The following is a 57,671-nucleotide window of genomic DNA, read 5'->3' as shown; positions in this document are numbered from 1 at the left end:
AGCCGGGGGCCGTCCAGGCGGTGCTGGAGATCGTCGTGACGACGATCGCACGCCAGCTGCGTGAAATCCTCGGCCGCGATCCCTGGCCGTTCATGCCGCTGCTCGGCTCGCTTTTCATCTACTTGTGCCTTGCCAATCTCGCCGCCGTGTTTCCCGGTGCGTCCCCGCCCACGGGCCATATCGAGACGCCCGCAGCGCTGGCGCTGGTCGTCTTTCTGTCGGTGCATGTGTTCGGAATCTCGTCACGCGGCGCGCGGCGCTACCTGCGCCACTACCTGGAGCCCAGCCCGCTTCTCCTGCCGTTGAATGTCCTGTCGGAACTTACCCGCACGTTTTCGCTGATGATCAGGCTCTTCGGAAACATGATGAGCCATGAATTCGTCATCGCGATCCTCGTGTTTCTGGCGGGATTTCTGTTGCCCGTCCCGTTTCTGCTGCTCGGGATCATGATTGGTATCATTCAAGCCTATATTTTCACGGTCCTCTCCGCCGTCTACATCGCGGCGGCAGTCGGCGCGGTGGAAGCTTGAGAAAGGAGCGCAAATGGACATCGCCATCGAAACCGTCAGCATCATCGCGGCAGCGATCGCCGTGTCTTTCGGCGCGATCATGCCGGCGTTCGCCGAAGGCCGCGCACTGGCCGCTGCAATGGATGCGATCGCGCGTCAACCCGAAGCTGCCGGGACGATATCACGCACCCTTTTCGTGGGCCTGGCGATGATCGAAACAATGGCGATCTACTGCCTCGTGATTGCGCTTTTGTTGCTCTACGCAAATCCGTTCGTCGGCTAGCCATGCTCATCGACTGGTGGACCCTGGCGATCCAGACGGTGAACTTCCTGGTCGTCGTCTGGCTATTGAACCGGTTTCTCTACAAGCCGGTCCGTCGCATCATCGAAGAGCGGGAAGCGGCGGACGTACGGGCGGTATCGGAGGCGAAGAAAAAGGCCGACGATGCGGAGGCGGCAAAGGCCGACTATGAGCAAAAGGCGGCCGAACTTGCAAAGTCGCAACGAGGGCTCGAAGCGGAGCTGCACGCCACGATGCGTAAAGAGCGAGACACCATGCTCGAAGACGCGCGGCAGGAAGCCGATGGGATTCTCGCCGAAGCCCGCGAAAGGACCGAACGCGAACGGATGGAGGCGCTCGAGGGCCTGAAGGAAGGCATCGCCGACCTCGCGGGAGAAATGGCCAGAAAGGCGCTTTCAGGTCATGCTTCGAACGGCGAAGCGCAGTTGCAGCAGGTTCTTTCCCATCTGGACGGGCTTTCGGACCAGTCCCTATCGGATTTGCGTTCCGACCTTGAGGATACGGCAGGAGCTTTGGAAATCGTATCGGCTTCGGAGTTGGGCGAGGCGGAACGCCAGCGCTGGCAAAGCGCGCTTGAGCGAAGGCTCGGCAACGGGGCGCGGATCGTTTTCTCCGTGGACCCGTCGCTGATCGAGGGAAGCGAGCTTCACTTTCCCCATGCCGTGTTGAGCTTCTCTGTCGCCGACCGTCTGCGGCAGCTTTCACGGGAGATGAAACCCGCACATGACGCTTGAGGACGAGACCCGGACCTGGATCGATGCGGCCCGGCAACGGTTACGGGAGGCCGAAGCCCCGCCGCGCATGGATCTGATCGGCCGCGTCGAGGAAATTGGAGATGGGGTTGCGACCGTATCGGGCCTCCGGCACACGAAGCTCGACGAACTCCTGCGTTTCGAGGATGGGACAACCGGCCTTGCCATGAGAGTGGGCACCGGCGAAATCGGCTGTGTGCTGCTTTCGCACGGAACCGGCATCACGGCGGGAAGCAGCGTTCGCGGAACCGGCGAAATCATCAGGGTTCCTGCGGGAAAAGAGCTGCTTGGACGTGTCGTCTCTCCTGTCGGCGAACCTCTCGACGGGAAAGGTCCGGTGAAGGCGGAAACGCGCCAGCCCATCGAGCGTCCAGCGCCCGGCATCGTCGACCGCGATCTGGTGACGCAGCCGCTGCTTACCGGATTGACGGTTATCGACGCGATGATCCCTCTCGGGCGGGGGCAGCGGCAGCTTGTCATCGGCGATCGCAAGACCGGCAAGACGGCGATTGCCATCGATACGATGATCAATCAGCGCGCTTCCGACGTGATCTGTGTGTACGCGGCCATTGGCCAAAAGGCGTCGTCCGTGGCGCGGGTGATTGAGTCCGTTCGCACGCATGGCGCCTTCGATCGATGCATATTCGTCGTGGGAGCCGCCGATGCCGCGCCCGGCGCGCAGTGGATCACGCCTTACGCGGCATGCACGATGGCCGAATATTTCCGGGATCGCGGCCAGCATGCGTTGCTGATCCTCGACGACCTGACCAAACATGCCATCGTTCACCGTCAGATATCGCTCCTGTTGCGCAAGCCGCCGGGACGCGAAGCTTATCCGGGCGATGTATTCTATATGCACTCGCGCTTGCTCGAACGCGCCGGAAAGTTGTCGCAGGAATTGGGGGGAGGGACGCTGACGGCGTTGCCTGTCGCCGAAACCCAGGCCGGCAACCTGACCGCATATATTCCCACCAACCTCGTATCGATCACCGATGGCCAGATCTATCTGGAACCAAAGTTGTTCTACGAAGGGCAGAAGCCGGCGGTAAATGTGGGAATGAGCGTTTCGCGCGTGGGCGGCGCGACCCAGGCCAAGGCCATCAAGAGCCTTGCGGACACGCTAAAGCTCGATTACGCACAATTTCTCGAGCTTGAGGTGTTTACGCGCTTCGGAGCCATGGTCGATGAACGCACGGCCAGGAAAATCGATCATGGCCGGAGGCTGCGCGCCGTTCTCGGGCAGGCGGAATACGCCCCGCTGCCGTTATCCCTTCAGGTAGCCCTTCTGCTTGCCGTGCATGACGGCAAGCTCGACGATGTTCCGCTTTCCGAAGTCGGGAAGATGCGCGAGGCCATGCGCAAGCTCCTTCCACTGAAATACCCCAGGGTCGCGGCGGAGATCGATCGTACCAAGCAGCTTTCGGACGATGCCAGGTCGGCGCTGGTCGATGCGATCGAGGCTTGCATAGCGGAGTTGGGGGGGAAGTGAGCACATGACCCAACTCTCGCGGATCAAGGCGCAACTCGAAAGCCTTTCCGAATTGGACGAACTGGTCGGCGCGCTGCGGTCAATGGCTGCCTGGCGTGCTCGCGAGGCACAAGACGCATTTCCCGGTACGCGGGCTTACTGCCGGATCATCGAGCGCGCTATCGCGGAAATATCGCCGCTCGTGAAAGCCCCTGAACCGCCTGCGCAGAGTAATGGAAGTCTTTTGGTCGTCTCTTCCGAAAACGGTTTTGTCGGCGGATTCAACAACCGCCTGGTCGAAAAGGCCCTGGATATACGCGAAGCCCGCGAAAAGCTGATTATCGTTGGCCGGCGCGGCCTGGCCGCGGCGAAGGAAAAGGGCGTGGAGCCGGACCTGTTCTTGCCGATGACGTCACATGTGGCAGGCATAACGCCTCTTGCGCGGCGCATTACGGCACGCTTCGACACTGTGGTCAGTGCCCGGATCGTGTTCGCGCGGTACATGCAGGGGGCCTCCTACAACACCGAGGCGAAGCGCGTTCTGCCGCTGGATACCTCCCTGCGGGCGAAAGATGTCCCCGGCATTCCGCCGCTGCACCATTTGCCGCCGGAAGATCTTTTGCGCGAACTTGCGAACCAGTATCTGTTCGCGGAGATCGCTCACGCACTCATGGAGAGCCTTGCCAGCGAAAACGGGGCACGGCTTCGCACTATGGAGTACGCATCTCAAAACATCGGCGACAAGATCGACGACATGAAGAAAGAAGAAAGGATCGTCCGGCAAGAGGTGACGACGTCCGACATGCTCGACGTCATCACCGGTGCGGAAGCCGTTTCCCAGGAGAGCTGAAGAATATTCATGCTGGAGCGATTTCCGATCGCGCAAGCGCACTCGCCTTCCTATGTCGGCAGCATAAAATGCGGGGCCAATGCTTTCCGGTTCGCTCCGGCACGCATAATCTGCATATGCCGTCCACCCGAACCGGCGGTCTTCTAGGTGAAGCGACACCGGAGCGGATAAAACGGGGCTCGAACCGTGCGATGCCGGAGCATTCGGCCAGAATGGATCTCCAATGAGTACGAAGAACACTGAAGTGCAAGGCATAAAGGGGCACATCAACAATTCCTTGCGTGCGCGGCGCCTGGGTATCGACACGCAATACGAGACGATCATCTTCATGCGAACGGATTGTCCGGTCTGCAGATCGGAAGGATTTACAGCGCATGCGCGCGTGAAGGTGACGAACGGCCGACATTCAATAATCGCCACGCTCTACCAGGTGAGCAGTGAACTGCTCGGGCACAATGAGGCCGGATTATCGGAGTCCGCGTGGAAGCGTCTCGACCTGTTGGACGGCGATATCGTGACGGTGAGCCACCCCCATCCCCTCAGCTCGCTTGGAAAGATACGGCGAAAGATCAATGCCGAGCGGCTTGGCGCGGAAGATTTTCAGGAAATCATCGATGACGTCGTCGCCGGCAGATATTCCGACATTCATCTGTCTTCCTTCGTCACGGCGTGCTCATCGAACACGCTGGCGCTCGACGAAGTGATCGCGCTGACATGGGCCATGACGCAAGCCGGCGAGCGGCTGAAATGGAAGAAACACCCTATCGTCGACAAACATTGCGTCGGCGGATTGCCCGGTAACCGGACAACGCCCATCGTGGTTTCGATTGTTGCCGCTTGCGGCCTCACCATGCCGAAAACGTCGTCGAGGGCCATTACCTCCCCGGCCGGTACCGCCGACACGATGGAGACTATGGCCCCGGTCGATCTCGATATTCCGGCCATGCGGCGGGTCGTCGAGAAGGAAGGCGGTTGTGTGGTCTGGGGCGGTGCGGTTCGCCTGAGCCCTGCCGACGACACCTTGATCCGCGTGGAGCGCGCATTGGAGATCGACAGCGAAGGCCAGCTCATCGCATCGGTTTTGTCGAAGAAGATCGCAGCAGGATCGACGCATCTGGTTCTCGATCTACCGGTTGGGCCTACCGCCAAGGTAAAGGATGCGGCGCTCGCGCAGAGGCTGTCAGAAAGCCTCCTTTTGGTCGCGCGCCAATTTGGTATCGAGGCGCGAACGATCACGACGGACGGCAATCAACCGGTCGGCCGTGGGATCGGCCCGGCCCTGGAAGCGCGGGATGTGCTTGCGGTGCTGCAAAACCGCCCTGGAGCGCCGGGCGATTTGCGCCACCGGGCGACTTCACTGGCGGGTCAACTGCTTGAACTGGGCGGCGCGGCGAATGTTGGCGAGGGCGAAAGCCTCGCGATACAGGTGCTCGACGACGAGCGGGCCTGGCGCAAGTTCCAGCGAATATGCGAAGCGCAGGGAGGCATGCGCGAGCCTCCCAACGCACCGTACCGCCACGAAATAGCGGCTCATCGGCGCGGCACAGTTACCTCGATCGACAACCATCGTCTTGCAAGAGTGGCAAAGCTTGCGGGTGCGCCTGACGACAAATCGGCGGGTCTTGAGCTTCATGTGAGACTGGGCGACGCAATCGAAGCCGGTCAGCCGCTCTTCACCGTTCACGCCGAAAGCCCGGGAGAACTCGCCTACAGCCTCGAATATGCCGAAACAGCCGGCGGGATCATCGGTTTGTCGGAGGAATGATGCGGCCCCTTTTGATCGATATGCGAGAGCACGGCACGTTGACGTCTTCCCTGGCGAGTGCAATCGGCGCGCAGGTCGGGTCCATCGAACTCCGCCGCTTTCCCGACGAGGAAACTTACCTTCGCTACGAAAGCTCTCCGAAAAACCGGGACGTCGTGCTTCTGTGCAGCATGGATCGTCCCGACGCCAGATTTCTGCCGCTACTTTTCGCCGCCGATACGGCGAAGGAGCTTGGTGCGACCTCGGTCGGTCTGGTCAGCCCGTATCTTCCGTATATGCGGCAGGATCGGCGGTTTCATCCGGGCGAGGCCGTGACTTCCGCCTGCTTCGCCAGGGCGATTGGCCGCAACGTCGATTGGCTCGTGACCGTCGATCCGCATCTCCACCGGCGAAAAGACCTCTCGGAGATATTCGAAATACCGGCGTGCGCGGTTCACATTGGCCCGGCAATCGCCGCCTGGCTTCGGGAATCCGTTTCGCGGCCCGTTCTCATAGGTCCGGACGCAGAGAGTGAACAATGGGTGTCCGCCGTGGCCCGGGAGGCGAGCGCCCCCTACCTGATCATGGAGAAGCGGCGGTACGGTGACCGGGACGTCGAGGTCACCGGGCCCGATTTCAAGAAGTGGAAGGACCATACGCCCGTTCTTCTGGACGACATTGTTTCCACCGGCCAGACAATGGTGGAGACCATCGGGCAGCTTGCGCGCTCGGGGATGCGAGAACCGGTGTGCATCGCGATACACGGAGTATTCGCGGCAGACGCCTACCGCCGCCTGCTTGAGGCGGGAGCGTCGCGCATCGTTACATCGAACACGATCCCGCAAGAGAGCAACGCCATCGATGTGACGGACTTTCTGGCGAGCGCCATTGAAGCGTTTACGTGATTGGAGATCTCGGCCCGGCTCCGGCCAGTCGCTCGCCCGTCCGGATGACGCCGAGCTCCTCCAGAAGCATATGAAGAACAAGGAGAATGATTAGTTCGAAATCCAGCATGACTGCCGGCGGCTGACCAATTCAAACGGTGCGCATCAACACGACTATCCATTTCACAAATGACGGGAGATCGGCAAAATTTGGTATAGGGAGGGTCTGGCATGTCAGGCGAGAACCAGAACAATAAAAGGCGAGCGGGAGCGGTCTCGCAGGCGCCCGATCCGGATTATCTGACATTTAACCCATCCCCGTCGCGCCCACATTTCAAGCCGCCTGCCGGCGCGGTGGATGCGCATTGCCACGTTTTCGGGCCTTCCAGCCACTTCCCCTTCGCGCCTGCGCGCAAATACACGCCGGTCGATGCGCCGGCGGAGCGTCTGTTCGCGCTTCGCGATCATCTCGGCCTGAGCCGCAACGTGATTGTGCAGGCCACCTGCCACGGGACCGACAACAGCGCAATGCTCGATGCGATTGCCCGCTCGGGTGGATTGGCGCGCGGTGTCGCCGTTGTCGATGCGGAGGCACCTGAGGTGGAGCTTGACCTGTTGCACGAGGGCGGCGTGCGTGGGGTTCGTTTCAACTTTCTGAAACGGCTCGTCGGCGACGCGCCGAAAGACCAGTATTTCCGTATTGCCGAACGCATTGCCGCGCGCGGCTGGCATATCGTCGTCTATTTTGAATCCGCCGAACTGAACGAGCTTGCGCCTTTCATCCGTTCCTTGCCCGGCATCATCGTCATCGATCATATGGGCCGGCCCGAAGTCGCGCATGGAGTAGAAGGGGCGGGCTTTGCGGCTGTGCTGAACCTTTTGGAAGGCGACGAGCGCTTCTGGATCAAGGTGTCGTGCCCGGAGCGCCTCAGCATCGCCGGACCGCCCTACGAAGATGTTGTTCCCTTCGCCAGAACGCTGGTCGAACGTTTTCCCGATCGGGTTCTCTGGGGCACCGACTGGCCACACCCGAACATGCGCAGCCACATGCCGAACGACGGTGCGCTGGTGGACCTCATTCCCGAGATCGCTGTGACGGAAGACCTGCAACGCCGGCTTCTTGTCGAAAACCCGATGCGGCTCTATTGGCCGGAAGAAGCGTCATGATCGAGGTGGATCAGCCGCCTTGGGACTGCCGGACCGTCGTGATCCTCGCTGTGATGAATGGCGTGCGAGGCCGATGCTTTTCTCAATTGGCGCTGTATTCTCCGTCCATGCCCTGCTGGCCTCCGATCTCGACCGGACAATGATGGATTGCGATGACGCGGTGCAGGCCCTCAAGGCTTTATCGGGCGAGCCAACCGCCATCCACGGGAATGACGATGCCGTGGACATAGCGCGCCGCGTCCGAGGCAAGATATGTGACGGCGCCTGAAATATCCTCCGGTTCGGCCCAGCGGCCTGCGGGAATGCGCTCGAGGATAGCCTTGTACCGCGCGGGGTCGTTGCGCAACGCTTCGGTATTGTTGGTCACCACATATCCGGGTGCGACGGCGTTCACGTTGATGCCGAGCGACGCCCATTCACACGCGAGAACCCGCGTCAGCCCCACGAGCCCGCTTTTGGAGGCGGTATAGGAGGCAACGCGAATGCCGCCCTGGAAGGAAAGCAGGGAGGCGATATTGATGATCCTTCCGCCGCCGTGTTCCTTCATGTGGCGCGCGGCAGCCTGGGAAAGGAAAAACGCGGATTTAAGGTTGATGTCGATCACCGCATCCCAGTCGTCTTCCGTGAAGTCGAGCGCATCGTTGCGGCGGATGATGCCGGCATTGTTGACGAGGATGTCGACGCCGCCTGCCCAGGCGACCGCCTCGTCGATGACAGGCGCAAGGTTTGCTGTCCTGGAGAGATCCGCGCTGATTGCGTGAACGCGACCGGGATCGCCGATCTTCGCAATCGTTTCGTCCATCGAGGAACGGCCCACGACCGCGATACGCGCGCCTGCTTGCGCCAACGCCACGGCTGCCGCCTGACCGATGCCGGTATTGGCGCCGGTGACGACGGCGGTACGGCCTTCCAGGCTGAATGGATTGCTCATCGCAGATCCTCCATCGCTACCATGTCCATGTCGGTGAATTCCTGATTGTCGCCGGCCATCGACCAGATGAACCCGTAGTTCGACGTGCCGGCGCCGCAGTGAATAGACCACCCGGGCGAAAGGATCGCCTGTTCGTTGGCGACGACCAGATGGCGCGTTTCCTGCGGTTCGCCCATGAAATGAAAGACCCGCGTTTCCGGCGCCATGTCGAAGTAGAGATAGGCCTCGGACCGCCTGTCGTGCGTATGACAAGGCATGGTGTTCCAGACACTCCCGGTCGCGATCATCGTCATGCCCATCAGGAGCTGGCAGGAAGAGCAGATGTCAGGATGGATGTACTGGCGCAGCGTCCGCCGGTTGGCGCCATCATCCTCGCCGATCTCGACCCGGTTTGCCTCGTCCCGCGCAATTATGCGGATTTCGTGATGCGCGTGCGCAGGCGTGCTGACGAAATAAAAGCGTGCCGGGCTTGCCGCGTCCTCGCTCTTGAACGCGACCGTTTCCACGCCCATCGGCACATAGAGGCAATCTCCGGCGGGGAGGGGATGCTCCGTCCCGTCGAGGATTACAGCTCCCTTTCCGCCGATATTGAAGACGCCCATCTCGCGTCGGGTAAGAAAGCTCGCCACCATGAACTTCTCAGGGGCGTGGAGTTCGAGGGGGGATCCGCCCGGAACAGCACCGCCGAGAATCGTTCGGTCGACATGCGAATGGGTCATGCGTATCTCGCCGAAGCCGAAAAGGTCGGTCACGAGGAAATTCCGGCGAAGCGCATCGGTATCGAACGTGCGGGCCTCTGCCGGGCTTACGGCCTGGCGGATTGACATATTCATGAGTTTCAACAGCGCTCCCTTTATTGAAATCAGGTGACTATTCGGCAAGCAAATCGCTGTCGACGGCGGGGTCTAACAGGAAATAATCGGGCCACATGTCCCTGAACACGGCGATATCCAGTTGCAAATTGTTCAGGTGATAGGCCATTTTCGCAACCGCTTCGTCGGCGTCGCGACGCACCATGGCCTCAAGCACCGCTTCATGCTCGCCGACGACTTTGAGCATGCGCCCCGGTTGCGGCAGCGTCAGGCGGCGGTACCGCTCGATCTGGATGCGGATTTGCTGGATCATATCCCATATGCCTGCAAGCCGCCCTGCGGCCGCGATGGCGGCATGGAAATCGTCATCAGCGCGGTGGAAGGCCGCTTCGTCTCCGGCTTGGGCGTTTTCGCGCTGGCGCTGGATGATCGCGCGAATTTCCATGAACTGGCTTTCGCTCGCCTTTTCGGTTGCCTCGCGTACCGTAGCGGCCTCCAGCGCGCGACGTGCCACCAGTGCCTCACGCACCATGGCAAGCGGAATTGGCGCGACGAATGTGCCGGATTTCGCCACCACATCGATCAGGCGATCCTTGGCAAGCCTCACAATAGCCTCGCGCACCGGGGTCCGGCTGACGCCATATCGCTGGGCAAGGTTCTTCTCCAGGATCGCGGTGCCAGGTGTGAGCCGCATCGAGATGATCTCCCGGCGCAGGTCCTGATAGACGAAGTCCGAATTCCTTGCGGGCAATGATGCGCCTTGATGGCGATGGGCCTTCGGCGGTGCATTCGGCGCGCGCGGTTTTCGCGGTCGGGCCGTCGGTCTGGAACTCGCGTTTTGATCGCCGTTTTCCATGCTGTCACTTCTCGATGACATTCAGGCTCTGCAAGCGGGGGATTTCGCGAGCTCGCAGCATTTGACGCCTTCGGAGGAGGCTTTTCGAACCGGGATTGCCCGTTTATGTATCTTGTCAAGTATATCATGTATACCAGAAAAATTGAGATGGAACAACGATGCGATAACGGGCATTCAGCCGGCCTGGCCGTCCGCCGCCGTGCGCGGGAAGAGGCAATTCCAATCCCCGTGCCGTTCGTCGGGGCACTCGCAACAGCGGACCTCCGGTGTCGACAAGTTCACCCTTCAGGCCCGGGCCTTCTGGCTCAATATTTCTGGGGCACGTAAAGTTCCGGCGGTAACACCGCGCGTTCGTAATCCGGATTGAATATCCGCTCGGGCAGCTCGATTTCCTCGCTGGGAATATCAGCGTAAGGAAACAGCGAAAGAAGGTGGTCGATGCAGTTCAGCCTGGCGCGCTTCTTGTCGTTTCCTTCCACGATGTACCACGGCGCTTCCGGAATATTCGTGCGCTCCAGCATCTCCTCCTTGGCCTTGGTATAATCTTCCCAGCGTACGCGGGACTGCAGATCCATCGGGGAAAGTTTCCACTGCTTGAGCGGGTCGTGAATGCGCATCATGAAGCGCAACTGCTGTTCTTCGTCTGTGATGGAGAACCAGTATTTCACGAGCTGAATGCCATCGCGCGCGAGCATGCGTTCGAATTCAGGAACGTCCTTGAAAAATTGTTCCACCTGCTCCTCATTGGCGAAGCCCATCACACGCTCCACTCCGGCACGGTTGTACCAGGACCGGTCGAATAGCACGATTTCGCCGCCCGCAGGCAGGTGCGGCACATACCGCTGAAAATACCACTGCGTTTTTTCCCTGTCCGATGGGGCAGGCAAGGCGACCACGCGCACCACGCGGGGGTTGAGCCTTTGCGTGATGCGTTTGATGACACCGCCTTTGCCGGCGGCATCCCTGCCTTCGAACAGCACCACGACCCGCTTCTTGTGGTGCACGACCCAGTCTTGCAATTTGATCAGCTCGGCCTGCAGCCGCAAAAGCGCGCGGAAGTAATCGCCTCTTGGAAGCGATTCCCCATGTACACGCTGATAGATTTTCTTGATCTCCAGCGAAAGACCGGCCTCGCCAAGCTCGAGCTCGTAGTCTTCGTCCAGGGTGTCCGCAAGTTCGGCTTCCAGCCAATCTGCCGGGGCAAAATTCTTCGAACTCTCTCTCATGGCAGGTTTCTCCGACAATTCGATCATCGCGATCAATATTGCAATATTTTGCATTTGATTGTGACGATAGCTTTGAAGCGGTCGTATATCGGAAACCCGGCCTATAAGGCTTCTTCAACAAATTGAATCCGAAATTACGCGCCGAAAAATCAAAAATCCTGCGCCTGTTTCAGGAGAAACGGTCTGGACATTGAAATGTAATTTCGAAAACAATATTCCGAGGATGATAGTAATCCTTAGAGGAAAATCTTGCGGGGATGGGCGATGCGTTGCGTACCCGGACCGTTCCTTGTCACGCCTTTGATTTTCTCATTCCTGGCGAGTGCCTCCTTGCTTGCCGGGTCAAGTGGCAGGGTGCATGCGGAGGGAGACCGCCCCCCCGTTCGGCTCGCGCAGGCCGGGCAGGGCGCTCAAGCCGAAAATGCTGCTGTCCAGGAAGTTCCGTTCTTCATCTTCAACAATGCGGACCTGCTTTCCCGCAGCTATCGCTCCGGTGAAGATGATTCCGCTTTGAGCGGAATATCGGCCGTCGATTGCAAGAACCTTTGCGCCGCAGATCAGCGATGCGCTGCCTTCACGCACCTGACCGCTGACGGGATCTGCCATCTGAAGGAAGGCGTCGGTGAGCGAGTAACTCTCGATGGCGCCATATCGGGCACGAAAGCAGATGCCGAGCAGAATGTAGCTCGCGCGGGTGAGGGTGATCAAAAGCCCTCCGATAGCCCGGCGCAGGCCCAGCCGGTGCCCAGCGAGGCGGCTCTGCGCACAAAGGTGGCAGACTTCATCCGCAGACAAGATGATGCGTCCGGCCTTGAGCCCCACCCCGACAGAAAATTCGACATCGCTTTCGCCGATCTCAATCTGGATGGCGTGTCCGAAGCGTTCGTCCTGATAGAGAGCCCTTACGATTGCGGATCTCTCGGGTGTGCGGCCTGGGTGCTCGATTTGACCGGCGAGGCGGCGAGCCGCATAGGAAACCACATAGCCTTCGACATGGCCGCGCTGAATACGGTGACGAACGGTTGGCGGGACATTCTCGTCAACGGCCTTCGGCAGGCATATGACGGCAGCGAATATATTCCGGCCTGGAAGACAAGCGAAACTTCGCAATTGGCCTATGTGCAGCGGCTATTGAACGAGCGGGGATACGGCGCAGGCGCTGTCGATGGCAGGATGGGGCGACGGACGCGGGGCGCGATCCGCGGTTATCAGCGGGACAACGGCCTTGAAAGCACAGGTGAGGTGACGGGCGAGCTCGTGGTGTCCCTGGAGGGTGCGGAGGCACCGGCTCTCGTGCAAATGGGTCGGGGGAAGCCGCTGGCTGAAATAACGGGCCCGATTGCCCGCGCGCCGGCAGCCGGGACAGAAGAGGCAGGGATCGCGGCACCTCCGGCGGCAGCGGGCGGAGTGCCAGACCAGGTGCGAGAGCAATCGGCTTGTGCCGCGTCGGTTTCGCAAGGGCCATGGTCAAGCCCCGTAAGGACCCTGGCCAACTACATTTTCTTCTCGGACGGTGCGGATGCAATCCGCGTGGATGACGCGCCGGGCGTCAGGGGCGTGGATGCAGGCGACGGCGACGACCGGATCTACATATCGGACTCGGATACCAATGTGGGCATCGTCGCCGGTGCAGGCGCCGACAGGATATTCGTCTGTTCGATGTCGACATTGTCCCTACAGGTCAACCTGAGTTCCGAGGAAAGTCTTGGCGGGGATAATTCGCTGGATGAAATCGTATTCGAACCGGCTGTTTTTACAGGTGTGCCCGACGGGTTCGACCGACAGATCCGGATACTTTCGTTCACGAATTCGAGCGACAGAATTAGGCTGAAACTACCGCCGGGCGTAGATTTCACGTTTATGCCCAACAGCTCGGTCATTGCGAGGGCGGGGCCGGTTTCGTTCAATGTCGCGCGCGCCGATTCGGTTTTTGCGGTGACGAGGGACGCGTTCGTCATCGAACGGGTGGGCGCGCCTGAGGCGGTCGATCCGATCATCGCAGGCCCACCGCTTTCAAACTACGACGAGACGCAAGGCTGCCAGGACGCGGACGCGATGAGGCCTGCGGAACCTGTCGGCATGGAACTGATGCATGCATTTTACAGCCCGCAGGGAAATGCCATCCGGATCGACCGCAAGCAAGGCGTCACTATTCACGATACGGGCGGCGGCGATGATATTGTTTATACATACACATCGCAAAACCTCCACACCGGGCAAGGCAGCGACCGGATATTCATCTGCGGGATGGACGACCCCCTGTTCCTCGTGGATGTGCAGCAAGATACCATCGATGCGGAGCCGGATCTCGTCGTCGTGGAAGCTGCCCGACTCCTAGACGGCGTGAAGCGGTCGATAGTCGTTGGCGGGATCGCGAAGCCGAACGACCGGATCATCCTGCGCCTGCCCGAAGGTGTGGAGGCCGATATCGACCAGGGCGGCACGCGCGCCAAGGTGGGCTCGCTGACGGTCGATGTGGCAATGGCGGGATGGCGACGCGAGCTCAAGGAAAACCCGGATATCTTCATAATCGAGCGCACGCGGCAGACGCCTGTCGCTCCAAGCGGCTTCGCTCCGCCGCCGGAGCTGAGCGGTCTCGTTTGCTCGCCTCCTGATGAGGCGGCGCAAAGCATGGCGAGCGTGAACGCATCCGATGGCAGCACGAACCCGCCGCTAGATACGGGCGACAACGATTTGATCTTCTTCGGGCGCGCAGGCATAGCCTCTCTGGACGGGCGGGAGGGTGACGACACGCTGATCTTCTACGATCCGCGCCCCGATACATCCGTTACCGCAGGGCCGGGAAACGACAAGATCATGCTGTGCACCATCGATGCCCTGACGTTCAACGTCAGCCTTGGTGCGAACAACCTGCAACCGGATCTTGATGCCGATGGCGTAATCCTCGGGCCGGATGTATTCCTCGGAGTTCCTGACGGAATTCAGCGCTATATTCGTATTTTCGGCTTCATGCCCGAGAACGACCGGGTGTTGATGCGGCTTCCACCCGGAAAAAGCGTGACGAACATTCGCGATGCCACGGGCACCAGCGTCGAAATCCGGGTCGGAAATGTCGTCGTCACCCTTTATGGAGCCGATACGACGCGAAGGGAGCCATTCGGTCGCGAGGTGATCATCACCGAGACGGCCGAGCCTCTCGAGCGATCTTTTGCTTCCGGTGCTCCCGCCGGCGTCGTGGCACCGACGGAAAAGACTTGCCCCGATCTTTCGGTGGATCGGAATTTCAGCGAGCGCAGGGAAATCGTCAGCTATGGCACAAAGACCGTTCATTACAGCGAAGGTGACGACCGTGCCCTGATCGACGACACGCCGGGTCTGCAAGGTTTCAGCACCGGCGGCGGGAATGATGTCGTCTACGTTTTCGATCCGCTGGAGACGACGAGCGTCAATCTGGGCCCCGGCGAGGATACGCTCATCATCTGTTCGTTCAGGGAAATCTCATTCTCGGTGATTGTGGGGCCGCACGACATTGAAACGGACACCGTGGTCCTGAGCCCGAATGCATTCAGGAACATTCCGCCCGGCATGACGCGGCAAATAAGTGTCTTCAATGTCGGCCTGCCGAATGACCGCGTGATCCTCCAGGTGCCTGACGGAATGAGCGTGAGTTACGAAAAATCGCTTGAAGGAGAAAGGTACGTCGTCGGTGATACCGAGGTATACATCTACCCCAGCGACGAGAAGGCGGCCGAGCACAGGAAAGACTTTTACGTCATCGAGAATGCGGGCGCCGCGGGTCAAGGCACGGGTTCGTTTTCCCCGCGACACCAGCGGGATAAAGCGCCAGCGAGCGATGATGCGAGCACCTTGCAGGACGACAAAGGCTGTATCCCGATCCGGCTGACCGCGATGAACGATATGGTCGAGGTCTCCGGTGTGGCGCCGCCCGAAGACGTGACCTGCTACCGGATTTCTTCGAATGCCAACCGCCTCGTGCGTGTCGAGGTGCTGAGAGGCGCCAATATTGTCTTCTCGCTCAAGGACATCGTCGACGCACAGACGCACTACATTTTCCCGATGCGCGACAAGCCGGTGGAAATGGTGGTCGGACAGTTGATGCGCTCGGTTCAGGACGAGGCCTATCGCGTAAGGATCGCGGTACAGGGCTTATGAGAGGCTACTCGAAAACCTCAGGCACATGGCTGGTTGCGACCATCGGTATGATTTTCCCAATTTGCAGGCGCGTGCGATCTGTGTATCCCGACTGAATAATTGCCTAGAGTTAATTAATTTTATGCGGGTAATTTTTGGCTTATCAACCCAGGATAAATGGACATTAAAAGAAAATTCCCAAAAAATACAAGAAATATAAACTAAATTACGCGCGAATTTGAAGTACGTCGGAGCGAGGCGATGCGTTGCGTACGACTGTCGTTTTTTTCCGTTCTTTGTTTCGTTGCCTTGACGATCGCGGGTGCCAAGCAATCCGCAAGCGCGGGAAATGAAGCCGGGGGAATTTCAAGCGAAGATCGGGGGGCTGACCCCGCGGGGGTGGTGCTCGCGCGGCGATGGCAAAATCCGGATCGCTTTCGTGACAAGGCATCGGCTGAAAATCGAATTCCTGAGCATATTTTCGCCGCCAGATTCGACGCGGATTTGGCGGGAAATTTTCGAAACCTGCAAAAGGTTCAGTGGCGGCCCGCGAATCGGAGGCAGGACCGGCGGCAAATCCAGCACCGTTTGAACATACTCGGGTTCGATGCCGGACAGGCCGATGGCGTATTCGGGTCCAGAACGCGCAGGGCGATTATCCGGTTCCAACGTTCTATCGGCGTTCGCGCTACCGGGCGGCTGACCGCCGAACAGATCGACATTCTCTACGCCCGATCGGACCAGCGTCTGACAGGCAATCAGGCGGGCGGCGCATCATCGCCGCAGCGGCCGGCTGGACCTGCAAATACCCAAGCGCCGTTTATCGTCCTGAACAACGTCGACCTGCCGGCCGGCGACTATAGATCGGGCGTCTCCGATCCATCCTTGCGCGGCATATCGGCCGTGAATTGCAAGAACCTGTGCGCGGCCGATGCGAGGTGCTCCGCCTTCACCTTCAACCTTCGGGCAAGGGTTTGCATTCTCAAAAATACCGTCGCGGCGCAAACCGCGTTTCGCGGGGCCGTTTCCGGCATCAAGGTTAGCGATGGCGGAACCGCCGGAGCGGGCCAGGCGACGGCTGCCACGTCCGGGCAGGCCCGGTATCAGGCGTTTGTGCCAACGCCCGTGAACATGCCGCCTGGCTTTCGCCAAATCGCACCCGTCAAATCGGGTGAGCGGCTGGTCACAGGATACCCGATCGTTTATGGCGCGCAAAAAGGCGGCGATACGCGGGTCGGGCGCCGCGACATGATCAAGCCGCATCTCGATCTCGCAATGCTTCTGGACCTGGTGATCGTCAAAAACTGGCCGGGCATACTGTCCGACCAGTATGTCGCCTATGAATATGCGAACCGTTTCCTGACGGGCGATCTCCTTGCCACCTATGTGCAAGGCTGTAACCGGAGTTGCAGCCGTAACGTTCCGTTCGATGGCTGGCGCGGACAAAACGAATTCGAACGCGAAGAGGCCTACAAGGCGTTCGTTGCGGATATCGGACCGAGACTGGCTGGCCTCGCTCCTGAAATGCCGATCAAGATGCTGCATGTGCACGAGGCTGAAGTTCAGCCATATGACGCGGCCAAGGGCGAATTTCCGATAAGAATCATTCGCCCCGCGAACCTGTCCGGAACGGTCAGGCCGGTGGCGAACTTCGATCTGGAGCAGAAGGGTGGCGTTCCCGATGCGATCCCGTTGCCGCGCGATGAAGCGGAGCTTTTTCTAAGCCGACTGCCGTCAGCCGACCGGAAGGCGTTCGTCGTTGTCGAGAAGACACTGGACATCCCGGAAAAAAAGGCAGCTTCAGGCAATGCCGAACTGCTGCTTGAAGCCTCACATTCGAAGCTCTACGCGGATCCTGACGCCAGAGAGCTGCTGTTTGATTTCAATGCAGTGACAAAGCCCGTGGCGGTAGACCCGAATGCACTGGCGGGTATCGCATTTTTGGATGGCAGACCCGTCATGGTCACCCCCGGAGGAGGGGGGTACGTATACCGGCTCGACGAAGGTTCGGATGAACGTCTTTCGTCCTGGAGAAGGGCGGCGATGAGGATTGTTTTCGACCAGAATCCGGCTTTGCTCGAAACGCGCGAATTGGCATTCGACTCGATCTGGTTGGCCGACAAGCCTTCAAGGGCCAGCATTCTTTCAAGCGCCGGAATTGACCCGAACGTCATATATGATTCGAGAAATGCCGGACGACCTGATCTTCTTTGGTATCGGAACAAGATTGATGAATTCGCCAGGCGGGCGGTGCTTTCCTCCATACGAGAGAAGGTGCCGGAAATCCTGGCGCGTACAGCACCGAAGCTGCCCATTTCGGTCAAGATCCTTTGTTCGTTCGGGCTGGATGAGTACGACTTCAAGAAGCAGGTTTATCCCGTCTCCAGCCGTTCGAACGTTTGCAAGACGGTGGCTTTCGATCGCGGCGGGTATGGCGAAGCTGTAATGGGATCGAACGCCAAGATCGTCGTTACGGCTCCCGTTCCTGTAGAGCGATTGAAGTTCGAAATCCCGATTCCGGAGGCTCAGGCACGGCAGTTTCGTGACAATCTTCGCGCCGGAGGTGCCCGATTTGATACCTCCGGGGCGATAATGGGGATTGACGCCAAAATAACCGGTTTACGCAGTTCCGACGAGAAACGTGGGAACTCAAACCAGTTCGAGCTCGTGATCGAGCCGGAAGACGCCGCGCTCTACCGCTTCGACAATCTGACAACGCCCGTGATGCGCCTTGGAATTGAGCCGGTTCCGTCGCTAGACACCGTCAGCGCGGTTCCGCGCGGTTCTGCCTGGCTCGGCACGGATACGCTCGGCGTGATCCTCGGGCAGGACGGTGAGAGCAAAGGCCTTTCGCTGCCGCGGCTTGCGCGCATTCGCGCTTCCTTGGAAGCCTATCCTGATCGGATCAAGGGCATGGATGATGCCTGGGAGCGCTTTTTCCCTGATGACCTCGTAGCCAACATCGGCAGGGGTTACGATGCGCCTCCGGCGCAATTGCTCGAAAATTTCGGGCAGTGGCAAAAGGCGCGAATTGCCAATCCGCCGAAAACGGTAACCGTGGAGACGATTAACGGTTCGGCGCAGTATTTCGGCGGGAAGGGCGAGCGATCCTTCACCGCGGGCGTCTTCTATCCGCCAGGCTCCTCGCGCAGGCGCAGCTTCGAAAAAGTTTCTGAACTGGCGAATGTGCCGTTGGAAAGGCTAACGGGGGTCTATGCGAATCTGGATGGCGTGGCGGGGCTTGAGGGATCCGACCTGTGGCTATCCCTGCCGGCGCCCGCCGAGAGCTACAAGATCAGGCCTGAAATCCCGCAAGGCCAGCGCAATCCGAGCATTTCCGTAAACGTGGAAATGCGTGTCGTCAGAAAGCAGGTGCTGTGGGATAGCGGAAAAGGATATCCGGTCTTCGATGTCGAACCGGTGGGGGCGAGCGTCCTTATACCGGATCGGGACAACATGGTGATCGGGCGCGCGGCTTATGACGCTACTTTCTCCGAGCTTCCGAGCCAAAGGAAGCCGGATGATACCGCGCAGGCGAAACAGGTCGCCGTTCTCGCGCTCCCGAAGGGGCAGCCCTCCTCAGCCGGCGCATGCGGGCCGGGCGAAATCGTTTTGATTTCGAGCCAGGACCAGTCCGTACTCGTCAAGTCACCAATGAAGATCGCGAATTTGGGGCTGGAGAAGGCAGACGCGAATTTCCTCGATGCCGCCTTGAGAAATGTTGCCGTGCGAAACATCCAGTTGCCGGAAAAGGAACTCGGCGCCGCGTTGAAAACGCAAGTCGTTGACCTGGTGGTCGGTTCCTGCGCGACCTACGTGCAGGGCGGGGCGCGCATGAAGAGCCTGTTCGATGGCTACAACATTTGGCTTTTGGCGAAAGACGGGAGCGTAAAGACGTTAGGGGGCAAGCCTGCCGCCAACCCGAAAGCCCAGGTCGCCGCCGCGACGCCGCCGACGGCAAGCAACGCCGCCAAACCGGAGAAAAAGGTTGCCAAACCCGTTCCGCCGGCAAGCAAGGTTACGGGCGAAAGCGACATTAGCGGCGTTCGGCTGGGTCAGGGTTTCGAGGAAGCGGAGAAAATTGTCCGCGAGACCATAAGTGTCGGCAAAGTAGCGGTTCTCGATCCGGAATTCGCGAAAGGCTACAGCTACGATATGAACGCCCCTTTCAACAATTTCAAGGCGTTCGTAAGAGATGACGGCGATGAATATTTCTCGCTATTCAGCAACGGGGAAGGTGGCGGCGACGTTATCGGTGTGGCGCGTACCATCCGAGTGCGTGGTGCCGTGACGCAGGAACAGATCTTGGGCTTGCTGAAGGATAAATACGGGGAGCCTTTGTCGGGTTCGACCACAGATTCCTGGGTCTGGACGAACCACAAGGGCGCGGTAGGAAAAAACGTCAATACCGTGGCCAGCGATGGTCACCAATTCTCTCAAGGTGTCTGCTCCGCGCGTGTTCGCATGGCGTGGAAACCGCGCACGTTGCGGGTCGTGGAGGGGGAGGGAACGGGAGAGCGTTTGAACGACAAATTCTCGAGCGTCCAGGCGCCGAGGATCGATGTCGTCGGCGGGGCGACTTCGGCGGGTTCAACCTCCTATGTGTATGACACCAGCGTTTGGGACAATTGCGGCCCAACGGTGCTGGCACGTATCGGCAGCCACTGGGACGGCGATGGGCTGGTATTTGCTTATGCCCTGATCGATCTCAAGAAACTGGCTGAAAAATACAGGGAAAGGATGACCGATACGCCCGTTCCGGAGCTTCCGAAGCTCTGAGGCTGGCAAGCTGGAGCCTGGTCGGGCCAATCCCTGTAGGCGTCTGGTTGAAAAGCGTTGGCAAACCATAATGGCGCGAACGAAAGCACCGCTTTTTCAAAGGCGTGCCGAGCCGAAAGTGTCGCAGTTGCGCAAATCGCCCGACTGATAGCCCGTTGCGAACCAGCGCTGGCGCTGTTCGCTCGTGCCGTGCGTGAAGGTGTGCGGGCTCGGTATACGCCCCGCGCTGCGTTGAAGCTGGTCGTCGCCGATCTGCTTGGCCGCGTTCATCGCCTCAAGAACATCGCCTTCCTCAAGCGTGCCGAAGCTTTCTGCGGCATGCCGGGCCCAGATGCCGGCGAAGCAATCGGCCTGCAGTTCGATGCGAACGGAAATCGCGTTCGAGTCCGCCTGGCTGACCTGGGAGCGGACCTGATTGGCCTTGGCCAGAATCCCGAGTTCGTCCTGGACATGGTGGGCAACCTCATGCGCCACGACATAGGCGGCAGCGAAATCGCCCCTGGCGCCGAATTGGCGGCTGAGCGTGACGAAGAAATCGGTATCCAGGTAGACCTTGCGATCGTTCGGACAGTAGAAAGGTCCCGTGGCGCCCGAAGCATTTCCGCAAGGCGAAGGTGTAACGCCCTTGAAGAGCACAAGGGTCGGTTCATTGTAGGTCTGCCCCAATTCGTCGCGGAATATCGCGGCCCAAATATCCTCGGTGTCGGCGAGCGTTACGCTGACGAACTCCGCGGCTTGCTGGTCTGCCTCCGTCACCTGCGTCGAGCCGTCCGGATTGATCTGTTGCTGGTTTACGAGGGGCGAGACGTCAATCCCGAAGAAATAGCCGAACAGCAGGAGCGCCACGAGCCCGAGCCCGCCGACTCCACCCGCGACGGCTCCCCCGCGGGCCCGTCCGCGCCTGTCTTCAATATTCGCGCTGCCTCGCCGTCCCCGCCACCTCATGACCGAGCCTCACGTCGCAATTCATGGAAATTACCTGGCGGAAACTATATTAGGGCGGCCACAGGCGTCTGCATCAAAATTTCACGCGGGATTGTAATCAAGGCCTTGCGCAGACGCTGCGTACCGCGGGCCCGGGGCGCGAGCCGGCAAAACGATTTGCACAGGCTTTGCGGAAGTCGATAAGTCGAATTCTCATGTTTTCCGGTTTGCCCGGTCGATATCTCAAAAGGCAATGAATTCGTCACAAGGATGACTTGCGCAAGCAATGCTGCGGTGCAACAATGCGTTTGGAGGCAAAGCGCATGTCCGGTAAAATCATCACGATTGCCCAGCAAAAGGGCGGCTCAGGAAAAACCACGATTGCGGCCCATCTCGCCGTCGCTCTCACTCGGCGCGGGGACTATCCGGTTGCGATCCTCGATGTGGACCCGCAAGGAAGCCTCGGGTCCTGGTTCGAGATGCGCGAGGAAATGCTGGGCGAAAGCGAAACGGGGTTGAGTTTTCGCACTTCGAGCGGCTGGGGCGTGCGGCGCGAGGCGCGCAATCTTGCGCGCGACCACGGTATCGTCATCGTCGATACGCCGCCAAAAACGGATTCCGACGTAAAGCCGGCGATCGAGATTGCGGATCTCGTGCTCGTTCCGATCCAGCCGACGCCGGTCGACCTCTGGGCTACGGATCGCACGCTCGACATCGCCGATCGCGAAAGGTCGCCGGCGCTTCTGGTCTTCAATCGCGTGCCGCCACGTGCCGCACTCACACAGGAGATGCTGGACGCGATCAACGAAAGCTCCCTGCCGCTTGCGAAATCCAGGATTGGCAACAGGACCGCCTATGCGTCGAGCATGGGCAAGGGCAAGACGGCGATCGAGACCGAACCTTCCAGCAAGGCAAGCGCCGAGGCTTCGGCACTTACGGAGGAAATTCTGGCGCGGCTGCTCTCGGGCTGAGGCTTTCAGAAGCGCGATTGCGGGTGAAAGTAGCGCCCGCCGAGCCAGAGGCCTAAGGTAAAGGGGTGGAAGCGAGGTCCCGGGCCGGCGAGCGCTTTATAGTTTGTTCCGCGACATTTTTGGTCAATGGGGCGTCGCGGAACGCATCGCGCCGGGTCCTTTTGCTGAGCTGACCATTCAGCAGGACCTCTTCGCCGCGACTATCGCAAGGCAATCAAATCCCGTGCCATTTCAGTTTCGGGCGGATCGAACGAATTCTCACCCATGAATTTGGGGAGAAAGTCCAGCAATCATAGATAGTTAATGCGGATATTGGTTCGTTTGCGGTTTTATGCGCAAACAAGCAATCTTTGCATTTTGCGAAGGAATTTACCTTTGCAATTCGCAAATTTGCGCGAAAAACGGTTCTCGCTTCGCATCCGCTTCACATCGAACTACACTTGCGGCCAAGGCATCCGCCGCGAGGTTCATGCATTGACCAGTCCAAACGGGCCAACACGACCACCCATCGCGCGCCATGTCGGGCTTTTCTTGTTGCTGGTACTGGCCCATTGCGCCCTCGTTTTGCTGCTGCGGGCAGCACTCGACCCCGGCTTCGACATATCTCGGGGCGGGGCACGCGCCGGTGTGCTTTCATTGTTTGCCGGCGTGGCGATCTATGCCGTGCCCGCCGCTGTACTTTCCTACTTCGCAATTCTTCTCGCGGGTGGCCGGGACAGGCGCCAGGCGCAAGGTTCGCAACTCGACCTCCTGCGTGATCCGGATATTCCGCGCCGGCGTTCGGAAGACCGGGAAGCGCGGCTTCAGGCAATCCTCGACTGGATGGGCGAAGGGCTCGTCACGTTCGATGAGGATGGGGTGATCGAATTCGTCAATCCGGCGATTGAAAAGATGTTCAAGCAAAGCGCGGCCGAACTTGTCGGCGGCAATATCTCAAGCCTCGTGCCGCCGGACAAGCGCGATCTTCTCAAGGTTCTGGCTGCAAAACCTCCCGTATCGGGGTCTGCCATCAGCCTCAAGGCCGATGGCAGGCGCCAGGACGGAGAGGATTTTCCTCTCGATATTTCGCTTACTGAATACAAGTTCGGCGGCAGGCGGCTTTTTGCAGGCCTCCTGCGCGATATCAGCGAGCGCAAGGCGACGGAAGCGAAGCTTCGCGAAGTGGAAAGGCAGCTTCGCGAGGCGATCGAATTCCTGCCTGATGCCTTCGTTCTTTTTGACGAAAGCGACCGGCTGATAGTTTGCAATGACAGGTATCGCGAGCTTTACGCTACGAGCGCGGACTTGATGCGGCCCGGCATGCGTTTCGATGAAATAATCCGCGAAGGCGTAAGGCGCGGACAATATGTCGATGCAAATGACGATCCTGAAGGGTGGATCGAAAGGCGGCTTGAAATGCATCGCCGTCCGCCGCTCGAACCCATAGAACAGCACCTTGATGATGGGCGCTGGCTCAGGGTTTACGAGCGTCGCACGCCGGATGGGCGGACGGTGGGTTTCCGCATCGATATCACGGAACTCAAGCATCGCCAGGAAGCGCTGGAGCGCAGCGAGGCGCGGGCCCGAGCCATGGTGACGAGCGCGCTCGACGCGATCGCGATCCTCGACGAGGATTGTAACGTCGTCGATTTCAATCCGGCGGCCGAACGCATTACCGGATACAGGCGTGCGGAAATCGTCGGCCGCTCGATCGTGGACGTGCTTGTGCCCGAACGCCATCGCGAGGATGCCCTGCGCCGGTTCCGGGCGATCCTTCAGAAGGAGCCCGGCGAAGAACCGGGGCAACGCGTCCACGCAAAGGCCGCGCGCAAGGACGGCTCGGAATTCCTTTGCGAACTTGCGATGAACGTCGCAACCGGCCCGAACGGGAAACTGCTGATCGGCTTTGCGCGCGATGTCACGGAAGAGCGGGCGAAGACGCTTGCGCTGAAGGAGGCGAAAGCAAGAGCAGAGGATGCCAATCTCGCAAAGGCGAATTTCCTGGCCATGATGAGCCACGAAATCCGTACGCCGCTTAACGCGGTTACCGGCATTCTCGACTTGTTGAAGGAAAGCCCTTTGACGCCCGTCCAGCAGCAATACGTTCGTGCTGCGGCCAATTCGGCGGATGCGCTTCTCAATATCCTGAACGACATTCTGGACCTTTCCCGGGTTGAGGCGAACCGTCTGGAATTTCAGGAGAAACCGTTCTTCCTGCGCCCGCTTGTCTTCGGCGTGCGGGATCTCTTTGCGGTTCCTGCGCAAAACAAGGGGTTGAAACTCGCCGTACATATCGAAAGCGCGCTTCCCGTGCGTCTTGCGGGCGATGTCGGGCGCATTCGTCAGGTGCTGATCAATCTCGTGGGTAACGCCATTAAGTTCACGCCCGACGGCGTTGTGGAAATTCGGGTGACAGGCAAGCCGGAGGGTGAAAGCGGCTTGCGGATACGGTTCGAGGTTTCGGATACCGGCCCCGGAATTCCCCATGACATGCGCGACAGCGTGTTCCAGAAGTTCACTACGCTCGAAACGGCGTCGACGGATGTGCGGGACGGCGTCGGTCTCGGTCTGACCATCTGCAGGGAACTCGTTGACGGGATGGGCGGGCGCATTTCGCTCGACAGCGAAGAGGGCAGGGGCAGTTGCTTCGCCTTCGAACTCGACCTTGCTCCCGCTCCGGAAACGGAAGCGGACGATGCCGGCGATGAAGCGGAAACGCTGGCCCAGACGCTGATAGGCGCAAGGGTTCTTCTGGCGGAGGACAATGATACCAATCGCATGATCACCGTCGATCTTCTGAAGCGCTGGGGGTGCGAGGTCGAAGCCGTGCGTGATGGGGCGGAGGCGATCGAGCGTTTGGATCGCGAAAGCTACGATGTCATTCTCATGGATGTTTCCATGCCGGTATTGGACGGGGTTTCGGCTACCGCCGAGATCCGGGCTCGTGGCGACGATGCGTCGAAAATTCCGATAATCGCTCTTACGGCTCATGCTTTCGCAGAAGAAAGGGACCGCGTTCTTCAGGCCGGGATGAGCGACTTCCTCACAAAGCCCGTCGATCCTGCCGAACTCGGGCGCCACCTCGCCCAAGCGCTTTCCACCTCGCGCACACGAATGCGCGAACGGCCGATGACCCTGCCGCTTGTCGATACCTCCGTCCTGCAAGGAGTGATCGACAATCTTTCGGATTCGGCACGTATCAGGGTGTTGGAGCAATGCGAAAGCGATCTGATGGCCCGAGCGGAAGATCTCAGGAACGCTGGCGATGATCTGGACTGCGTCGAGCGTGCAAGTCACGTTTTGAGTTCGCTTGCAGGCACATTTGGTGCCTCGGCCCTTTTCTCGCTGTCCGACACCGTCAATCGCGCGGTGCTGGATGAAGACCGCAAGGCGCTGGAAAAAGTGCCCGAACTGGTCTTGCTGATCGAGCGCACGGTCGCAGCGCTTCGCCAGGCCGTTGATGAATGCCGTGAGGCGTCGGGGCATCGCGCGCAAAATGAAGACGCGAGCGAAAAGGCGAGGCGACGACGGGTCGCCGCAGCGCATTGACGCAGCCTTCGGGCGCCGTCCGGCGGATCGCACAAGCGGCTATACGGAAAAGTGGTTTTGTCCTTGCGGTAGCGCAGGCGGCATGATTGCGTATTTCCTTCACGCAGGGTTTGCCCGTCCGATTTCGCTATAAATCCTCCCTGCGTGGAAGCTGCGTCTACGTATTCTCGGGAGGTTCGCCATGTATGAGCTTGCTGTCATCGAAGCCAGGCCCGGCAGCGCCTTCCGAAAGATTATCAAAGCTGGTGCGGCTGTTTTATTTGCGACATTTGCATTTTTCACCGCTCCGCCCGCACAGGCGGACGAACGGCGCACCGTAACGGTGGAGGGAGCGGATTATTTCGGCGCGGATTTCCAGACGCTGAAGGAAATCGATCTGGAAGCCTGCAAGGCCGCCTGCCTTGCAAACGATATGTGCCGGGCTTTCACCTATAATGTGAGCGCGCGCTGGTGCTTCCTGAAGTCGGATATCGGCGACTTGCGTGCCTTCGACGGCGCGATTGCGGGCCGCGTCGTGGAAATCAGGGATGTTGCCGGAGTGTCGCTGGACGAGAGAGAGGGGGAACTCGCGTTCGTCCCGCAGCCGTTCATCGAAGAGGCGAAACGGTTGTCGCGGCGCTTGCCGCGCGAGTACGAGCCGGCGAACGCGACCCTTACCGATTTGAGCGCCTCCGCACGCGCGGCAATGTCAGCACAAGACTATAAGGCCGCACAGCGCACATTCGGTCAGGCATTGGCGCTGGAACCCGCGGCGTTCGATCTCTGGGCGGGTTTTACCGCGTCATTGATCGCCCAGAATCCTCAAAACTGGCAGGAACAGAACGAAGTCAATGAACTGGGTTCGTCGGCTGCGATCAATGCCTATTTAAGGTCTCGTTCGGATACGGAGCGTGCGCTTGCGCTCGATCTTATCGGCACGGCCCTTTCCAAACGCCAGGCCTGGAAGCCGGTGATCAAGGCCTGGCGGCAGGCGCTAACGCTCGACGACCGGTCGGGTCTTCGCGAGCGCTATGACAGGATGGTTGCCGAACACGGCTTCCGCATTCTCAATCATCAGGTCGATTCCGACGCGGCAACCCCGCGTATCTGCGTTGTCTTTTCAGAAACCTTGCCACGCGGCAGCGATATGACGCCCTTCGTCAAGGTGACTGGCGAAGGCCCGTTCGCGGTGGAAAGCGAAGGCGCGCAGGTTTGCATAGACGGTGTCGCGCACGGCCGCCGCTATGGAATTCTGGTGAGGGAAGGCTTGCCCTCCGCCGAGGGTGAAAAACTGCTAAAATCTGCCGACCTTTCCGTCTATGTGCGCGACCGTGAGCCTTCGGTGCGTTTCCTCGGTCGGTCTTACGTCTTGCCAGCGGGCGAAGGCGCGACGATCCCGGTCGTTTCGGTCAATACGCAGGAAGTGGAGGCGGAGATTTACCGCATCGGCGACCGTGCGCTCGCCTCCGCCCTTCGTGACCGCAAGTTCCTGGCGCAGCTCAATTCGTATCAGGCCGACCAGATCAGGAGCGACTACGGCGAGGCCGTCTGGAAAGGCGTCGTCGAGGTGGAGCGCGACCTCAATAAAGACGTCACGACGGCGATCCCCCTTGCCGATATCGGCATTGAGCCGAAGCCCGGCGTCTATGCGATGACGGCGCGCGCCGGAACGGATGTGAAGAACCAATGGGGCCCATGGGCGACCCAATGGTTCATCGTCTCCGATCTGGGTCTCACGTCCTATTCGGGAAGCGATGGGTTGACCGCGTCCGTGCGTTCGCTCGCCACGGCGAAGGCGGTCGTAAAGGCAAGCGTGCGCCTTGTCGCCGTAAACAACGAAATCCTGGGCGAAACGACGAGCGACGAAAAGGGCATTGCCCGGTTCGCGCCTGGCTTGACGCGTGGCACGGGTGGCCAGGCGCCGGCACTTCTCGTAGCAGAAACGAATGGCGGCGATTACGCCTTCCTCGATCTGACCAGGCCTGCCTTCGACCTCGGCGATCGGGGCGTGGAGGGGCGACCGGCCGCCGGGCCGATAGATATTTTCGCGTGGACGGAACGCGGTGTCTATCGCCCTGGAGAAACGGTTCATGCAGCGGCAATCGCCCGGGATGACAAGGTCGATGCGCTGGGATATCTGCCGCTAACCTTTGTTTTCCTTCGCCCTGATGGGGTGGAGCATGCCCGCGTTCAGGTGAATGACGAAGGGCTTGGCGGGCGCGCGCATTCGCTTCCCCTCCCGCCTTCCATCCAGCAAGGCACTTGGACGCTGCGCATTTTCGCCGATCCGCAAGGCAAGGCGCTCGCCGAGGAAAGTTTCCTCGTCGAAGACTACCAGCCGGAGCGGGTCGATTTCGCTCTTGAAACGTCGGCAGGCGCGATCGATCCGCGCAATCCGCCTGAAATCTCGCTTTCCGCGAATTTTCTTTATGGCGCTCCCGCCTCCGGCCAGCGGCTGGAGGGCGAGACGATCGTAAGCCCCACACGAAAAATGCCGAAATATGCCGGCTATCAATTCGGACTTGAGGATGAAGACGTCTATTCCGCGCGCGAACCCCTGGCGGACGGCATGGCGACGGACCAGGCAGGCAATCTTTCGTTCACGCCTGTGCTTCCAGATCTGGCAGGTACGAGCGCGCTCTATGAGGCCACGATCGCCGCAAGGCTCGTGGAGGCCGGCGGGCGTTTCGTGGAGCGTCGGCTGGAACTGCCCCTTCTCGCCGACGGTCCGCGCATCGGCATAAAGCCGGCGTTCGACGGCGGTGTCGACGAGGGCGGGCCTGCGGAATTCGACGTCATCGCCGTTTCGCGCGATGGCGGACGGATTGCGGCAGATCGCCTGGAATGGTCGCTCCTGAAGCTCGACCGGCGCTACCAGTGGTACAGGCTGGACGGGCGCTGGTCCTTCGAGCCGATAACCACGACGAGCCGTGTTGCGAACGGTACGCTCGATGTCGCTTCCGATGGGGCGGCAAGGCTATCCGTTCCCGTCGACTGGGGACAATACCGCCTTGAGATCGCGTCGGGAGGCGACGCGCCGATGGCGACCAGCGTCACCTTCAATGCCGGTTGGTATGTCTCCTCGGCGAGTTCGGAGACGCCGGATGTTCTGGAGATTGGCCTCGACAAGGCGAAATACCGTGTCGGCGATACGGCGATCTTGCGTCTGAGGTCGCGTTTTGACGGTACGGCGGTCGTCAATGTGATGTCCGACAGGCTGATCGCCAGCAAGGTTGTGGAGGTTTCGGGAGATCGGGCGGAAGTTCCGCTTGAAGTTACGAACGACTGGGGTGCGGGGGCCTATGTCACCGCCTCGCTTTACAGGCCGATGGATTTGGAGGCCAAGCGCATGCCGGCCCGTGCGCTGGGCGTGGAATGGCTGAGTGTCGATCCGGCGGAGAGGGCGCTTTCGGTCTCGATCGACGCGCCGGAGAAGATGCGCCCGCGTTCGACTCTGCAGGCGGGCCTTGAGATCGCGAATCTCAAAGCCGGAGAGCAGGCTTTCGTCACGCTTGCCGCCGTCGATGTCGGCATTTTGAACCTGACCGGCTATGAAACGCCCGATCCGAAGGCTTGGTATTTCGGCCAGCGCCGCCTCGGCACTGAAATCCGGGACCTCTACGGCCAGCTCATAGACCGCACCGCAGGCACACGCGGCCGCGTGCGGTCGGGCGGCGACGGCATGGGTCTGAGGCTTGATGCTCCCCCGCCGCAGGAAGAGGCGATGGCTCTCTTCTCCGGTGTCGTCGCGGTCGATCGAAACGGGCGGGCGCAGATCACATTCGATATTCCGGATTTCAGCGGCACAGTCCGCCTGATGGCGGTTGCCTGGTCGAAATCTGGCGTTGGAAGCGCCGAGCGGGACGTGATCGTGCGTGACCCACTGGTGATGACGGCAAGCAGCCCGCGTTTTCTGGCGCCCGGCGATCGTTCGCGCCTTCTTGTCGAACTCGACAACGTGGAAGGGGAAGCGGCGGACTACACATTCCGGGCGAGCGTCAATGGTCCCCTCGTTTTGCCTGACGGCGCATCGCGTATGCTGGCGCTTGATAAAGGTGAGCGCAAAACCGTCATCGTGCCCTTGCAGGCAACGGGCGAGGAGGGAGACGGCGAGCTGAATATCGCTGTCGAAGGGCCGGATGGCGTTCATGTCGAAAAGCGCCTGTCGCTTGGCGTTCGCGACAATAGCCCGGATATTACGCGCCGCTCTTTCGTTTCCCTTGCGCCATCCGGCAAGGTCACGCTCGATGCAGCCACGATTGCCGGGCTGAAGCCTGCCTCCGCGCTTGTCAGCGTTTCTGAAGGCAATACGGCGCGCATCAACATTCCAGGCTTGTTGAACCAGCTAGAGCGTTATCCATATGGCTGCACGGAACAGGTGACGAGCCGTGCGCTGCCGCTCGTTTATCTGAACGAAATGGCGGTCTCCGCCGGCCTTGAGACCGAAAGCGGCATCCGCGAGCGTGTGGAGGGCGCGATCTCCAGCGTGCTCGCCAACCAGGGTTCGAGCGGCTCCTTCGGCCTCTGGTCGAGCTTCGGCAGCAACGACATCTGGCTTGATGCTTATGTCACCGATTTCCTTTTGAGGGCGGGGGAGCGCGGTTACACCATCCCTCAAAGGCCGATTGAAAGCGCGCTCGACAACATCGAAAACCGGATTGCCTACGCTTCGGACTTTTCTGATGGAGGTGAGGGTATAGCTTATGGCCTTTACGTTCTCGCGCGCGCGGGCCGGGCGTCTATCGGCGATCTTCGCTATTTCGCCGATGAGAAGCTTGGCGATTTCGCAAGTCCGCTTGCAAAGGCGCAAGTGGGAGCGGGCCTTGCGCTTTACGGCGAGACGCAGCGCGCGGAGCGCGCTTTGCGCGCCGCCGTCAGTGAGGTTGAGGCGCAGCCGGCAAGCCTTGCCCGAAACGACTACGGCACGGCCTTGCGCGATGGCGCGGGCATTCTCTCTTATATCGCCGAAGCCGATCTCGATACGCTCGATGGGCGCGGGCTCGTATCCTTCGTCGCCGACCGCCAGAACGAGTCGCGCGGCTTTTCCACGCAGGAGATGGCCTGGCTGTTGATGGCCGCTCATGAGCTGCGCGAAAACGCCCGCGACGCGGAATTCCGCATCGATGGTCGAGCGGCTTCCGCCCCGCTGATGGAGCGCTTTACGGGTGAGATGCTTGAAGGCCGTTCGGTCGAGGTTGAAAATCCAGGCGCAGAGCCTACCGAGATCGTCATTTCGGTGACCGGAAAGCCTGAGGTGCCCGAACCTGCGGGTGGCGAAGGGTTCGCGATTTCCCGCGAGATCTACAATCTCGACGGAAATCGCATCGAAGGTGATGCGGTTGCGCAGAACACGCGTCTTGTCGTCGTCGTGAAGGTGGAAAGCACGTTGGTTCAAAACGGGCGCCTTCTCGTTGTCGACCGTCTGCCGGCCGGTGTCGTCATCGACAATCCGAGGCTCGTTCGGGCCGGTGATGTCGGCGCTCTCGACTGGCTGGACCCGCTCTCCGAGGTCGAGCATTCCGAATTCCGGGACGATCGTTTCGTGGTGGCCTTCGACCAGCAGCGGGCGAACGGCGACAGCTATACGTTCGCCTATATGGCGCGTGCGGCGTCTCCAGGCGTGTTTGCCCATCCCCCGGCGACGGTGGAGGATATGTATCAGCCGCAATTCGCCGCGCGCACGGGCGGCGGCACCTTCGAGGTGCTCGGGCCGGTGAGATAGGGCGATGGCAAAGGGCCGGGCTGTGGATTCGTCGCGAAGGGCGGGCTGGGGGCGTTATTTGGCCCTGGCTGTGGCCGGGCTCGGTCTTTGTTTGATCGTGGTGCTCGGTTGCGGTGCCTGGCTGGCGGCTCAGGTCGGGAAAGCCGATCCTCTGGGTGATGCCGGAGAGATTGCCGTCTCCCGCAATGTGCTGGACCGTAACGGCGTGCTTTTGCGCGCCTTTCAGACGAGCGACGATAAATGGCGCCTGCCAGTCGCGCCTGGCGACGTCGATTCGCGCTATCTCGCCATGCTGAAGGCCTATGAGGATCGCCGGTTCGATGCGCATGCCGGAGTGGATGCCCGCGCGCTTGCCCGTGCCGCGGTACAGGCTGCCCGCAATGGCGGTATCGTTTCGGGCGGGTCGACGCTGACGATGCAGGTCGCGCGCCTGCTAAAGGAGAAGCCGACGCGTACGCTCACCGCCAAGCTTGAGCAGATCGTCGATGCGCTGGCGCTTGAACGAACGCTCACCAAGGACGAGATCCTGTCACTTTATCTTCTGCGTGCGCCTTACGGCGGCAATATAGAAGGTGTTCGCGCGGCAAGTCTGGCATGGCTTGGCAAGGAGCCCGCCCGGCTGACGGCGGCAGAAGCTGCACTTCTCGTTGCCTTGCCACAATCTCCGGAAGCGCGCCGGCCCGACAGGCACCGCGAGGCGGCGAGGTTCGCGCGCGATCGCGTGATCGACAGGATGGTGGCGGCAGGCGTGCTGGGGGCAGGGGAAGCAGCGGCCGCAAAGCGTGATCCGGTGCCCTCGCGCCGCCGCGACGTTCCGCTGCTTGCCGCCCATGCCGCGCGCGAAGCCATCCTGCATGAGCCGGCGTCGGCGGTCGTGCGGCTGACGATAGATGCCCGCCTGCAGGCGTCGCTTGAAAATCTGGCGAAGCGCCGTGCCGCCGGACTTGGGCGGAATGCTTCGGTGGCGATCCTCGTCGCGGATCATACGAGCGGCGAAGTGCTGGCACGCGTCGGCTCGGCCGGGCTTCTGGACGAACGCCGCCGCGGGCATGTGGACATGGCCAAGGCGGTCCGCTCGCCGGGCTCCACCTTGAAGCCGCTCATATATGGTCTCGCCTTCGAGGAGGGGATCGCTCATCCCGAAAGTTTTGTCGAAGACCGCCCATCGTCCGTGAATGGATACAGCCCGACGAATTTCGACCGGACGTTCCAGGGCACCGTCACGGTGCGCGAGGCCTTGCAGCATTCCCTCAACATTCCGGCGGTGAAGCTTCTTGAGGCGGTTGGCTCGCCCGTGCTCTTGAGCCGCCTGCGTCTGGCCGGCGTTCACGTGCAGTTTGCGCGCGAAGAGGCGCCGGGGCTTGCGCTTGCCCTTGGCGGGCTTGGCGTCAGCTTGTGGGATCTTGCTGAACTTTATGCCGCGATAGCCAACGAAGGACGTGCGGTCGACCTCTTCGAACGCGACGCGGAACACCCTCGATCGTCCGGGGGGCGAAGGGTGCTTGACGCGGTGGCCGCCTGGTATGTCGGCGATATCCTCAGCGGAATGCCCGCGCCGCGAAACGCGCCGGCAGAGGGAATCGCCTACAAGACCGGTACGTCCTATGGCCATCGTGATGCATGGGCGGTCGGCTTTGACGGCCGCCACGTTGTCGCGGTCTGGGCGGGGCGCGCGGACGGCACGCCCATTTCCGCGATTACGGGATACGGGACGGCTGCGCCCATTCTCTCCGAAGCGTTTCAAAGGCTCGGGCCGGAGCGTTACCCGCTTGCCAAAAAGCCCGCGGGCGTATTGACCGCGCATGCGCAATTGCTTCCGCCTCCGCTCAAGTATGCGCGCGTGGGTGGGCGCAAAAGCACGATAGAGCGCGGGTACGGGCCGGAAATCGCATTTCCTCCCGAAGGCGCGCTGCTGGACCTTGGCATGGAGAAGGGCGGGGCCGCTGCCCCCCTTGTCGTCAAGCTTCGGCGCGGCACGCCGCCCTTCGCATGGTATGCGAACGGCCGTCCGGTCTCGCAAGGGGGGCGTGGAAAGTCCCTTGTCTGGATGCCGGACGGGCCCGGGCGTTCCACCATCGCGGTTGTCGACGCGCATGGCGGGTCGGCCCGCGTCAGCGTCGATCTCAGGTGAAGAATCGGATTCGCCCTGCCCTGTGGATGAAGTTGGACGAGTCGGAATCGCGGTCGTGATTCCCCCTGCGGAAGGTCTTTGTGGCAACCTTTCAACAGGTGTTGGACCCGAAAAGAGCCCCAATTCTAAACAGGTTCTTAAATCTGACCTCCCGTTTCGTGACTTTGGTGCAACACCAAGATTTGAAAGAGCCGTGAGAGCCTTTCGAAGGCCATTCCGCAGTTGAACAGAAGCTCCCGTTGCGTATGGTCGATCTTGCGAGCGGCAGCGATGCCGCATCTGATTTGCCTGCCACGGACGTCCAACCTCCGGTCGGTAGGGTTCAGAGGAAATTCGCGGGGACGGAGTTCTGGAACTCATTCGTGCAAGCGCACACCAGGCTCCATGATTGACTGATTTGGAGGTCAGGACATGAAAATTAAGAGCATTCTGCTCGGCGCTTCTGCAGCTGCTCTCGCTGCAACTGGCGCTCAGGCTGCCGATCTTCCGGTAGCTCCGGAGCCCGTCGATTACGTTCGCATCTGCGACGCTTTCGGCACCGGCTTCTTCTACATCCCGGGCACCGAAACCTGCCTGCGCATCGGTGGCCGTATCCGTACTGAAGTTCGTTTCAACGACTTCGGCGATTCCGGCAACCACGACCTGAGCGCCTGGGACCAGGACTCTGATGTTGGTGTTGCTTTCCGTGCTCGTGGCTACGCCCGTTTCGACTCGCGTACCAACACCGAGTATGGCCTGCTGCGCACTTACCTGGAAATGTACTGGACCAACACCACGTCCGGTGCCACGCCGGCTGGTGACAGCACCACCATCGACAAGGCGTTCATCCAGTTCGGTGGCCTGACGGCCGGTCGTGCAGCGTCGTTCTACGACTTCTACACGGGTGATGCCTGGGGCTCGGTCTTCAACCAGGGCTTTGCCGATAACGGCTCGGTCAACCTCTTCGGTTACACCTTCGCCTTCGGCAACGGCTTCTCGGTTTCGGCGTCCGTGGAAGATGGAACCGACCGTCGTGCCGGCATCCTCTATCCGTCCTTGGCGACCGTTGCTACCACTGGTGGCGGTACTGCTCCTGCTACCTCGGGTAATGCGGTCTGGCCGGCCAGCACGCTCACCTACGTGACTACTGGCGGCGTGACCTATCCGGTCAACGTCACCAATGGTTACGGCGGTCACCGCATGCCCGACTTCGTCGCGAACCTTCGCGTCGATCAGGGCTGGGGTTCTGCCCAGATCATGGGTGCCCTGCATCAGGTCTACACCGACAACGCGATTGTCGGCTTCGGTGTGGATGATGAGCTTGGCTGGGCGATCGGCGCTGGCGTGACCATCAACCTGCCGATGCTTGCTCCGGGCGACAGCTTCTCGTTCCAGGGGTCGTACTCGGACGGTGCTGCCAACTACGCGGCCGCCGGCAACGGTATCTACGCCGATGCGGTTGTGAATCCGTTCACGGGCGATCTCAAGAAGACCAAGGCTTGGGCGATCGGCGCCGGCTTCACTCACTACTGGGTGCCGGAGTTCTCGACCTCGCTGTCGGCCAGCTACCTCGACTACGACCATGGGTACTTCATCCCGGATCTTTCCGAATGGAACGTTCAGGGTAACCTGGTCTGGCACCCGGTCGCCGGTCTCGATATCGGTGCCGAGCTTGAGTACTCCAACCAGGATTACAGCTCGGGTGCAGGCGACAAGGACGCGATCTCCGCGATCATCCGCGTCCAGCGCACGTTCTAATCAGGTCCTTTCAGGATTTGGTGAAAGCCCGGCGGGAAACCGCCGGGCTTTTCTTTTGTCGACTTTTAATTGCAGTCCGTCATTAAAGTAATTTGAGCAGAAATATATAATTCTACTAGAGTAAAATTGTATAAATATCGGACTTACTTCAAGTGGAAATTTAGTTCAGTTTCAAAGGTCAGAATAAATCTGTATGTATTTGTCCTGATCACATATGTGGCATTTGCGTCACTTTCGGGAATGAAAGCCGTGAAGCGAAAAATATCGAATTGAAGCCTCGGTGAGCAGCGAGTAGGTAGAAAATAACTCTGCGGAATCAACTGATGCGCTTCTGCGATTATGTGAGGTCAGGACATGAAAATTAAGAGCATTCTGCTTGGTGCTTCCGCAGCTGCTCTCGCTGCAACTGGTGCTCAGGCTGCCGATCTTCCGGTGGCTCCGGAGCCCGTCGATTACGTCCGCATCTGCGACGCTTTCGGCACCGGCTTCTTCTACATTCCGGGCACCGAAACCTGCCTGCGCATCGGCGGCCGTATCCGTACGGAACTCCGCATCAATGACTTCGGCGATTCCGGCAACCACAATCTGAGCGCATGGGACCAGGACGCGGACGTCAGCACCGCATTCCGCGCTCGTGGCTACGCACGGTTCGATTCGCGCACCAATACCGAGTACGGCTTGCTTCGTACCTACCTGGAAATGTACTGGACCAACACCTCACCGGGTCCGGATGCGACGACCATCGACAAGGCGTTCATCCAGTTCGGCGGACTGACGGCTGGTCGCGCGGCGTCCTTCTACGACTTCTACACGGGCGATGCCTGGGGAGCGATCCAGAACCAGGGCTTTGCCGATAACGGCTCGGTGAACCTCTTCGGTTACACCTTCGCCTTTGGCAACGGCTTCTCGGTTTCGGCGTCCGTGGAAGATGGAACCGACCGCCGGGCTGGCATTGCTGCGCTTTCGACGACGGCTATCGGTTCGGGTAACGCCATTTATCCGAACAGCTCGCTTACGTTCGTGACGGCCAACAGTACGGTCGTCGGTTTGAATGTCTCCAACGGTTACGGCGGTCACCGCATGCCTGACTTCGTCGCGAACCTTCGCGTCGACCAGGGCTGGGGTTCCGCCCAGATCATGGGTGCCCTGCATCAGGTCTACACCGACAACCAGATCGTTGGTTACGGTGTGGATGACGAGCTCGGCTGGGCCATCGGCGCAGGCGTGACCATCAACCTGCCGATGCTTGCTCCGGGCGACAGCTTCTCGTTCCAGGGCTCGTACTCGGACGGTGCTGCCAACTACGCTGCCGCCGGCAACGGCATCTACTACGATGCGGTTGTGAATCCGTTCACGAGCGATCTCAAGACGACCAAGGCCTGGGCGATCGGCGCCGGCTTCACCCACTACTGGGTGCCGGAGTTCTCGACCTCGCTGTCGGCCAGCTATCTCGACTACGACCACGGTTTCGTGATCCCGGATCTTTCCGAATGGAACGTTCAGGGTAACCTGGTCTGGCATCCGGTCGCCGGTCTCGATATCGGTGCGGAACTTGAGTATTCCAACCAGGATTACAGCTCTGGTGCTGGCGACAAGGACCAGATCTCGGCGGTCATCCGCGTGCAGCGCACGTTCTAATCATATCCTTGCAGGATTTGATCAAGGCCCGGCGGGAAACCGCCGGGCTTTTTTCTTGTCATGTCCGAGCTCATGCTCGCTGCTTGAGAAATGACAGGATTTCGTGCTGGGTGGCCGTGTCCCAGAGCAATGGCGCATGTCCTTCGCCGGTAACGGTCAGCGTTTTCATTCCGGGCCGCGCCCTGCGTGCTTCCTCCACTGTTCTTCGGGTCAGAATATCCGAGTTCTCACCCTGAATCATAAGTAGAGGAATTTCAGGTAAGGAATTGAAAAGCGGCCATAAATCCGGAACCGTATCGGGCGTCAGGTCTTCAAGCGCCACTGCAAGTGCGGGATCGTAATCCAGCCTCACGCCGTCGTCGGCTTCCCGGTAAAGCTGGCTTGCGAATGCCCGCCAGTCATCGTCGCTCATGCTGGTGAAGCTGCTTTCGTAAGCTTGTTTCAAGCGCGCTGCCGCAGCCTCCCAGGAAGGCTCTTGCATGTTCCTGCCTACGATACCGGCGATGCGGGCAAGGCCCTGGTATTCGACCTTCGGCCCGATGTCGTTGAGAACGACACCTTCGACGCGCTCCGCCAGCGTGGCGGCAAGCACCATCGCGTGTATGCCACCGCGCGATGTGCCGACGATCGAGAAGTTGTCGATGCCGAGCGCATCCAGGCCGAGCCGGATATCCTCGCTTTCCGATGCAAGCTCGTAATCTTGTTGCGGGTCATGGTCGGATCTCCCGCGTCCTCGGTAGTCCATGGCGATTACCCGGAGGCCATGAGCGTTCAGAAAGGCCGCCAACCTGTCGAAGTCGCGTGAATTGCGGCTCAATCCCGCAAGGCAGAGGACGGTTTGCTGTTCCCTCGTCGCTGTCCAGTCGCGCGCTCTCAGCTTCAGGCCGTCCTTGCCCTGCCATTCGCGAAGGGTCCAGCCTTGCTGTTCGTCGGTCGCCATTTGTCGTCATCTCCCGGTGTCATTGCGGTCAGGATAAAGGAGGGAAGCAGGCGGGGCGATCCATCCGTTGCGGGCAGACGGTGTCGTTTTGCCAAAGCTGCAGCGTTTCTTTCGCAAGCGCGCGGAAAATGCGCCCATCCTTGTTGCTCCCGGTTGCTTCGCCGACTATTGTGCCGATCCCGTAATGCCGGTTACGGACAATCCTGCAAATCCAAGAGGAAAACCCAGATGTTCAAGGGATCGATGCCCGCACTCGTCACGCCGTTCAGGGACGGGGCAGTGGACGAGAAAGGTTTCCAGGATTTCGTGGACTGGCAGATAAAATCGGGCTCGCACGGGCTTGTCCCGGTCGGCACGACCGGCGAAAGCCCGACCCTGAGCCATGATGAGCACAAGCGCGTCATCGAGCTTTGCATAGAGGCGGCTTCGGGCCGCGTGCCGATCATGGCGGGTGCCGGGTCCAACAATACCGAGGAAGCCATCGATTTCGCCCGCCATGCGGAAAAGGTCGGTGCGAATGGTATCCTTGTTGTCACCCCTTATTACAACAAGCCGAACCAGGCCGGCCTGATCGCGCATTTCAAGGCAATCGACGCCGCGGTCGGGATTCCGATCTACATCTACAACATCCCGGGCCGCTCGGTGATCGACATGCTGCCTGAAACGATGGCGGAGCTCTTCAAGACGACCCGCAATGTAAAGGGCGTGAAGGATGCGACGGCCAACATGGCTCGTGTCACCCAGCAGCGCGCGGCCTGCGGGCCGGATTTCGTGCAGCTTTCCGGTGAGGATATCACCGCGCTCGGCTTCAATGCGCATGGCGGCACGGGGTGCATCTCGGTCACGGCCAATGTCGCGCCGGCGCTGTGTTCTGAGTTTCAGGAAGCGTGCCTTGCCGGCGATTTCGCCAAGGCGCTCTCGATTCAGGACCGTCTCGCACCGCTTCACGATGCGCTCTTCATCGAGCCGAACCCGACGGGCGTGAAATATGCGCTCTCGCTGATCGGCAAGGGGGAGAACGAGCTGCGCTTGCCGCTCGTGCCCGTGTCGGAAAAGACGCAAGGCGCGATCCGCTCCGCCATGCAGCACGCGGGTCTTTTGAACTGAAGGCGCAAAACAGCAAACGACTGCCCGTCCGGCGCGCCAAACCCGCGTCGGACGCAGTTTTTGGAAGTTGGTTATGAGTTCCAAGCGTGGAAGCGATCCCGGACGCAAGATCGTCGCGGAAAATCGCAAGGCCCGTTTCAATTACGAGATCGAGCAGACCTTTGAAGCCGGTATCGAGCTTCAGGGAACGGAGGTGAAGTCGCTTCGCCAGGGCCGTTCGAACATCGCGGAATCATATGCCGCGGAAAAAGGCGGAGAGCTATGGCTCTACAACGCCTATATTCCGGAATATCTGCAGGCGAACCGCTTCAATCACGAAACGCGCCGCCCGCGCAAACTCCTTATGCACAAGCGCGAAATCGGCAAGCTTGCCGGTGCCGTGCAGAAGGAGGGCAAGACGCTCGTGCCCTTGAAGGTCTATTTCAACGAAAAGGGAACGGCCAAGCTTGAGCTTGCTCTGGCGCGCGGCAAGAAGATCCACGACAAGCGCGAAACACAAAAGCGCCGCGAGTGGGAGCGCGACAAGGCGCGCCTGTTGAAAAGTCACGGTTAACCTGTGGATAACCTGTCGGTTTTCTGTTGGCTTCCGGCATGCGGGCCGATTGCAGGCCGCTGAATTTCAGCCTTCATCAACTTCAAAAATACGAATTATTTCAAGCAGTTCGCGGCGACGACCGGTAATTTCCACCGGACGGCGGCTTTTCGCGTCTACCTGCACGTGAACGAAACGGCCTTGCGCGCAGGCGCTAGTCTCGTCATTGCGGAAAAGTCCGATGTCATAGGCAACTGAAGAGCGCCCCAGGCGCGCGACGCGAATACCGGCGTCGACCGTGTCGGGAAAATTCACCTCCGCGAAATACTGGCAGGCGGTCTCGACGACCAGGAAAACCGTTTGCGATGTTGCCGGTGACAGCACGCCTTCCTCGATCAGCCATCCGTTTACGGCGGTGTCGAAGAAACTCAGGTAGTTCACGTTGTTGACGTGGCCGTAGATGTCGACGTCCATCCACCGGGTCGGAATGCGCCGGAAGAGGGAGAATTCCGCGCGCTGGAATGGTGCTGCCCTTTCGCCCATCAACGCGCTCCTAATATGCGGCCCGGTAGATGTCGAAAGCGTCCTGTTCGCTCACCTCGCGCGGGTTGTTGACGAGAAGGCGCGTCTGCTTCATCGCATCGCTTGCCATTCGCGGCAGGTCGTTTTCCGTAATGCCGACCTCGCGAAGCTTTGTTTGCAAGCCCAAACGCTTGTTGAGATCGGCGATTTCCTCGATGAATTGCGCCGTGATGTCCTGCGTGGCGGTCGCCGGTCCAAGTCCGAGCGAGGGGAAGACATGCGGCGCGAGTTCCGCATAAGCCCCGCCGGCGGCAGGCGCGTTGAAGCGCAGGACATGCGGCAGCACAAGGGCGTTCGAAAGCCCGTGAGGCACGTGGAAGCGCCCACCGATCGGATATGCAAGTGCGTGGACGGCGGCGACCGGCGAGTTTGCGAACGCCTGCCCTGCCAGCATGGAGCCGAGCAGCATGCCGGATCGGGCGTCGATGTCGTCGCCTTGCTCTACCGCACGCTCGATATTGGCGGAAAGTAGCGTCAGCGCCTCGATCGCCAGCGCGCGCGAAAGCGGATTGTTGTTGGCGGATTTCGAGGTATAGGCCTCGATCGCATGCACCATGGCGTCCACGCCGGTTGCGGCGGTCACGTGAGCGGGGAGGCCGAGCGTCAGTTCCGGGTCGAGGATGGCTACATCCGGCAGGATAACGGGCGAAACGACGCCGCGTTTTTCATCCTCCTCGACGGTCACGATGGAGATCGGCGTCACTTCCGAGCCCGTGCCCGCGGTCGTGGGAATAAGGACGAGCGGCAGGCGCGGCCCTTTCGCGTTGCCTACGCCCCAGGCGTCGTCCAGGTTTTCGCCGCTGCCTGAAAGAAGCGCCGCGATCTTGGCGACGTCCAGCGACGAGCCGCCGCCGAGCCCGATGACGCCGGTTGCCTTCATTTCGCTTGCGCGCTCGGCAGCGGCCATAACGATCGAGCGTGCGGGGTCGGCCGCCACATCGTCGAATATCTCAACCGCAATGCCCGCCGACTTGAGGTTCTGGACCACCGGCTCGACGAGGCCTGCTGCGACCAGTCCCTTGTCGGTCACGAGAAGCACGCGTTCGCCAAGCAAGCCCGCATGATCGGCGATCCTTGCGGCCGTGCCTGCTCCGAATGCGAGCCCCGCGGTCGTGTTGAATGTGAAGGGAGCGATCACGCGAGCAGCCTCCTGTTCCGGTTTTTCCGGCAGGGTGCCCGAACGGCCGACGAATGTCGAGGCGGAAGAAGCGGTTAGCCGCCGGGTGGGTGTTCGGCCTCGCAAAAGGCGATCGCGCGGTTGCGGAAGGTCTCGTACTGCGCATCGGAGACGACGCCGTCGCTGCGCATCTTCTCCACCACCGTCAGGCGTTGTTCAAGGCATGTGGCCAATTCCGGGTTGGCGTTCGCCGGCACAGCCTCGTTCTGAAGCCCACCGGCAAGGCCCAGATTCACGTTCGCAAACGAAAGGCCCGGCAGGTCGTTGCGGCCGATCCACGCCATGAGCATGAGAACGAGCACGGCAAGAGCCAGCGCACCCACTCTTGCCGGCCAGCCGTCCAGACGGGAGTGCGCATGCATCGCGGATTACCCTCCCGTGACGCTCATGTGACGGGTGACGGCGGGCTGCTTCGTGCGCCGGTCGATGATGAAGTCGTGCCCCTTCGGTTTGCGCCCGATCGCCTCGTCGATGGCCTCGTAAAGCAGTTCGTTGCCCTCCGAAGCGCGCAGGGGCGCGCGCAGGTCCGCGCTGTCGTCCTGGCCGAGGCACATGTACAGCATGCCCGTGCAGGTAACGCGAACACGGTTGCAGCTTTCGCAGAAGTTATGCGTCATCGGCGTGATGAAGCCGAGTTTCCCGCCCGTTTCCTTCACCTCGACGTAGCGCGCCGGCCCGCCGGTCTTGTAGGGGATGTCTTCAAGCGTGAATTCCTCGCCGATGCGCGCACGCACCAGCGAAAGCGGCAGATACTGGTCCGTACGGTCGCCGTCGATTTCGCCGAGCGGCATCGTCTCGATCAGCGTCAGGTCGTAGCCGTGCTCGTGGCACCAGCGCAGCATGGGGATGATCTCATGCTCGTTGACGCCCTTGAGGGCGACCATGTTGATCTTCACCCTGAGGCCGGCTTCGGTCGCGGCGCGAATGCCGTCCATGACCTTGCCGAGGTCACCCCAGCGGGTGATCGCCTTGAAGCGGTCGGCGTCGATCGTGTCGAGCGAGACGTTCACGCGCCTGACGCCGCAGTCGTAAAGCTCTTTGGCATAGCGGGCGAGCTGCGAACCGTTCGTCGTAACGGTCAGTTCGTCGAGCTTGCCGCTTTCGATATGGCGGGAAAGGTTGCGCACGAGGCTCATGATGTTCTTGCGCACCAGCGGCTCGCCGCCGGTCAGGCGCAGCTTGCGCACGCCCTTGTCGATGAAGGCGGTGCACAGTCGGTCGAGTTCTTCCAGGCTCAGGACCTCGCGCTTCGGCAGGAACGTCATGTCCTCCGCCATGCAATATACGCAGCGGAAGTCGCAGCGGTCGGTCACGGAGACGCGCAGGTAGCTCACATGCCTGCCGAAGGGGTCGATCATCGGTGCCGTTTCCGCCGTGTCGCCGCCCTTCATGTTTATTTCGTTCTCGGGGCCGTTGGCCATGCAGTCCTCCGGTGGGGCGGCATGGGTCGACGCCGCGCCGAACAGATTGTTGTCTTGTCTGGAAGGTTAGCGTCTTGAGCGCATAGGTCAATTCATGATCGTGCGGGATGGATATGCACATGGCGGCGCTTGTCAGACGCGGGCGAATGCCTATCGTCTCCTCTAACGAGATGAGGAGGCGAATCCCGTGAGCGACAACAAGAAACCCTGGCCGACCGAACTCCGGCTGAAGAAGGACCGCAAGGTGCTGACCATCACCTTCGATGACGGGCAAGCCCATGAATATTCAGCCGAATATCTGCGTGTCTGCTCGCCATCCGCCGAAGTGCAGGGGCATTCGCCTTCCCAACGCAAGACAGTGCCCGGCAAGCGCGAGGTCGCCATCATGCAGGTGGAGCCGGTTGGCAATTACGCCGTGAAGCTGCATTTCGACGACCTTCACAACTCCGGCATTTATTCTTGGGATTATTTCATCAAGCTTGCCGAAGAGCGCGAGGCGCTTTGGGGCGGATACCTGAAGGAGCTTGAGGATAAAGGCCTCAGCCGCGACAGGTGAGACGTTATTTCAACAGGTCCTCCTCGAAGGGGAAGTTGCTCAGGAGTTCGATGCCGGTTTCGTTCACAAGCACCTGCTGTTCAAGCTTCACGCCTTCGCGCCCGCCTTCCTCGCCGATGTAGCTTTCCACACAGAGCGTCATCCCCGGTTCGATGACGCCATCGTAGCCGGCATCCGGAAAGTCCGCGCGGTGATAGAGGTACGGGTATTCGCCCGTCATGCCGCAGCCGTGGGCCGAGAGGTAATATCGGTTGGCGAAGTATTTATCTGGGATATCCCATGCCCTGTCGGCATAATCGCGAAAGCTCATGCCGGGTTTCAGGATGTCCATATTGTGGTGCACCTGCTCGAAGGCGACCTTGTAAAGCTCGCGCTGATGGTCGCCGGGGGTGTTCGGACCTGCATGAAACGTGCGCGAAAAATCGGAGTAATAGCCGTAGCAGCCGACCACATCGGTATCGAGCGCGATAAGGTCGTTTCCCTGGATGATGCGGTCGCCCGATTCCTGGAACCACGGGTTTGTGCGCTCGCCGGAATTGAGAAGCCGCGTTTCGCAGTAGTCGCCGCCAAGCTCTATGACCGTCTTGTGCAGGACGGACCAGAGCGCGTTCTCGCTCATGCCGGGCCGGATCGCCTCGCGCATCCTGGCAACGCCCACTTCCGTGGCCCGAAGGCTCGCGTTCACGCATTTCATCTCTTCCGCCGACTTGATGGACCTTGCGCGCTCCACAGGAGCCTGCGCATCGACGATGTGAAACCCGAGCCCGGCAAGTGCGATCGCCGCCCCCGCATTCACCCGTTCGAGGCCGACAGTCACGCCATCGCCCGCGGTCTCGCGGATGGCATCGGCGATATGCCTCGCCCAGGCGCGTTCACGTTCGGCGATCCTTTCGCCCGCCGCCACATAGCTTGCGGTCAGCGAAGGGCGTACCTCCGTCAGTGTCTCGAAGCCTTCCGCCAGATGCATGCAGCCGGTGAATTCGAAGAGGATGGAGTGGTTTTCGGTTAGAAGCAGATATCGGGACGGCGCATTGCGTGAGGTGAATATCTGCATGTTGCGCGTGCCGGTCGCGTAGCGGATGTTGACCGCGTCCGTCAGGATGAGCGCGGCGATATCTCGTTTGCGCATTTCCTCGCGCACACGCTGCTGCCTGTAGCTGCGCACCGCGACAAGGTCGATTTCGCCCGCTTCCGGCTCCCGGTCGAGAAGCGCAAGATCGCTCAGGTCCGATCTTTCGGCATGCCAATCCAGTGTAACCATCTATGCCGATGTCCTTCATTCCTTCATGTCGTTCGCCAGAGCTTCGGCATAGGCGACGATCGCTTCGATATCTTCAACCTTCAGGACAACTTCCTTGGTCGTGGCCGGAAGGTCGATCGGCCTTGGTCCGTCTCCCTCGAAGCGCACGTGCGCCGGATGCGGCAATCTTGCGTGGAAGGTCGCGAAGCGGTCGCGCCAATCGTCCAGCGCCTTGATCAGGATCATGAAGGAAGGCGTGGAAGAGATGCCGGCCATCCTGTTGTCGGGATCGACGACATGGCATCGCGAGCAGTGGACTTCGGAGATCTGCCGGCCCTTTTCCGCAAGCCCGTCCTGCGCGGCCGCCGCGTCGGCCGTCGAAAACAGAAGAACCACTCCAGCGGCGGCGGCCGCCGCCGCGATTGAGGGTATCCGGTGTTCCGTTTGCAAGGCGTCCTCCCTAGGGTCTGGACCCATAAAATTGACGGAAATGGTATGAGCCGATTTGGTTGGATACGAGGAGCAAGAGCGCAGGAAACCAGGCCGGTTTTCAAGATCTTGCGACAAAGTAGCCGGCCAAATCGGCCATATCTTCGAGACACCGAAACGGCTTCGATCTGCCGCGTCGAAGGGCTTGACCGGGTGCCCGACCCGCTCCGCGCCCTTCTCCTTGCACTTCTTTGCCGTTTCAGGTGCCATTTGCATCAATTTTATGGGTCCAGACCCTAGAGCGCTTTCGTGATTAGAAATCGCTCCAGAAACAATATCCAGAGCAAATCCCGCCAAATCCGATTCAGATTTGGCGGGATTTGCTTTGGGGCGCCAGCTTGAACGGATTCCTATGGAAGGCAAACCTTCTGACGGCAAATGTAAATCGCGATCTTGCAATCTCTTCAGGCAATCGCATTGAAAAGGCCGGCGCAAGGCCGGCCTCGGACAAATGTTCGCGGGGGTGGGTTCTCTTAACGGCGGACGACGACCCTCGTGCCGACGCCGACGTTATTGTAGAGATGGATGATATCCTCGTTCGCCATGCGAATGCACCCGGAAGATACCGCCGTACCAATCGTCCATGGTTCGTTGGAGCCGTGGATGCGATAGAGCGTCGAGCCGATGTAGAGCGCGCGGGCGCCAAGCGGGTTGTTCGGTCCGCCTTCCATGTAAGCAGGCAGCGTCTGGCCCTTGGCCCGGGCTCGGGCGCGCATTTGTGCCGGCGGCGTCCAGCCCGGCCATTCCGCCTTGCGGGTGACGCGATGCGTACCTGCCCACTGGAAGCCTTCCCGGCCCACGCCAACGCCGTATTTCATGGCCTTGCCGCCGGGCTGCACGTGGTAGAGCCTGCGTTCGCCGGTATCGACGATTATGGTGCCAGGTCCGTAGGGGCCGTCATATCCGACCGTCTGGCGCGGGATCGGAGACTTGCCGCCTCGCAATGGACCGTATGAAACCCATTTCTTCGACGCCGCATCGAAAAACTGGCCGCCGGCCTGCGCCATCGCCTCGGCTGCCGAAAACGCCACGGCAATTGCCGCGATAATCCCAAGAAGCTTCCGCATCCCCTCAAAACCTCTCTCAAATTTGGTCGCCGCGCGACCTTCGCGGCACAATCGCAGCGCAAACGTACGACATATTCGACATCAAAGCGCTCGACCGATATTCATGCCCTCCGCTTACAATCATGTTAACGTATAGGCACTTTTCGCAAGTCCATCTTAAGCGGTTCAGTCGTCAGGATTGTGATGACGATCACACTTTAGTGATCAAGATCCAGGTTTCGGAAGTTTTGGAACAAATAACCGGCGGTTGTTTCCTGACCTGGCAGAAATGGCGGCGCAGTCACGCCGCCTTTCCGCTTTGAAACCAATTACGGAACGCATCTACCCCAGATTGAGTTCCTTGAAGAAGTCGTTGCCCTTGTCGTCGATGACGATGAAGGCCGGAAAATCTTCCACCTCGATGCGCCAGACGGCTTCCATGCCCAGTTCCTCGTACTCCACGACCTCCACCTTCTTGATGCAGTCCTGGGCAAGGCGCGCGGCGGGGCCGCCGATGGAGCCGAGGTAGAAGCCGCCGTGCGCCTGGCAGGCGCGGCGCACTTGGGGCGAGCGGTTGCCCTTGGCAAGCATCACCATGGAGCCTCCGGCGGCCTGGAACTGGTCGACATAGGCGTCCATGCGCCCTGCGGTCGTCGGGCCGAAGGAGCCGGAGGCATAGCCTTCCGGCGTCTTTGCCGGGCCTGCGTAGTAGATCGGATGGTTCTTGAAATAGTCGGGCAGGGGTTCTCCGCTTTCAAGGCGTTCGCGCAGCTTGGAGTGGGCCAGATCGCGCGCGACGATCAGCGGGCCGCTCAGCGAAAGTCGCGTCTTGATCGGATGTTTGGTCAGTTCGCCCAGGATCTCCGGCATCGGGCGGGTAAGATCGATCTTCACCACGTGATCGGAAAGCGAACCTTCCTCGATTTCCGGCATGTATTTCACCGGTTCGCGTTCCAGCGCTTCCAGGAAGATGCCGTCCTTCGTGATCTTGCCGAGCGCCTGGCGGTCGGCGGAACAGGAGACGCCGATGCCGATCGGCAGCGAGGCGCCATGGCGCGGCAAGCGGATCACGCGTACATCGTGGCAGAAGTATTTTCCGCCGAACTGGGCGCCGACGCCGGTTGCCTGCGTCAGCTTGTGGATCTGCTTTTCCATCTCGTGGTCGCGAAAGGCATGGCCGAGTTCGGAGCCTTCGCCCGGCAGGCCGTCGAGATAACGCGCGGAGGCAAGCTTCACGGCCTTCAGGTTCATTTCCGCGCTGGTGCCCCCGATCACGATGGCGAGGTGATAGGGCGGGCAGGCCGCGGTGCCGAGCGTCAGGATTTTCTCCTTCAGGAATTCCACCAGCCGCTCCGGCGTCAGCAGCGAGGGCGTGCCCTGGTAGAGGAAGGTCTTGTTGGCCGAGCCGCCGCCCTTGGCCATGAACAGGAACTTGTAGGCATCGTCGCCTTCGGCATAGAGCTCGATCTGCGCCGGCATGTTGTTGGCCGTGTTCTTCTCCTCGAACATGGAAAGCGGCGCGAGCTGCGAATAGCGCAGGTTTTTCTTGAAGTAGGCGTCGCGCGCGCCTTCGCCCAGCGCCTCTTCGTCACCGCCGCCGGTCCACACGCGGCGTCCCTTCTTGCCCATGATGATCGCCGTGCCCGTGTCCTGGCACATGGGCAGCACGCCGTGCGAGGCGATGTTCGCGTTCTTGAGCAGATCGTAGGCCACGAACTTGTCGTTTTCGGTCGCCTCGGGATCGTCGAGGATCGCCCTCAGTTGTTCCAGGTGGCCGGCACGCAGAAAGTGGTTGATGTCCGCGAAGGCCTCTTCCGCGAGAAGGCGCAGTCCTTCAGGCTCCACGACAAGCATTTCCTCGCCCCGAAACGTTTCAGTGGAAACGAAATCGGATGTGATTTTCCGATAGGGCGTCTCGTCGGCGCTCATCGGAAAGAGTGATGTGTGCTTGTAGGCGGGCGGGGTCTGTGCGGACATGTGATGGTCTCCCGAGTGGCGGGATCGCGGAGGAGGTGAACCTGCCGCAATCCGGCGGAAACGATTTGACCGCCTTTTACGCCATCGGGAAGGAGAACGCCAAGGGATCGCACATAGCGCTTTCGGCTGATCGCCCGTTCCTCATTTCTGCGCGGTAACCTCGAAGCTGACCTTCACGGCCGTACCGACGGTGGATTCGGGAAATCCCTCTCCCACGGACCACTTGTCGCGCAGGATTTCCATTTCGCCTTTCGCGCTGGCGGTGTCGCCGTCGATTTCCAGCGTGAAGGGTACGGTTATGGGCAGCGATACGCCATTGATCGTGAGCGAACCCTCCGCTTCATAGACGCCGTCCTCGCGCTGGCGCGCGCTTGCCGCTTCGAACACCGCCTGCGGGTGCTCGCCGGTGTTGAACCAGGCTTCGCCGGTGATCTGCCCGTCAACTTGCGGTTCGCCGGTAACGACCGAGGCCAGGTCGATCACGGTTCGAATTTTCGCGCTTCCCGGCGCTGCCGGGTCGAAGTCGATTTCCGCCGTCCAGCTTTCGAAAGTGCCGATAACTTCGGATCCGCCTTGTGTTGCGGTGAAGCCGAGCGTGCTCTTTTCCTGGTTCACGGTCCATTCGGCGGCGGTTGCGGCTGTTGCAACGGCGAGGGCCAGCAGGCTTGCGGCGGCGAAGGCAGTTGCGAGAGATCTGGGTGTATTCATGTCCGAAACCTTGTCTCCACACTTCGGCTTGCTTGCTTCGGCAGCCGGAAATCAGCGAGTTTCTGCAACCGGTTTGAGGCTTGTCATGCGCCGCAAGACCGTATCGCGTGAAATGAAATGATGCTTTAGAGCGGCTGCGGCATGCAGCCCGACAAGCACGATCAGGAACCAGCCGAGCACCTCATGCACCTCTTTCAAGAGAGCCTCAGCGGCGGCTTTTTCGCCCAGCGCGTCCGGTACGGGCAGATGCGGGACGTTGAAGAGGTTGAAGAAGACCGTAGGAATGCCCCAGGGCGATGCGGAGACCATCAGCCAGCCCGACAGCGGAATGGCGAGCATCAGCGCGTAAAGGCCCGCATGGCCGAGGTGGGCGGCGGCTTTTTCAAGGCGCGGCATGGTTTGCGGCAGGCGTGGCGAAGGGTTGACCGTGCGCCACCCTAGCCGAAGCACCGCCAGAGCGAGCGCGGCAAGACCGAGCGACTTGTGCAACTGGTAGAGCGGGAAGAGCGAGGGGTCGTTCTGCTCAAGCCCTGTCATGTAGAGGCCGAGGCCGACAAGCACGAGGAGCAGAACCGCCATGGTCCAGTGAAATGCGATGGCGACAGCGCCGTATCCGCCAGTGGTATTGCGCAGCATGGGCGGTCTCCTTCGGCTGAAAGCAGAGTGCTGGGGAAGGGCGGAGTGGATCTCCGCCCCGGGCGGGTGATGCGCCTCGTCAGTCCTGGACCTTCAGGACTTCGGCGTTGATCGTGACGGGGATTTCGTCGCTCACATAGGGGACGAATGCGTCCATTCCGTAGTCGGTGCGTTTGATGACGCCCGTGGCGGTTAAGCCGACGGCGGGTTGCTTGCGCACGGGATGATCGCCGATCTTGTTGATCGTGACGTCGAGCACGAGCGGCTTGGTGATGCCCTTGATGGTGAGGTCGCCCGTCACGGCCAGCGTGTTTTCGCCGGTCTTTTCCACGCTTGTGGAGATAAACCGTGCCGCGGGGTGCTTTTCCACCTCGAAGAAGTCTCCACTCTTCAGGTGCGTGTCGCGATCGGAGAAGAAGGTGTTGATGCTCGCAACATCCACCTTCACGTCGACCTTGGAATTCGCCGGATCTTCCTGATCGATGACGAGATCGCCCGTCCAGTCGCCGAAGCGGCCTTCGGTCGTTGAAAAGCCGAGGTGGTCGAAGGTAAAGCTGATCGCGGAATGCGACATGTCGAAGGTGTAGGCGACCGGCTCTGCCGCGGCCTGGGCGGCGATAAGGCTTGCGGCAAGGGCCGCGGCGGCGAAACGCTTCATGTTTGTCACTCCATCAAAGGGCGTTTGTCTGGACGGAACGCCCTTGAGGGGCGCTTCGCGCTAACAAGTGGTCACTTCGATGGAAGGTTCAATTTGACGGACCGTTCAAGCGGGGCGAACGATCGCGCCGCGCCGTGCTGCGCGGTTCAACCCACGGTGCGTCCCAGAAGCGCCTCGCGCAGGCGCCTGTCCTCGCCGTGAAGGTCATGGCCGAAGCGGATATCTCCATCTTCGGTGATCCAGGCGGACTGATAGAGCACGACGACTATCGCATCGTCGCGCGGTTTGAAGGTGATGGTTTCGCCCCGCTTGACGATGTCCTCGAAATCGTTCACCGGCATGACGCGCGGATCGACCAGGTCTTGCACGAACTCCAGTCCGTCGACGATGCCGAAGCCGGAGCCCGGCAGATACGGGTTGCAGTAGTCGCGCGCATCGGGTGCTTCGGGAATGTCGAAGAAGAAGAGGTTTGCCGCTTTCGCAAAGCTTACCCTGAAGCGGCCGAGGGGGTTTTGCGCAACCGGCGCCAGGCGGATATCGAAGCTCTCGCCCCGAGCCTTGATTTCCCGTTTGGAGAATGCCGCCCATGGAAAGGCCGAAAGCGGGGCCGGCGCATTGTCGAGGCGCAGGGAATATCCGCGCCCGGCAAGTGCGGCGGGATCCGTCCTCAGTTCATCGAGCAGTTCGCCGACGATATAGTCGGTCGGGACGTGCCATGCCGGATTTATCGTCGCTTGCGTCAGGCTGCCGGCGGTGATCACGGCATTGCGGTCAGGGCAGTTGGGGTAGGCGGAAATCGTTTTGCGGACGCGGCCGTTATCGATCAATTGCAGTATGTTCTGCTGCTTGTCGACCAGAAGCGTAAGGCCTTGCACCAGTTCCGGCAGCCAGCGTTGTCGCTCCATCGCAAGCTCGATCTGTTCCACCCGGCGCTCGGCGGGAATGTTGAAGGCGATCGTCGTTTGCTGGTCCAGGCGCCCGGTTAGAGGGACGCCGTAGCGTTTCTGCGCCTTGCGCAGGGCATCGGCGAGCGGAGCGTCGAATTGCGTGCCTGCCGGTAAAGGGTCGAGAAGTCCTTCCACTTCAAGCCGCCGCCGCAATGCGTCAACGCGTGGGCCGCTGTCGCCGATGTTCAGGTCCGGGCCCGGCGCCATCGCCTCGAAACCGCCTTCCAGCTCGATCTCCCGGTAAAGCGCGAGATGGCGGCGCAGTTGCCGATAGGTCGGGTTATAGGGTTCCCAGGCCCTGAAGAAGCTCGCAAGGTCGCCGAGCTGCATGACCGCGTTCAGCACATTCGCGCCGTTGATCGATTTTCGCGGCATATAGGCGGATGGATAGACCATGCGCGGCACGACCCGACCGACCTTGATGTCTTCCGCGAAGCGGAGGAAATGCGCCGAAAACCAGAGTTCGACCCGCGCCAGATCCGCCTCGCCCGCCTCGGTGGCGTTGCTGCTGATTTCGCGCAGGAAGGAAAGCGGATAGTTGTCGCTCGACAGCCCGTCGAAGGCGGATCGCTCCATGCGCGCCAGCAGAACGGGAATATTGTTCGTGCCTATCCACAGCGGCGCGCTGTCGCGTTCGTCGTAAAAGGCTGAGAGATCGTCGAGCCGGGCGCGCACCGGCAGGGGCAGGCTTTCTTCGTCGTTCAGTTGGCGGCGTATTTCGCCGATCACTTCCGTGGTGCGCGTGGTCGATGGGGCAAATGCGGCGCTCGCGGAAGGTACGAAAAAAGCAGCGATGACAAAAAAAGATACAATCAATCCGAATATTATTTTTCTCCCAAAGTCAGTCACTCAAATAATCTCCAGTGACAGTCGCGGAAGCGTTAACTGCATTAACGGCAGTAGCGCAGTGATTAGAACTTATTCTGTCCTTGCGGGGAAGGGATTTCTTGAGTCCGTGTCATACGATTGAAATTTTCCAGTATTATTTCGCTTTCCGCAATGGAATGCAACCATTGATAGAGTTGCATAGAAATACGCACCTCTTTCTAAGAGCCGACCTCGATTCGCGTGGCGCGAAAGGTCGCCGGCATTAAGCGGTAGATGGCGATGAAGCGAATGTGTTCGCTTCCCCTGCAGGTTTTTTTGCCTTGATCGGAAGGCCGAACTAGTTTCCATCTCACGTCGCACATTTCCCTGACCGAGGAAGCCATGTTCAAGATAATCGCCGCATTCGCGCTCGCCGTCGCCGTGGCCTTTCCGGCGGCTGCCCAGGAATTGCAGATCCGCGACATCGTCAAGGGAACGGGGGAGGAAGCCGCCGTCGGCAGGACGGTGACCGTTCATTACACCGGCTGGCTGGAGGATGGCACGAAGTTCGATTCAAGCCTCGACAGGGGCCAGCCGTTCGAGTTCACGCCCGGCACCGGCCGCGTCATCCGCGGTTGGGAGCAGGGTGTGATCGGCATGCGCGTCGGCGGCAAGCGGGAGCTCATCATTCCGCCGGAGCTTGGATACGGCAGCCGCGGCGCCGGCGGGGTCATCCCGCCCGATGCGACGCTACGCTTCGAGATCGAGCTTCTGGACGTCAAGGCGCCGAAGTTTTCCTCGCTCGACAATTCAGCGCTCAGGGAAAAGCTGGAAGGTGGTGCGACCGTCATCGACATCCGCCGGCCGGACGAATGGCGCTCGACGGGGGTGGTGGAAGGAAGCCGCCTCATTACGTTTTTCGACGACAAGGGCCAGGTCAATCCTGATTTCCTGGAGGACCTTTCCGCAGTTGCCGGCAAGGACGACGATGTCGTGCTGATCTGCCAGCAGGGCGTGCGTTCGCTCGTCGTCTCCAGGCTTTTGTCGGAACGTCTGGGCTATTCCAAAATCAGCCATGTTTCGTCGGGCATCGCGAGCTGGATCGGCGAGGGCAACCCCGTCGTGGACGCCGAAACACCGGAAAAATGCTGGCTTTGCTGATCGGCCCATTCCGCGCTTCGGGCGTTGGCGCCTGACTGCGCAACCGCCGCCGCTCAGCGGCCGCATCCTCCTTGATGGCGACACCCCACGGGGAAGGCCGCCATCAAGTAGTGCAGGGCACCTTCGACTGTCTCTCTCAAGGTCGCTTCGAAAAGGCTTCCAATAAGAGCGGTTCCTTATTCGCTTGCCTTTTTGTCGCGCATCGCCGCCTCGAGCTTCTTGATGTCCTCCGGCGACAATTGCGGCCGGTCGATTTTGATCGTCAGCTTGTCGAGCTTGGCGGTCAGCGGGAAGGGCGGTTTGTAGTCCGCATCGTTCACGCCCGTCAGCGTGTCGGAGCCGATATCGAAGCTTTCGTCCCATTGCAGGATGATCGGAATGGTCCTCTCCATCTTCCTGGTATCGACCACCTCGCCATCGACCTTCAGTGTGCCCGTGCCGGATCTGCCGACCCCGCTCATGTTGTTGAAGGCCAGCGTGCCGGCGCCGATCCCGTCATAGGTGAAGTCGAACTCGACCGTATGCTTGCCGGGTTTGAGCGCGTCCTTGCCTTCCCATTTGATGCGTTCGAGGTCGACCATGTTCCACAGGAACACGGGCTTGCCTTCGAGCAGGTAGAACCCGTAGCCGGCAAAGCGGCCGCCTGAGGTCAGGATCATGCCCTCGGCACCGCCTTCGGGCACTTCAATCTCGGCGGTGATCGTATAGGAGCTGTTGAGAATGCCTGGCGAGTCGCCTTGCGGGAGCCCGGTCATCGGCCGCGTGTAGACGAATTCGTCCCGTCCCGCCGTAATGTTCGGTCGTGGTGCCGCGACCCGGGGGCCGACCGAGGCATCGAGCGGGAATACCTGGTATTTCGTGGCCTCCCGGATGAATGTCTGCCTAAGGTCCTCCACCATGTCGGGGTGATCGGCGGCGATGTCCGTGGTCTGCGTCGGGTCGTTCTTGAGATCGTAGAGTTCGAACACCTGGTTGTTCAGCGGGTCGGGATTGCCGGGGCCGAAAGCATCCCACGGAGTGCGGTTGACCTTGGTGGCGAGGAACCAGTCGTCATGCCATAGCCCCCACTGCCCGAACATCTCGAAATACTGGGTGTCGCGCGGCGGCGGAGCGTCGGCATTCTCCTTGTCGAAGAGATAGGCGAAGCTCTTGCCGTCCATCGGCGCCTGGGTGATCCCGTCGACGCTCCGCGGCGGTGTGATACCGGCAACCTCGAGGATCGTCGGGACGACGTCGATGACGTGGAGGAACTGGTCGCGCTTGCCGCCCTTGTCGGAGATCTTCGCCGGCCATGTGACGGTCATGTTCTGCCGGATGCCACCAAGTTGGGAGGCAATCTGCTTCATCCACGGATATGGCGTGTCGAAAGCCCAGGTCCAGCCGACGGCCATGTGGTTGTAGGTTTCCTGGGTGCCCCAGACGTCGTACCACTTCATCTGTGTCTCGACGGGGATCGCGTTGATCCCGTTGAAATAAGCGACTTCGTTGGGAGTGCCGAGAAGCCCCCCTTCGGCGCTCGTTCCGTTGTCGCCGTTGATATAGATGATCAGGGTGTTGTCGTATTCGCCGATGTCCTTCAGCGCCTGAACCACGCGGCCGATCTCATCGTCCATATAGGCCGAGTAGGCGGCGAAAACGTCAACCTGCCTGATGAAGAGCTTCTTCTCTGCGTCGTTGAGCTGATCCCAATCCTTTATATACTCGGTGGGCCAGGGTGTGATCTTCGCATCTTCCGGGAAGTAGCCCATCTTCTTCTGGTTTTCGAAGATGGTCTCCTGCAGCTTGTTCCAGCCGTCGTCGAACAGATGCATCGCGCTTATCTTGTCGACCCATTCCTTGGTCGGGTGGTGCGGCGCATGCGTGGCGCCAGGCGCGAACTTGACGAAGAAGGGCTTCGACGGGTCGATCTGGTGCATTCGCGTGATCCAGTCGATCGCGTCGTCCGCCATCGCCGTCATCAGGTTCCATGTCCCTTCTTTCCCTCGGAAGGGATAGATCTGGGTCGTGTTGCGGAAGAGGTTGGGCTCCCACTGGTTGGCGTCGCCGCCGACGAAGCCGTAGAAATACTCAAAGCCCATGCCCGTCGGCCATTGATCGAACGGCCCGGACTGGCTTGCCTGGAACGCGGGCGTGTTATGGTCCTTGCCGAACCATGAGGTGTTGTAGCCATTGTCGAGCAGGATCCGGCCGATCGTGGCCTTGTCCTCGCCGATGATGCTGTCGTAGCCGGGAAAGCCCGTCGACTGCTCCGAGATCACGCCGAAGCCCACGTTGTGATGGTTGCGCCCGGTAATGAGGGCTGCGCGCGTCGGTGAGCAGAGCGACGTGGAATGGATGGCAGTGAACCTGATCCCGTCAGCGGCGAGTGCGTCCATCGTAGGATGCGGGATGACGCCGCCGAAGGTGCTGGGAATGCCCCAACCGGAATCGTCGGTGATGATCAGCAGCACATTGGGCGCTTCCTCGGGGGGCACCACCGCGGGCGGCCACCAGGGTTTGGACTGGAGCGCGTCATTCGCGATCTCGCCTCCGAAGGGCAGAGCGGGCGGGGGAAGCTGGTCGCCCTCCAGCACTCTTTTCGCGGAAGGCGAACCCGGCGTGCCGATGATTTTGTCGGCGGCGTTTCCGGCGGATGCAAGGGGAAGCGCGCAAAGGATCGAAACGGAAAGGACAGCCTTTGCCAGCTGCAGGTATGACCGATATTCCATGAATACCTCCCATCCAGATACCAGCCGCACGATGCGTATTGATATTCGAGAGAATTCCTATGGTTTAGTTACCCCCCCTCGTATCGGGGTATACGCTCCGGCAAAAACAACGAAATCTGTGAATCTAACGTAAGGATAATCAGTGAACGTCTTTTGACGCGAGTCAATTTCAGAGCGGGAGAAGCAGAAAGTCAAATGGACGTCCGGAATTTTCGGCAAGGCTATCTGATGTTTTGGCCATCGCTGCCTGTTTAAAATATCCCGGTGAGGGGTTTTGCATGGCGCTCGCCCACTCCCGTCGTCGCCTCGCGCGCTTCTCTCGGCCCCCTAATATTCCTTCTCGAAGAAGACACCGGCCTTGGTTTCTCCGTCGGCGCCCACTTCGCCGCGAAGCTTGATGTTCTTTGAGACGTCGATGTCGACCGTCACCCGGCTCGACCCGTCCCCAGTGCCCTGTTTCACGCCGAGATAGATGTTGTCATTGATGTATTTGCCGACGGCAAGCGCCGGTCCCTTGTCGCCGTCGTTGACGATATCGATGGCATCGAGGCCGAGCGATTTCCTGAGTTGGCCGAGTGGACCTTCGCCGCCGCCGCCGGTAAGAACCGCGACGGATGCGGCAAGCTGGGCGATTTGCGTCGGCGAGAGGTCCGACACGCTTTGGTCGAACAGGAGCCGGGCCAGGATCTCGTCCTGCGGCAGTTCGGGCGAGGAGGTCAGCGCCACAGTCGGGGATTCGGCTTCGCCCGTCACCGAAATCGTAATATTGGCGTTGCTCGTGCTCGTCGTGGCCGCGAAGTCGAGGCGTGGCATCAGCGAGCCGGTGAAGGTGATGATGCCCTTTTCGAAAGTGATCTGGCGCGTCAGCAGGCTCATTCGCCCACGGATCAGCGAAAAGCCGCCGATGGCTTGCGGATTGCTGGTTGTGCCGGCGAGCTTCAACGTCCCGCCAAGCTCCGCGTCCAGCCCGCGTCCGCGAACGAATATCTGGTTCGGCGCGTTGACGGTCACATCCAGCGCGATCGGCTGACTGGAGCCGCCGCTCCCGTCGCCCTGGCCTTGCGCGAGCGCTTCGCTTTGCGCGCGCACCGCTGCCGGTGCGTTTTTGTGTTTCACCGCAACCGGGTTGATCGCCGCCGGAAGCTGGTCGGGAATATTGATGTCGGCGCGCTCGATGTCGACCTGGCCTGAAAGCGTGGCCCCCCGGGCAGGGTCCGCCAACGGGCCCTTGAGCGCCAGTTCGGCACTCAGTTTCGCCGATATGGTGCTGCCGTCCATGTACCGTCCTTCGCGCAGCGCCACGTTGATATCGGCCGGAAAGCCGCCCGTCAGGCCCACGCTGCCGTTGGCGGTCAGATTGCCGCCGGTTCCAAGTTCCGCGGAAACGTTCTCGATACGCACGCCATCGTTGGAAATCGTGACGGTTCCGGCAAAATTCCTGAGCGTCATTCCGGAACCCAACTCGGTGATCTGGAGTTCCTGCGGCGTCACCGTTCCTGAATAGCGTATTCCCGTGACCGGGCCTTCGACGGTCGCATCGATGCGTGCACCGCCTTTGCCGGAAAGGCCGGCAAGGGTCAGCTTCCTGCGCGCAAGCTCCAGCGGTATATTGCCACCGACCTTCATGTTGAGGGAGACGGGCGAAGCGAGGGATGCCTGCCCGTTTGCCGTAACTTCCAGTCCGGGCGCGCCGGTCACCACCGTGCGCTGGTCTATCGTCTGGCCTTTCATCGTGCCGGTCGACTTGACGGTCAGCGCCGGAATGCCGTTGTCGCTCATTGCCGCCGCGGTCAGGCCCGCGATGTCCACCGTCCATTTCGCATCCGGTGCCGAGCCGCTACCCTTCACGGTGGCATTGCCTGAAGCCGTGCCGCCAAGGCCGAGGCCGGACGAGAATGCGTTTGCGAGGGAGAGCGGCACCTTGTTGATTTTCGCGGCGATGTCGATCGTTTCGCCT

40 protein-coding genes and 1 pseudogene (1 of these 41 running past the window's edge) are annotated in these 57,671 nt (G+C 60.5%); 21 read left to right on the top strand and 20 right to left on the bottom strand.

The genetic code is table 11. The annotated features are described in order from the left end of the window. The 8 genes from atpB to GR183_RS20385 form a co-directional block, all read left to right on the top strand. Positions 1–530 carry the 3' portion of a F0F1 ATP synthase subunit A gene (gene atpB / locus GR183_RS20420; RefSeq protein ID WP_160777536.1) on the top strand. It extends 139 nt beyond the left edge of the window, so 530 of the gene's 669 nt are visible here — the last part of the coding sequence; its start codon lies beyond the left edge, outside the window; its stop codon occupies positions 528–530. A 13-nt stretch (positions 531–543) separates the two neighbouring features. Further along, the gene (locus tag GR183_RS20415; protein WP_160777535.1) at positions 544–792 is read left to right on the top strand and encodes a F0F1 ATP synthase subunit C; all 249 of its coding nucleotides are present in this window, start codon (positions 544–546) and stop codon (positions 790–792) included. A gap of 2 nt (positions 793–794) precedes the next feature. Beyond that, on the top strand, positions 795–1,544 hold the full coding sequence (locus tag GR183_RS20410) for a F0F1 ATP synthase subunit delta (protein WP_160777534.1): 750 nt from the start codon (positions 795–797) through the stop codon (positions 1,542–1,544). After that, positions 1,534–3,051, top strand: coding sequence for a F0F1 ATP synthase subunit alpha (locus GR183_RS20405; RefSeq protein WP_160777533.1), 1,518 nt, complete (start codon positions 1,534–1,536; stop codon positions 3,049–3,051). Before GR183_RS20410 ends, GR183_RS20405 begins: the two co-directional genes overlap by 11 nt. Positions 3,052–3,055: 4 nt before the next feature. After that, positions 3,056–3,880, top strand: coding sequence for a F0F1 ATP synthase subunit gamma (locus GR183_RS20400; RefSeq protein WP_160777532.1), 825 nt, complete (start codon positions 3,056–3,058; stop codon positions 3,878–3,880). 223 nt (positions 3,881–4,103) lie between these two features. Next, a complete protein-coding gene (locus GR183_RS20395; RefSeq protein WP_160777531.1) occupies positions 4,104–5,645 on the top strand; it encodes a thymidine phosphorylase family protein in 1,542 nt (513 codons plus the stop codon). Beyond that, positions 5,645–6,529 (top strand): ribose-phosphate pyrophosphokinase, encoded by an 885-nt coding sequence (locus GR183_RS20390; protein ID WP_160777530.1) that lies wholly within the window; start codon positions 5,645–5,647, stop codon positions 6,527–6,529. Before GR183_RS20395 ends, GR183_RS20390 begins: the two co-directional genes overlap by 1 nt. Before the next feature lie 210 nt (positions 6,530–6,739). After that, the gene (locus GR183_RS20385) at positions 6,740–7,675 is read left to right on the top strand and encodes an amidohydrolase family protein (RefSeq protein WP_160777529.1); all 936 of its coding nucleotides are present in this window, start codon (positions 6,740–6,742) and stop codon (positions 7,673–7,675) included. A 178-nt stretch (positions 7,676–7,853) separates the two neighbouring features. Here GR183_RS20385 and kduD read toward each other — a convergent pair whose 3' ends face one another. The 4 genes from kduD to ppk2 form a co-directional block, all read right to left on the bottom strand. Then, a complete protein-coding gene (gene kduD, locus GR183_RS20380; protein ID WP_160777528.1) occupies positions 7,854–8,606 on the bottom strand; it encodes a 2-dehydro-3-deoxy-D-gluconate 5-dehydrogenase KduD in 753 nt (250 codons plus the stop codon). Further along, positions 8,603–9,439, bottom strand: a complete 837-nt coding sequence (kduI, locus tag GR183_RS20375; RefSeq protein ID WP_160777527.1) for a 5-dehydro-4-deoxy-D-glucuronate isomerase — start codon at positions 9,437–9,439, stop codon at positions 8,603–8,605. The genes kduD and kduI overlap by 4 nt, the downstream gene beginning before the upstream one ends. Before the next feature lie 37 nt (positions 9,440–9,476). Beyond that, the gene (locus GR183_RS20370) at positions 9,477–10,169 is read right to left on the bottom strand and encodes a GntR family transcriptional regulator (RefSeq protein WP_202396219.1); all 693 of its coding nucleotides are present in this window, start codon (positions 10,167–10,169) and stop codon (positions 9,477–9,479) included. 410 nt (positions 10,170–10,579) lie between these two features. Beyond that, on the bottom strand, positions 10,580–11,500 hold the full coding sequence (gene ppk2 / locus GR183_RS20365; protein ID WP_160777526.1) for a polyphosphate kinase 2: 921 nt from the start codon (positions 11,498–11,500) through the stop codon (positions 10,580–10,582). Positions 11,501–11,764: 264 nt separating this feature from the next. On the opposite strand from ppk2, the pseudogene GR183_RS22370 reads away from it, so the two are divergent. From GR183_RS22370 to GR183_RS20355, 3 genes and pseudogenes are all read left to right on the top strand, one after another. Then, positions 11,765–12,067: pseudogene (locus GR183_RS22370) on the top strand (hypothetical protein); the annotation flags it as partial. A 369-nt stretch (positions 12,068–12,436) separates the two neighbouring features. Continuing rightward, a complete protein-coding gene (locus GR183_RS20360; protein WP_312846867.1) occupies positions 12,437–15,634 on the top strand; it encodes a peptidoglycan-binding domain-containing protein in 3,198 nt (1,065 codons plus the stop codon). Between the two features lie 240 nt (positions 15,635–15,874). Further along, positions 15,875–20,392 (top strand): peptidoglycan-binding protein, encoded by a 4,518-nt coding sequence (locus tag GR183_RS20355; protein ID WP_260514039.1) that lies wholly within the window; start codon positions 15,875–15,877, stop codon positions 20,390–20,392. 96 nt (positions 20,393–20,488) lie between these two features. Here the strand turns inward: GR183_RS20355 and ypfJ are convergent, their stop codons facing one another. Further along, positions 20,489–21,337 (bottom strand): KPN_02809 family neutral zinc metallopeptidase, encoded by an 849-nt coding sequence (ypfJ, locus tag GR183_RS20350; protein ID WP_160777523.1) that lies wholly within the window; start codon positions 21,335–21,337, stop codon positions 20,489–20,491. Between the two features lie 302 nt (positions 21,338–21,639). Here ypfJ and parA point away from each other — a divergent pair, with 302 nt between their 5' ends. The 6 genes from parA (at position 21,640) to GR183_RS20320 (ending at position 37,022) form a co-directional block, all read left to right on the top strand. Next, positions 21,640–22,287, top strand: coding sequence for a ParA family partition ATPase (gene parA, locus GR183_RS20345; RefSeq protein ID WP_160777522.1), 648 nt, complete (start codon positions 21,640–21,642; stop codon positions 22,285–22,287). A 474-nt stretch (positions 22,288–22,761) separates the two neighbouring features. After that, positions 22,762–25,815: a PAS domain S-box protein gene (locus tag GR183_RS20340; RefSeq protein ID WP_160777521.1), complete on the top strand. Its 3,054-nt coding sequence runs from the start codon at positions 22,762–22,764 to the stop codon at positions 25,813–25,815. Between the two features lie 181 nt (positions 25,816–25,996). Further along, entirely contained in the window at positions 25,997–31,516 is a 5,520-nt protein-coding gene (locus GR183_RS20335) for an alpha-2-macroglobulin family protein (RefSeq protein WP_160777520.1), read from the top strand. A 58-nt stretch (positions 31,517–31,574) separates the two neighbouring features. Then, on the top strand, positions 31,575–33,647 hold the full coding sequence (gene pbpC, locus GR183_RS20330; protein WP_244313837.1) for a penicillin-binding protein 1C: 2,073 nt from the start codon (positions 31,575–31,577) through the stop codon (positions 33,645–33,647). Positions 33,648–34,058: 411 nt separating this feature from the next. After that, positions 34,059–35,384: a porin gene (locus GR183_RS20325; protein WP_160777518.1), complete on the top strand. Its 1,326-nt coding sequence runs from the start codon at positions 34,059–34,061 to the stop codon at positions 35,382–35,384. A 354-nt stretch (positions 35,385–35,738) separates the two neighbouring features. After that, the gene (locus GR183_RS20320) at positions 35,739–37,022 is read left to right on the top strand and encodes a porin (RefSeq protein WP_160777517.1); all 1,284 of its coding nucleotides are present in this window, start codon (positions 35,739–35,741) and stop codon (positions 37,020–37,022) included. Positions 37,023–37,092: 70 nt separating this feature from the next. On the opposite strand, the gene GR183_RS20315 is transcribed toward GR183_RS20320, so the two are convergent. Beyond that, positions 37,093–37,962: an alpha/beta fold hydrolase gene (locus GR183_RS20315; RefSeq protein WP_160777516.1), complete on the bottom strand. Its 870-nt coding sequence runs from the start codon at positions 37,960–37,962 to the stop codon at positions 37,093–37,095. Between the two features lie 228 nt (positions 37,963–38,190). Here GR183_RS20315 and dapA point away from each other — a divergent pair, with 228 nt between their 5' ends. Continuing rightward, positions 38,191–39,069, top strand: coding sequence for a 4-hydroxy-tetrahydrodipicolinate synthase (gene dapA, locus GR183_RS20310; protein WP_160777515.1), 879 nt, complete (start codon positions 38,191–38,193; stop codon positions 39,067–39,069). Positions 39,070–39,142: 73 nt separating this feature from the next. Beyond that, positions 39,143–39,622 (top strand): SsrA-binding protein SmpB, encoded by a 480-nt coding sequence (gene smpB / locus GR183_RS20305; RefSeq protein ID WP_160777514.1) that lies wholly within the window; start codon positions 39,143–39,145, stop codon positions 39,620–39,622. A gap of 66 nt (positions 39,623–39,688) precedes the next feature. Here the strand turns inward: smpB and GR183_RS20300 are convergent, their stop codons facing one another. The 4 genes from GR183_RS20300 to moaA all read right to left on the bottom strand — a co-directional run bounded on the left by GR183_RS20300 (position 39,689) and on the right by moaA (position 42,751). After that, positions 39,689–40,144, bottom strand: coding sequence for an acyl-CoA thioesterase (locus tag GR183_RS20300; RefSeq protein WP_160777513.1), 456 nt, complete (start codon positions 40,142–40,144; stop codon positions 39,689–39,691). A gap of 10 nt (positions 40,145–40,154) precedes the next feature. Further along, a complete protein-coding gene (locus GR183_RS20295) occupies positions 40,155–41,318 on the bottom strand; it encodes an iron-containing alcohol dehydrogenase (RefSeq protein ID WP_376765787.1) in 1,164 nt (387 codons plus the stop codon). A gap of 77 nt (positions 41,319–41,395) precedes the next feature. Then, positions 41,396–41,722: a hypothetical protein gene (locus tag GR183_RS20290; RefSeq protein ID WP_160777511.1), complete on the bottom strand. Its 327-nt coding sequence runs from the start codon at positions 41,720–41,722 to the stop codon at positions 41,396–41,398. Between the two features lie 6 nt (positions 41,723–41,728). Further along, complete coding sequence (gene moaA, locus GR183_RS20285; protein WP_160777703.1) at positions 41,729–42,751, bottom strand: GTP 3',8-cyclase MoaA; 1,023 nt, start codon at positions 42,749–42,751, stop codon at positions 41,729–41,731. Positions 42,752–42,968: 217 nt separating this feature from the next. On the opposite strand from moaA, the gene GR183_RS20280 reads away from it, so the two are divergent. Next, positions 42,969–43,337, top strand: coding sequence for a gamma-butyrobetaine hydroxylase family protein (locus tag GR183_RS20280; protein WP_160777510.1), 369 nt, complete (start codon positions 42,969–42,971; stop codon positions 43,335–43,337). 4 nt (positions 43,338–43,341) lie between these two features. Here the strand turns inward: GR183_RS20280 and GR183_RS20275 are convergent, their stop codons facing one another. The 8 genes from GR183_RS20275 to GR183_RS20240 all read right to left on the bottom strand — a co-directional run bounded on the left by GR183_RS20275 (position 43,342) and on the right by GR183_RS20240 (position 51,854). Next, entirely contained in the window at positions 43,342–44,598 is a 1,257-nt protein-coding gene (locus GR183_RS20275) for a M24 family metallopeptidase (protein WP_160777509.1), read from the bottom strand. Positions 44,599–44,613: 15 nt separating this feature from the next. Beyond that, positions 44,614–45,027 (bottom strand): cytochrome c, encoded by a 414-nt coding sequence (locus GR183_RS20270; RefSeq protein ID WP_160777508.1) that lies wholly within the window; start codon positions 45,025–45,027, stop codon positions 44,614–44,616. Between the two features lie 512 nt (positions 45,028–45,539). Then, a complete protein-coding gene (locus GR183_RS20265; RefSeq protein WP_160777507.1) occupies positions 45,540–46,133 on the bottom strand; it encodes a L,D-transpeptidase in 594 nt (197 codons plus the stop codon). 321 nt (positions 46,134–46,454) lie between these two features. Beyond that, the gene (locus tag GR183_RS20260) at positions 46,455–48,089 is read right to left on the bottom strand and encodes a fumarate hydratase (protein ID WP_160777506.1); all 1,635 of its coding nucleotides are present in this window, start codon (positions 48,087–48,089) and stop codon (positions 46,455–46,457) included. 141 nt (positions 48,090–48,230) lie between these two features. Beyond that, on the bottom strand, positions 48,231–48,797 hold the full coding sequence (locus GR183_RS20255; RefSeq protein WP_160777505.1) for a YceI family protein: 567 nt from the start codon (positions 48,795–48,797) through the stop codon (positions 48,231–48,233). A gap of 51 nt (positions 48,798–48,848) precedes the next feature. Next, positions 48,849–49,433, bottom strand: coding sequence for a cytochrome b (locus GR183_RS20250; RefSeq protein ID WP_160777504.1), 585 nt, complete (start codon positions 49,431–49,433; stop codon positions 48,849–48,851). 79 nt (positions 49,434–49,512) lie between these two features. Continuing rightward, positions 49,513–50,091, bottom strand: a complete 579-nt coding sequence (locus GR183_RS20245; protein ID WP_160777503.1) for a YceI family protein — start codon at positions 50,089–50,091, stop codon at positions 49,513–49,515. Between the two features lie 146 nt (positions 50,092–50,237). Next, positions 50,238–51,854 carry a L,D-transpeptidase scaffold domain-containing protein gene (locus tag GR183_RS20240; protein ID WP_160777502.1) on the bottom strand — a complete coding sequence of 539 codons (1,617 nt, stop codon included), beginning with the start codon at positions 51,852–51,854 and terminating at the stop codon, positions 50,238–50,240. A 393-nt stretch (positions 51,855–52,247) separates the two neighbouring features. On the opposite strand from GR183_RS20240, the gene GR183_RS22305 reads away from it, so the two are divergent. Further along, positions 52,248–53,006, top strand: a complete 759-nt coding sequence (locus GR183_RS22305) for an FKBP-type peptidyl-prolyl cis-trans isomerase (protein WP_160777501.1) — start codon at positions 52,248–52,250, stop codon at positions 53,004–53,006. Between the two features lie 176 nt (positions 53,007–53,182). Here GR183_RS22305 and GR183_RS20230 read toward each other — a convergent pair whose 3' ends face one another. Both GR183_RS20230 and GR183_RS20225 read right to left on the bottom strand, forming a co-directional pair. Continuing rightward, positions 53,183–55,714, bottom strand: coding sequence for an arylsulfatase (locus GR183_RS20230; protein WP_160777500.1), 2,532 nt, complete (start codon positions 55,712–55,714; stop codon positions 53,183–53,185). A gap of 327 nt (positions 55,715–56,041) precedes the next feature. Then, positions 56,042–57,671, bottom strand: a 1,630-nt coding sequence (locus GR183_RS20225) for a translocation/assembly module TamB domain-containing protein (protein WP_202396217.1), incomplete at its 5' end; no start/stop codon positions are given.

The organism is Stappia sediminis, from assembly GCF_009826895.1.
Classification (GTDB): domain Bacteria; phylum Pseudomonadota; class Alphaproteobacteria; order Rhizobiales; family Stappiaceae; genus Hongsoonwoonella; species Hongsoonwoonella sediminis.
This window is presented reverse-complemented; position numbering and strand designations above follow the sequence as displayed.

Excerpts from the sequence above, each read along its gene's own strand:
- GR183_RS20415 (WP_160777535.1), top strand. The coding sequence starts at position 544 with ATGGACATCGCCATCGAAACCGTCAGCATCATCGCGGCAGCGATCGCC.
- GR183_RS20410 (WP_160777534.1), top strand. The coding sequence starts at position 795 with ATGCTCATCGACTGGTGGACCCTGGCGATCCAGACGGTGAACTTCCTG.
- GR183_RS20405 (WP_160777533.1), top strand. The coding sequence starts at position 1,534 with ATGACGCTTGAGGACGAGACCCGGACCTGGATCGATGCGGCCCGGCAA.
- GR183_RS20400 (WP_160777532.1), top strand. The coding sequence starts at position 3,056 with ATGACCCAACTCTCGCGGATCAAGGCGCAACTCGAAAGCCTTTCCGAA.
- GR183_RS20395 (WP_160777531.1), top strand. The coding sequence starts at position 4,104 with ATGAGTACGAAGAACACTGAAGTGCAAGGCATAAAGGGGCACATCAAC.
- GR183_RS20390 (WP_160777530.1), top strand. The coding sequence starts at position 5,645 with ATGCGGCCCCTTTTGATCGATATGCGAGAGCACGGCACGTTGACGTCT.
- GR183_RS20385 (WP_160777529.1), top strand. The coding sequence starts at position 6,740 with ATGTCAGGCGAGAACCAGAACAATAAAAGGCGAGCGGGAGCGGTCTCG.
- kduD (WP_160777528.1), bottom strand. The coding sequence starts at position 8,606 with ATGAGCAATCCATTCAGCCTGGAAGGCCGTACCGCCGTCGTCACCGGC.
- kduI (WP_160777527.1), bottom strand. The coding sequence starts at position 9,439 with ATGAATATGTCAATCCGCCAGGCCGTAAGCCCGGCAGAGGCCCGCACG.
- ppk2 (WP_160777526.1), bottom strand. The coding sequence starts at position 11,500 with ATGAGAGAGAGTTCGAAGAATTTTGCCCCGGCAGATTGGCTGGAAGCC.
- GR183_RS20355 (WP_260514039.1), top strand. The coding sequence starts at position 15,875 with ATGCGTTGCGTACGACTGTCGTTTTTTTCCGTTCTTTGTTTCGTTGCC.
- ypfJ (WP_160777523.1), bottom strand. The coding sequence starts at position 21,337 with ATGAGGTGGCGGGGACGGCGAGGCAGCGCGAATATTGAAGACAGGCGC.
- parA (WP_160777522.1), top strand. The coding sequence starts at position 21,640 with ATGTCCGGTAAAATCATCACGATTGCCCAGCAAAAGGGCGGCTCAGGA.
- GR183_RS20335 (WP_160777520.1), top strand. The coding sequence starts at position 25,997 with ATGTATGAGCTTGCTGTCATCGAAGCCAGGCCCGGCAGCGCCTTCCGA.
- GR183_RS20325 (WP_160777518.1), top strand. The coding sequence starts at position 34,059 with ATGAAAATTAAGAGCATTCTGCTCGGCGCTTCTGCAGCTGCTCTCGCT.
- GR183_RS20320 (WP_160777517.1), top strand. The coding sequence starts at position 35,739 with ATGAAAATTAAGAGCATTCTGCTTGGTGCTTCCGCAGCTGCTCTCGCT.
- GR183_RS20315 (WP_160777516.1), bottom strand. The coding sequence starts at position 37,962 with ATGGCGACCGACGAACAGCAAGGCTGGACCCTTCGCGAATGGCAGGGC.
- dapA (WP_160777515.1), top strand. The coding sequence starts at position 38,191 with ATGTTCAAGGGATCGATGCCCGCACTCGTCACGCCGTTCAGGGACGGG.
- smpB (WP_160777514.1), top strand. The coding sequence starts at position 39,143 with ATGAGTTCCAAGCGTGGAAGCGATCCCGGACGCAAGATCGTCGCGGAA.
- GR183_RS20300 (WP_160777513.1), bottom strand. The coding sequence starts at position 40,144 with ATGGGCGAAAGGGCAGCACCATTCCAGCGCGCGGAATTCTCCCTCTTC.
- GR183_RS20290 (WP_160777511.1), bottom strand. The coding sequence starts at position 41,722 with ATGCATGCGCACTCCCGTCTGGACGGCTGGCCGGCAAGAGTGGGTGCG.
- moaA (WP_160777703.1), bottom strand. The coding sequence starts at position 42,751 with ATGAAGGGCGGCGACACGGCGGAAACGGCACCGATGATCGACCCCTTC.
- GR183_RS20275 (WP_160777509.1), bottom strand. The coding sequence starts at position 44,598 with ATGGTTACACTGGATTGGCATGCCGAAAGATCGGACCTGAGCGATCTT.
- GR183_RS20265 (WP_160777507.1), bottom strand. The coding sequence starts at position 46,133 with ATGCGGAAGCTTCTTGGGATTATCGCGGCAATTGCCGTGGCGTTTTCG.
- GR183_RS20260 (WP_160777506.1), bottom strand. The coding sequence starts at position 48,089 with ATGTCCGCACAGACCCCGCCCGCCTACAAGCACACATCACTCTTTCCG.
- GR183_RS20255 (WP_160777505.1), bottom strand. The coding sequence starts at position 48,797 with ATGAATACACCCAGATCTCTCGCAACTGCCTTCGCCGCCGCAAGCCTG.
- GR183_RS20250 (WP_160777504.1), bottom strand. The coding sequence starts at position 49,433 with ATGCTGCGCAATACCACTGGCGGATACGGCGCTGTCGCCATCGCATTT.
- GR183_RS20245 (WP_160777503.1), bottom strand. The coding sequence starts at position 50,091 with ATGAAGCGTTTCGCCGCCGCGGCCCTTGCCGCAAGCCTTATCGCCGCC.
- GR183_RS22305 (WP_160777501.1), top strand. The coding sequence starts at position 52,248 with ATGTTCAAGATAATCGCCGCATTCGCGCTCGCCGTCGCCGTGGCCTTT.
- GR183_RS20230 (WP_160777500.1), bottom strand. The coding sequence starts at position 55,714 with ATGGAATATCGGTCATACCTGCAGCTGGCAAAGGCTGTCCTTTCCGTT.